This window comes from Saccharomonospora sp. NPDC046836, from assembly GCF_040645195.1.
Classification (GTDB): domain Bacteria; phylum Actinomycetota; class Actinomycetes; order Mycobacteriales; family Pseudonocardiaceae; genus Prauserella_A.
The window spans coordinates 1-56,124 of sequence record NZ_JBEYXW010000037.1 but is presented as its reverse complement, the minus strand read 5'-3'; the positions used below and the strand labels follow the sequence as shown (position 1 = coordinate 56,124).

Genomic DNA, 56,124 nt, shown 5'->3' with positions numbered 1-56,124 from the left:
GTGTGCGTGTAGGCCCTGGGATCTTCGGGGCGCTCCCCCGACATGACGCCCGTACCGGGCCCAACCATCCGACCGGCCCGGCAAGACATGTGACGAGAGAGGGCACCGCGCCGTCCCCGCGCTCAGGCTCCTCGGTCAAGAACAGGCGGTGCCCGTTCAAGCCGCGGGCGACTCTGTAATCAGCGCCTCCAGGAGCCTTGGGGGTTGTGCTCCGGCATTTGGCGGGGGTGAGCGAGTCGAGCGTTCGCCGCCTGGGCCAACCAGGTGGCCCATCGGTCGATGAACTCGTCCAGGTCTCCGATGGCGAGGGGCGTGAAGGGCCAGGCCACCTGGTGCATGCCGATCGTCGGGCTGATGGCGGTGCGTGACTCGACGTGAGGGTCCAGGGCAAAGGGTGCCGTGGTGCTCGCCACGGAGCGGAACGGGGTGTCCATGAAGGCCGTCTCGAACCACTGGTACTCGGCCTCCATCTGGGCGTCGGCGTACCAGAGGGAGTGGCTTCGCCCGTCGTACCCGTGCTGGTTGGCGGGGACCTTCAGCGAGAGCGTGGCAGAGGCGATGACGTCGAACGGTGCCGGTGTCGACTCGGCACGCCAGGACTCGGCGGCGGTCTTCCTCGGTCTGGACAGGGTCAGCTCGGCGTCGTTGATTCGGATGGTCCACCCGCCCTGCTGGCCCTTGTGGACCTTCGCGTTCGGAGCGGCGTTCGTCAGGGTCGTGAGGAAGGAGTCGGCGATGAAGGCGAAGGAGGTCGTGGCGGCCTCGAACAGAGCACTGCGCCGGTCGGTCTCGGTGGCGTGTGCCGAGGCCCGGCGGTCTTCTTGGGCCTGGCGTGAGACGGCGCCCTGGTTGGCCTCCGCGAGCGCGGCCAACCCACCGGAGAGCGCGGCGGCGGAGATCCGTCCCAGCCGGGCGAGCACGTTGCCGGCCGCGGGGCGTGCCTGGGGCGCCTTGTAGAGGCATTCGGTGATCAGCGCGGCCAGCAGAGGCGGAGCGGTAGCAAGGGGCGGTGGGGTTCCGTGCAGGTGCTGGTCCTGGTAGTCATGATCGTTCGGCCCGGTGAAGGGCAGGGTGCCCTCCAGGAGCTCGTAGGCCAGGATACCCAGGGCGTAGACGTCGCTGGCGCTGGTGGCCCGCTGGTTCTTCCAGCGTTCGGGAGCCATGTACGGAAGGGTGCCGTGGAGTTTGAAGGTGCGCTGCGCGGTGCTCGCTTCGGCGTAGCGGGCGATGCCGAAGTCGGCCAGGCACCAGTGGCCCCTGAGCAACAGGATGTTCTCCGGTTTGAGGTCGCGGTGGACGACCTTCCGGTCCTTGAGGTCGGCGAGCGCTTCGGCGACGTCGGATAGGACAGCGACCGCCTCACTGAGGGGCAGCCGGCGGTGGGCCTGGAGGTGGTCACGCAGCGACTTCGTGGCCCGGGGCATCACCAGGGCCCACTCATTCTCGCGCTCGCCGCTGTCGATGACCGGGACCACGTTACGGACGCCGTCCAGGTCGGTGAACAGCATTTCGCGCTCGGTTCCCGGAGCCTTGGGTACGAGCTTCACCGCCGCCTTCTCGCCGTCGGTGCTCACCGCCTCGTACACGGCCCCGAAGCCGCCACCCCCGATAAGGGCGCCGACGGCCCATTCCTTGTTCAGTGCCAGTGTCATGGTGCGCATTGTCTCCATCGTCAACTGCTGCCCTACGAGGTCTGGTTCGCCCCGCTTCTATAGTCTCAGGCCCCGATGACCGTCTGGTCCACGTCGAATACGCCCGGGGCTGGAACCGCCGGCGGCGTGGTGCCGGCGGTGAGCTCGCCAAGACGGCCGCCACTGCGTGTGAAGTAACGGCCGAGTTCGGTGAGCTGCCGACGGGCAGCGGTCGGCTTCGCAGAGGACCACTTCGGCAGAGCTTCGGGGGCGTGACAGCGTCTGGGGCCTGGGTAACCAGGTGTTGTCCGGGGGTAGAGCGTGGCGCCTGAGCGGACAGGACCAATCAATCGGATGGCGTGACGTTGCTGGTGGCAGAGTCGTTAGCCCGCCCGTGAAGATCACCTTGATGCGTACCGCCGCCGCCCTCGCCGTGGCCGCCCTTCTCCCCATCTCGTCCTCCGCCGCCGCCGAGACGAGCGAGGCTGGCCCGACGGTGTTGCCGATCGACGCTGCCGTGGCCGCTCTCCAGTCCGCCGACGAATCCAGGACCGGATACTCCCGGACCGCGTTCAAGCACTGGACCGCCGGCGACAACCCCACGGACGGCTGCAACACCCGCCAGGAAGTCCTGCTCGCCGAGGCCACCATCGCGCCCGAGGTCGGGCCCCGGTGCACCATCACCGGGGGCACCTGGTTCTCGTACTACGACGAGGCCACCGTCGAGGGGGCTCGCGGCCTGGACATCGACCACATGGTGCCCCTGGCCGAAGCCTGGGACTCCGGGGCGTCGGCCTGGACAGCCGCTCGCCGCGAGGCCTACGCCAACGACCAGGGCCAGGCGTCCTCGCTGGTCGCGGTCACCGCACGCACCAACAGGTCCAAGAGCGACCAGGACCCCGCCGAGTGGCTGCCGCCCGCCCCCGGAGCTCTGTGCCGGTACGGCGCGGAGTGGACCGCGACCAAGCTGCGCTGGAACCTCACCATCGACGAGCAGGAGAAGACCGCCCTCCTCGACATCGCCTCCTCCTGCGACGGCACCACCGTCACCTACACCCCCGCCCCCTGAGCAACAGGGCGCCCGACCCATGCCTGGTGGGTGGGAGCGACACGGAGCTGCTCTCGGAGGCGGCCGAGTAGCACTCCTACGCGGGTGCGGCCCTCCAGGACCTGCAGTCCGCTGTGCGTCGGGTCCAGGAGGCGCCGGTCGATGAGGAGCGGCGGGCGCATCCAGGTCCCGTGCTCCTCCCAGTGCCGGCCCACCTCTGGAGGGCGGACGGTGACCCAGTGCACGGGGTGCTTGGCGTAAGCCTCGATGCAGTCGGCGTCGGTTGCCCCGGTGGGCATGTCGTCGAAGTCGGCTGCGGAGAGGGTTTCCAGCCGCCAGGCGATGTGCCGTAGGTCGAGGTGGCCGTAGTCGTGGAGGAAGGGGGCGTTGTCGCCGTGGTCGAAGAGGAACTGCTCCAGGACGTCGTCCGGCCAGTCCAGCGTGGCGAGAGCGGGGTCGGCGCGGAAACGGCTGTAGCTAATGTTCTCCTCTCGGCGGCGCGTCATCACCGGCTGCAGGTCGCTGAGCTTCATTTCCCCAGGTGTACGGCCTCGGTACTGGTGGGCTCTCGTATTCAACCGTCGTTGATTCCCTGCGACCCCAGCCGGATGGTGACTGTGCGTGGTCGTCAGTAGACGAATCGACTGCAGGGCTGTGCCTAAGGGTTGTCCCGCAAATGATCTTCGGGTCGCCTCGGGTATGGGGGAGGCCGTTGTGCGGACCGCCGGTTTATCCGGTGAGGGCGAGGTTGTGCATGCGGGCGATGCCGAGCATGGCGTGATGGACGCCGTCGCCCTTCAGGCGGCAGTCGCGGAGGATCTTCCAGGTCTTCATGCGGGCGAAGACGTGCTCGACGCGGGCTCGAACCTGCTTGTGGGACTTGTTGTGTTCCTCTTTCCAGTCCGGGAGTCCGGCCTGTCCGCGCTCTCGGCGGTGCGGGATGACGAGTCCGGTGCCCGGGTAGCCGCCGTCGGCGATCGTGAGGGTCTTGCCGACGGCGGCCTTGGCGCCGGATTCCTCCCATGCCTTGCAGTCGTTGCGGTTGCCGGCGAGCGGCCGTCCGACCACCACGACCAGGCGGGTGTCGGCGTCGATGACGACCTGGTGGTTGGTGGAGTACCGGTAGTTCTTCGACCGCTCGGCGATGGTGTGATCCCGGGTGGGGACCAGTGTGCCGTCCACGATGAGCACGGTGTCCTTGGCGAATCGCTTGCGGGGCTGGAGCGCGAGCATCGGTCCGAGGTGGTCGATGATCCGGTCCGCCGCCGACTTCGACACCCCGAACAGCGGGGCGAGCTGCCGCATGGTCAGGTTTGTGCGCCAGTACGCCGCGACCAGCAGTGCCCGGTCCTCCAGGGGCAGGCTCCACGGCCGGCCCTTGCGGACCGCGTCCGCACCCTCGCGACGCAGCACCGTCACCAGCTTCCCGAACTGCCTCGTGCTCAGCCCGCTGAACGGGGCAATCCAGGACGGCTCCGACGCCGTGATCACACCAGCCACGCCAAGATCATCTCATCTGTGACCAGCAGTTACGGGACAGCCCTTACGAGCTCGTGCATGGTTGGCGGTAGCGCGTCGAGACCTTGATCGTTGATCATGATCCGTGTGGTGGGGAACCGGGCGCGTGCAGCAATCATCCGTAGCCAGCGGATCACCGGGCTGACGCCCGACGTGATCGCAGAACTCATCACCGAAATCGGCCCGTTGTGGCACGAGCGGCACCAGGCCGTGCTGACGTCACGCCCTCGCCGCCGGGCCGTCGGTGCCGGGGCCAAGCACAAGCTGGTCTTCGTCGACCGCCTGTTGGCCACGCTGGTGCACCTCCGTCATGGCGCCACGCATGACGTGCTGGCCTGCTGGTTCGGTGTCGACCGCTCCACCATTACGCGTGCGATCGGTGAAGTGCGGCCGCTGCTGGCGATCCGGGGCTGCACCGTCGCGCCCGACATCCGACTGCGCACGCTCGCCGAGGTCGTCGCCCATCTCGGCGCGAGCGGGCAGACCGGGATCATCGACGGGACCGAGGTCCGGGTGCGTCGTCCGGCCGCCGGACGCAGGGACCGGGAGAAGTTCATCTCCGGGAAGAACAAGCAGAACGCCGTGAAGTCGATGGTCGTCACGGACGCCATAGGGAGGCTGTTGTTCTGCAGCCCGGCCGAGCCAGCCAGCTGCGCGGACATCACGCACGCCCGGAAATTGGGCCTGGTCAAGCTCCTGGCCGACGGGCCCGCCGTGGAAATCCTCGCCGATGCCGGTTACCAGGGCCTGGGCGCCCAGACCGGCGGCCGCGTGGTGACACCACCGCACCGCAAGTTCAAGAAGAACCCGCCCCAGTGGTACGAGGAGATGTACGAACGGCAGCGCAAAGCGCACTCCTCACGCCGCATCCGGGTCGAACACGGCATCGGCCATCTGAAGAACTGGCGATCCCTCGCACGACACCACGGCCGCCGTGAGCACATGAGCGACATCGTCCAAGCTGTCGCCGGACTACTCTCCCACCAGCAGACCGCCACGATGGCCAGAGATACGCGAACGTGAACACACCGGCCAATCCGCAGCCCTCGACGCGCTACCGCCAACCATGCACGAGCTCGTTAGCGGAGCTCGGCGGTGATCCTCGGGGCTCCGTAGGTGCCGTCCGATTTCCGGTGCACCGCCCGTATCCGGGCGGCCAGACGGGCGTCGGCCCCCTGCCGGGCGGCCCGGTCCGTAGCCGTCCGGCGCCAGTACTAGAAGCTCGAGCGGCTCACGCCGAGGATGCTGCAGAGCCGCTTTACGCCGTAACGGCGCTGGAGGTCGGCGACACACTGGAGCGGGTTCACCAGCGCGTCTCCCCGGCGAAATACTTCGCCGCTTTGCGCAGTATCTCCCGTTCCTCCTCCAGCTCACGCACCTTCTTCCGCAAGGCGGCGTTCTCGGCCTCCAGCGGCACCGACGGCAGGGCTGGTTCCTGCGTCCACCGCCCCCGGGGACGGCTCACCCCGGCCGCCCGGACCCAGTCCCGCAGCGTCTCCGGGTTGATCCCCAGATCGGCGGCGACCGACCTGATCGTCGCTTCCGGCCGCGACTCGTACAGCGCGACCGCATCCGCCTTGAACTGCGGCGGGTAGTTCTTCATGACCACGAGATGTCCGTTCTCAGATCCTCAGGATCCAGTGTCTCGTGTGTTCAACATCAGGGGTCAAGGCCCGATCACCTCGGCAGGCTGAGAGCCCCTGCCGAGCCACAGGCCGTCCCGTGGACAGCCCGCACGTCATGCGGAGCGCTCCGGTAGCGGTGCGACGGGGACGCAGTGCGTGGTGTCCTCGGGCACACCGGTGTGTTCCACGCCGTCGTCATCGCGATAGGACCACGCGAACGGCACACCTCGCGCCGTCATCACGTCGGGGCCGTCCATGAGCTGGAAGTGCAGGTGCGGCTCGGACGAGTTGCCGGAGTTGCCGCATTCAGCCATCTCCTGGCCAGCCGTCACCCGGTCGCCCGGAGCCACCCGCAGCGAGCCGCGTCGCAGATGTGCGAAAGCCGCGTACGCGCCGTCGCCGAGGTCCAGGATGATGTGGTTGCCCATGAGGTGGCACGGCCAGCCGAGACTGCGAACGAAGCCTTCCAGATAGAGGAAGAGGAAGGCGGGGAACGACATGCGCGACAGGTGGTCGCGTTGTCGGCCCGCAGTCGCGACGACGACTCCGTCGGCGGGCGCGAGCAGCGGCATGCCGAAGGTGGGGTAGAGGCGAGGGCTCCGGGCGAGTGGCCAGAGCCAGCGGAAGGGTGGGGCCTGCGGCGCGCTCCGCTCACCTCTGCCCTCGGGTACGTACTTAAGATCGATGGCGTACGTCTGCGCGTGGCTGTGCGTGTGGCTGGGGACCTTCGTCGCCGGGCCGTTGAGCGCCAGCCAGCGTCCGGTGACGGGGAGTCGGAGAAGGACCGGCTCGCGGTCCAGGGGCGGGCGCTGGGCACGGATCAGTGTCACGCGCATGACCTGGCCGATGATCAGCAGCGCCACGCCGGTGTACCAAAGCGGGCCGGTCCCCTGTGCGTTCACCACGAGGCACAGGGCGCCGGCGGCGAACACCAAGCCATAGCGCTTCCACAGGATCACGGGCATGTGCACCTCTTCGCAGGTGTGTCAGTGCGGTCATTGTCCGCATCCTGCCATGCTGGAGCAGCAGGTTCCGACGGGTCGGTCGTCATGCGGATCCGAGGGGGGCCAACTGCTGGCTGGCCAGTCGTCGGTAGGTGGGGTCGCCGGCCATCAGCTCTGGGTGGCTGCCGCGGGCCCTCAGTCGGCCTTCCTCGATCACGAGGATGTGGTCGGCGCCCACGGTGGTGGAGACGCGATGGGCGATCGTGAGGACCTGGCAGGTGGCGCCGATGGTGGTAAGGGCGGAGCGCAGGGCGGTCTCGGAGTCCGAGTCGAGGTTTGACGTGGCCTCGTCGAGAAGCAGGACCGCAGGGCGGGTCAGCAGGGCCCGGGCGATGGCCAGGCGCTGCCGCTGGCCGCCGGAGAGCCCTGTGCCGCCCTCTCCGAGGGCAGTGTCGAGGCCGTCTGGCAGGGTGGCGATGACGTCGGTGAGATGGGCCGCCTCCACGGCCTGGGCGATCTCCTCCGCTGTGGCGTCGGGCCGCGTGTAGACGAGGTTCTCGCGGACCGTTCCCCGCATGAGCGGGGAGCCCTGCTCGACCAGGCCGATGCGGGAGCGGAGTTCCCGGAGCGGCAGGAGGGAGATGTCTTCGCCGAAGAGCCGGATCCCCCCCTTGTCTGGGTCGTAGAAGCGTTCGATCAGATGGAACAGTGTGGATTTACCGGCGCCTGACGGCCCGACGATCGCGGTGATGCCGGTGGCGGGGAGCGTGAACGAGACGTCGTCGAGGGTCGGCGAAGCGGTGTCGGAGTAGCTGAAGGTGACGTTCCGGAACTCAACGGCGGGGAAGTCGTCGGACTCGTCCAGGTTCGGCGTCGCCACGAGGCCCGCAGAGATCTCGGCGGTCTCCTGGTCGACGGTGGCGAGGTCGTTGACACGGTCGATGGCGGCCCGGCCCTGCTGCAGCTCCCCCAGCGACATGAAGAACATCACCAGCGGCGAGACGAGGTAGAAGAGGTACATGATGAAGGAGGTGAGGTCCGCAGCGGAGAGTGCTCCGGTGGCCGTGCGCGCCATCCCCCAGGCGATCACCACCGCGAGGGAGACCTGCGTGCCCACGTTCATCGCGGGCATCAGCATCGCCGACAGACGGGTCACGCGGATCCCGCTGCCGCGCGCGGCCTTGGCGAGCGTCTCGATCCGCTCGGCTTCGCGGCGCTCGGCGCCGGAGGCCTTGACGGTGGTGAGCGCGCCGAGGACCCGAAGGAGCCCAGAGCCGTAGTCGCTGGTGTCCTCCCGGTTCTGGACCGCGGCCTTTCGGACCGCTCTGGCCAAGATCAGCGCCAATGCGGAGGCGACACCGAGGCAGCCCGCGGTGACCAGGAGCAGTTGCCAGTCGATCCACGCCATGACGGCGATGCAGCCGACGGTGGTAAAACCGGCGGTGATCATTTGGGCGACCGACGAAGACAGGGCGACTCGGGCGAGCGAGGTGTCGGAGACGGTGCGGGTGAACACATCACCGTGCTCGAGCTTGTGAAAGGCCCGTATTCGCGAGTGGAGCAAACGCCCTGTGAGGGTGGAGCGCATGTCGAGGACTATGTCCTCGCCCGCCCGGCCGATCAGGTAGAAGTGGGTGGCGCCGAGGACCGCGTCGGCGACAAACAGGGCGGCGATGGACAGGATCGGCCAGGTCACCGACTGGTCCAGGGCGACAGCCTCGATCAGGTCGCCGATGAGGAGCGGCTGGACGAGGGTCGCGGCGGTGCCGCCCAGCCCGAGGAGGATGCCGACGATAAGGAGCACCCTGTGCCGTCGGACGATCGCGGAGAAGTTCACGACGGGGCCTGCCCGAAGGCGATGGCCACGATCGCCGCGACACTCGTGGCGAAGACGACGCCCAGAGCCACCGCCCGTCTGGTGAACCGCCCGTCCTCACGGAAAAACGCGGACATGCTCGGCGCGGCGAAGACGAACGCGACCGCGAACCACACCGCACGGTCTGCTGTCATCAGTGGATCCTCTCTTGTACTGCTGGCGTACACCGGCGTGGCTCAGGCGTTCTTGGTGTACGTGGTCAGGAACATCGGGTACTGCTCGGTGTACGAGGAGAGGCTCCAGTCGGCGTAGCGGCCTTCGGGGGCGAGCCCGGCCACCGCCGCGTACCGGTCGACCTCGTCGGGGGTCGTGAGGCGCGCCAGTTCACTGCCCACTCGGGTGCTGCCGTCGGACTCGTACCAGATGTGGGAGCACTGCCAGATCTCGGAGGAGAGCGTGGAGTGGGTCTGCAGCCCCGTCCCCGGCTCCGGGTAGGGCGTGAAGAGAGTGCAGCGGGCCTGGCCGTCGTGGAGCGCCTGAACCGCGGGGAGGTTTCCGGTCTCCACCACCAGCCGGCCACCGGGGGTCAACAGTTCGGCGGCGCGGCACACCGCCTCCTGCTGGTCCTCGGCACTGAGCAGCATCGACAGCGTTCCGCACACCACGTACACCAGGCCGTACTGGCGGGTGTCGGTATAGGTGCGGATGTCCGCATGCACCGGGACGACGTTCTCGCTCCCGGCCTCGGCCAGCTGGGCGAGCATTTCCGGGGACGAGTCGACTCCCATCACCTGGCCGGTCTTCTGGGAGAGCGGAAGGGCGATGCGCCCCGTGCCGACCCCGAACTCGAGGGTCCCGGCGCCCGGGTCGGGGTGGAGCCCGGCCAGGACGTCTGCCGTGGCCTGCGCGTCGCCTCCCTTGGGAAAGATCCGGTCGTACCACGTGGCGAACTGCGTGCCGTAGCCGATGTCTGCAACTGTGCTGGTCATGCGGAGTGTCACTTTCCCTTGGGCGATGTCCGGGGCCGGCGTGGTCCGGCGCGGGTCAGGTGGGCCAGTAGCCGCTCCGGGTCTGCATTGCTGAGCGGAGGAGGCGGACGCGCCCGTCGTCGGCCAGCTCGCCGAAGGTGAAGACCTCCATCTCGCTCGCCGGGCGTCCGTGCCGCGAGGGCACCATGGAGTAACGGACCGCGAATCGGTTCCCCTGGGAGAGCGCCGCGTGGATGTCCAGGGTGTAGTCGGGGCCTTTGTCGCGGGCGGCGGCGAGGGCCTGCAGGGCTGCCGGGCGCTGCAGCGAAGTGCCGTTGATGAACTGGACGGAGTCGGGGGTGTGGAACCGGTCGTATGCCTCTTCGAGGGACGCGTCCGGGTCCTTGGCCAGCTCCCCGAAGGTCGTGAGGTAGGCCGCCGGGTCCGTCGGAGCACCCTTCGGCACACCGACGGAGCCCGCACCGCTGTCCCAGGTCCCGTCGGAGCTGCCCCATCCGTAGGTCGACCGCGCGGTGGTGACGGTCGACGCTACGCGTCCGTCGTCAGCGAGGTCGGCGAACATCACTGTCTCGGTGTTGTGCCGCACCTGCATCACCAAAGGCTTGCTGATGGTGTAACGGGCGGCGGCGCGCGAGCCGTCCACCACGACATCGTGGATCCACAGCTCGTACGGCGTCTGGTCCGCCCGCCACTGCGAGAGGTTCTTCAGGACGCCGGCCCGGTCACGCTGCTTCCGGTTGACCACATGAGTGGCGTTCGGCACGTGGTAGCGGACCCAGACGTCCTCCACGCTCTGTTCGGAGGCGAACGCGTCGGCGGTGTAGGTGCGGAGATAGCCGACGAAGTCGTCGGCAGGGATGGGGGGGGTGGTCATGGCGCGTTCTCCAACACTGGTGCTCGGTGTGGCGGTGGTTCCCGGTGGTGTTCAGGCCGCCGCGAGGTGCGGGCCGAACCGGCGCATCGGGGTGTAGGGGGAGATGAACAGGGGCTCGGGTTCCTCATTGGTGTCGTGGCCCGCGGCCCGTACGACCGCGAACTGGAAACCCTTGACGTTCTCATCGCCCTGCTGGTCGCGGATCGTCTTGCGAATGAACTCGGCGAGGACCCGGTAGGAGGAGGTCTTCTGCACCTCCGTCGCGCCGGTCTTGGTGGCCTGCTGAAGGATGGCCGTGCACAGGTCGAACACGGATTTCTCCGGGCGGCGGGTGGCGAACCAGAACGCCTGGTGCATCTTCCTGGGCTCGATCATGTCGATCTCACTCCACTCGGACGTCCCGCCCGTGTGGTCGAGAGTGCGGTAGACATAGTGGAAGTCGTGGGTCGCCGGGTTCGGTGCGAAGAACTTCCAGTTCGGAACGACGGAGAACAGGTCTCGGGAGCGGACCCGGTCGAACGCCGGGTGCGGGTGCTGCGCGGCGACGGTCGCCACCAGCATCCCCGCGCCCACGACGCGCGCCAGGGAACCGGGACCGGTGAACGCGTCCTTGACCAGGGCTGCTGGGTTCACTTCGGTGCTCCTTGCTCGTCGATGACGGACTCGCTGTGTTCGCCGCCCGTGCTGTCCTTCATGAAGGCGGTCATGTGCTGCACCGTCTTGTGGGCGAAGAGCGCGTTGGTCAGCAGGGAGTCGTGGTCGGCCCCTTCGACGACCTTGACGTCGCCGCGCTGGTGCGCCCGGGCGAGCTCGTTGTACATCAGGAGCTGTTCGGGGTCTTGGTCGACGGTCTGTTGCGCCGCGATGATCAGCGCGGGTGCCGCCACCTGTGGCAGGTCACCATCGAAGGACCTGAAGTCCTTCTCGACCGCCGCCCATTCGCGCTTCCCCGCCGCCCACAGCCGGGCGTCGGTGTACTGGGCGAACACCTTGTCCCGGTAGTTCGCAGGGAGCCTGTCGAGCCACCCAGGGCGGCTCATGAGGATGCCGGTGCCCATGGAGAGGTAGCGGGCAGCGTGCGTGATGTTGTCATTGAGGTCCTTCGCCCCCTCGCTCTGGCGCTCGGAGCGCAGCAACTCGGCAGGGTGGGACGGGTCGAGGTAGATCAGGCCGGCGACACGGTCCGGAATGCGGGCCGAGACCCGGCGGATCAGCTCTCCGCCCAGGGAGTGCCCGACCAGTACCGCCTTGCGGTGCCCGGGCACCGTGGCGCGGATCAGGTCCTCCAGGTCGTCGACGGATTCCTCCAGGACGAAAGGCGCATTGGTACGCCGGAGGCTGCCCGCGTACCCGGCTCGCGCGTAGGAGACGACCGCGCTGTCAGAGTCGTTCACGAACCGCTCGGTGATCCAGGCGAAGTGCTCGGACGTCGAGGTGAGTCCGGCACAGAAGACGAGCATCGGCGCATCCGTCTCGTCGTCCCGGCCACCCGTTTCGTACATGAGTTCGTTGCCATGCCGGGTGACGCACTTGCGCGACGTGGGCCAGCCTTCGAGGACTACGGCACGGCGCTGGGCGGCGACCGCAGCGGCGGCGACGACACCGCCGGCAAGCAGCAGGGCCGCGGCCTTCACCGCGCGGTCGTCGCGTCCCGCTACCGACGGGTGGGACTTGGGAGCCGTGGTGTAGGCGACCATGGGATGCATGGCGGGGAAGGCCGTCATGAAGCGGCCGAGTCCCATGACGAAGCCGTTGGCCACGTGGAAGCTGCCCGCTGCGGCGATCATCGGACGGGCCAGCTTGCCTCCGGCGAGGTAAACAACCGGGAAGAGGCATTCCATCGCGAGCACGCCGTACTGCAGGTACTTCGCAGTCTTCGGATAGCGCTGGGTGAGGTGGTAGGCGCTCTCGAACCCGTAGGTACGGGTGCGCATCACACCGGGGAGGGCCGAGCCGTCGCGCCACTTATCGCCGAGGAGTTTGACCCACCCGGAGGCCGCGTAGGACAGGCTCGCCTGCAGTGCCACGTACCAGAGGAGCGCGTCCTTGGTCTGCGGACTCTTCGAGAGGCGGGCAAGGCCAGTGGCGGTCTGCACCAGGTTCGCCACCTGGTCCGAACCGTCCGTGCCGTAGCGGTGGCGGGTCTGCAAGAGAGAGGTGGAAGCCGTGAGGAAGAGACTTCCGGCCCCGCGCCATCTGCTGCTGCCCGAAAAGAGGAGCCCCAGACTCACAGCCGCCCGGGCGGTGTGTATCGCCACCGTCACCTTTTTGCCGCTGACGGCCTCGGTGAGTCGGCGGATGGCCAGGTTCTTGGTCTCCGGCGCCTCCTTCATGATTTCCCAGTCGTTGAGACCACCAGGATCCATCTGCTTGTGCTGGTGCAGGTATTCGAGGGAGGAGGAGAGAGTAGTGAGCGCGGAAAGCCGCTCAGACATACCCAGAGCCTGGTCCCGGGATATCGGCACCGGAGAGAAAAGCGACGAGGCAAGCTTCTTAATTCGTCTCACAGGAGATTCCTCACGACTGAACCATGGGGTGAGCTAATATGTGAAAGCTGTCGGGCCGCGATTCCGGCGCGGCCCGACAGCTCGCCTCTTGCGCGCAGAGTTCACTCTCCGAGCGGCTTCAGAAGTTCACCCTCATGACAAGGGGCTACTGACGGTGCTCTCTACTTGCCGCCCGCGGCACGGCCGAGCTCATAGGCGCCGACCACGGCAGCGCCGGCCGCGAGGCCGCCGCCCGCGTACGGGGTGGTAACGAGAACGGCGGGGGTGAAGGCGACCGGCATGGTGCGGGTGAGCCGGTCCTTCTGGCCCTCCGTCAGAGTGGGCTCCGTGATCGACCGCACGCTTTCGATGATGTGAGTCATTCTGATCTCCTCTTCGACGATGCTCGGAATGCCTGACGGCCTTTAGTTGACGACACGGCCGGCGACGTACGCGCCCACCGGGATGGTGAAGGCGACGATGCCAGCCGTGATCTTGACGGTGACCGGAACCGCCACGGCCGGGGTGGCCATGACGGGGGTGCCGTCGGTCTTCGTCAGACCGTCCTCGAGGGAGCCCAGCTCCTGCTGGTTCATAAAGGCGGCTATCTTGCCCATGTTCCATTCCTCCTGTTGATTTCGATCAAGGCGTTGGGGTATTGAAAGCGTCACCGACCGAACGCGATTAGATGCCGACAGAAATGCACTCATTTCGCGAATGAAAGGCAAGTGCGGCCCAACATGGAGCAGTACAGAACGCTCTAGCGGAACACCGCCCATGAAATGAACAGACCTTAAAGGCCACCCCATTGATGGCCGAAATTCCGAGCATCGACTGAGTTCCCTGATTCGACAGCCGCTCGCCAACGATCGTTCAACCTCCCCCTTGCAAGCACCACTATATGAATATTACAAAGGTTGAAATCAAGCCCTGTCGACGTGACGTACATCACGACAAGAAAGGGCGTGTCCATATTGACCGTCGGCGCTGATTCGACACTGGCGCAAAGTTGACGATGACATTAGTCATGCTTTTCTCGCTGACCAGCTAGAACAAAGCTGGGAGAGCGTCGACTTCTGGTTTGTCCAGATGTCCCGAACCGGTCGGCCCTCAGCGAGCTTCTTCAACTCGCCCACCGATCAGGGAACGCGTCGAAAGCGTCCGTGCAGGCCAGCCCCTGTTGGCTGTCCTCGACCGAGGCTCGAGTTGAAGAAGCTCATTCAGTCCTGCGAGCCGCGCCCGCGCCACGGCTCGTGACGGGCCGCAGGGCACAGCCCCGGCCTGGCGGGAGGTCTGAGCACATGGTCGCCCGCCGGTCCTGCCGACCGTGGCGCCCAAGCACCACCGGTTGGGGCCGAGCCTCCTGGAGGTAATTTCCGGCTGTCCTCGGTCGCTCATTTCTCAGAGGCCGGCGTGGTGGCATGCGCGGCTCTCATTGAGCCTTTTCAACTTGACCCCACAAGGGGGAGGGTCCAACTGCCGTTGACAGCCGATCGACCTGCGCGATCGCGCTCAGCGCAGCCCACCCTTCACGCGGACCCGTCACCCGTCCGGTGCCCACTCTGAAGAGGCTCAATGAGCGTTTTCAGCGTTGTCTCTCGAGGGTGAAGACGGCTTTGGCGATTGACGTCATGGGGTTCGGGCTGCACCGCGATCTTCGGAAGATTCGCCAGGACTTGAGCCGTGCCATACCGCGTTCGACAGGAGCTCGGGGCGTGGCCAGTGCCCGGTTGACTGTCCGTTCCGTCGGGGTCAGCTGGCCGTTGGGGGGAGGCACCCGTGTAGGCCCTGTTCTCGTATATCTACGGCGAACGGACATGTAGCGCTGTGTAACGCTCGGGGCTGCGTTCTTCGTGAGGGCCAGCGGTACAGCGGATAGCGGTAGTGGTGGTTCCTTTCGGGGTCTGTCTATCGGACTTCCGTCGCCTGATGGCTCGTCAGGGGTCTGCCGCAGTAAATACCGGATTTACTGCGGCGGAGCCCTACGGTGATCACCGCGACCTGCGGCGGACTCTCCGGCCGCCGCAGGCGAGGTGTACGCATTTACTGCGGCAGTGAGTCGTTTCCAACCTGACGGCGCTGGTCGCGTGTTGGACGGATCTGCGGAACGACGAAGCTCCTGGTAGACGGGTTCACGACCAAGATCCACCGTCCGCCAGGAGCTTCGTATGCTTGTCTACCCGTCGTCTATCGACCTGTCCAGTCGCACCCTGCGGTTCCTGACCGGACGGCTCGTTGCCCGGCGAGGAGAGATCGGGACCCGGTGGCGACGTCTGACCGCCGGCCGTCAGGCTCTCCTCGCCCTGGCCCATCTGCGGTGCGGTGACACCTACACCCAGCTCGCCGCCGGGTTCGGGATCGGCATCGCGACCGCATACCGCTACATACGTGAAGCCGTCGACGTACTGGCCGCCCTCGCGCCCACCCTGGCCGAGGCTATGCGCATCGCGCGGACCAAGGCGTTCGTGATCCTGGACGGCACCCTGCTTCCGATCGACCGAATCGCCGCCGACACCCCGTACTACTCGGGCAAGCACAAGCGCCACGGCATGAACGTCCACGTCCTCACCGACCCGTTCGGCCGCCTGCTGTGGGCCTCGCCCGCGCTGCCCGGTGCCACCCACGACCTGACCGCCACCCGCACCCATGGCATCGTCGAAGCACTCGCCGACGCCGACCTCAAGTGCTGGGCCGACAAGGCATATCAGGGCGCCGGCGGCTCCATCCGGGTTCCCTTCCGCGGCCGTCGCCTCAAGCGGTGGCAGCGCCGCCACAACAGCACACATGCCAAGATCCGCTGCCTCGGTGAGCAGGCCATGGCCACCCTGAAGACCTGGCGTCTCCTACGGAAACTCCGCTGCAGCACCAACCGCATCACAGCGATCGTCCAGGCCGTCCTCGTCCTTCATCACGCCTCAGCGTGAGGTTGGAAAAGGCTCAGAGACTGTGCCCATTTTGCCCACACCGAGGTGGGCTTCCCGCACTTCCGTGATGATGCAGCCGGCGGGCGCAGGTGCGGACCACTCGAATTACACCGGCTCTGGCTTCACCGGCATGTGCGTGGTCCGGTCTTTCGCGCGCTTCGTGGGTGGGCGGCGGTTCGCACGGGTGGGCCGGGCCTTCAGAACGTCTGGGAGGGCGTCCTGAGGGCCCGGTGGCTCAGCCGGCGGCGAGGGAGTCGTGCAGGCCGTGCGCGGTTGCGGCCTGTCGGGAGCGCGGACGGCGTAGTCCGGTCCACCGAGCGCTACGCGTGCGGGCCGAGCGGCGGCGGGACGCGGATGCCGTGTTCGCGGCGCAGCGCGGAGAGCGCCGCCAGATGGCCGGACATGCCGTGCACGCTAGGTCCCGGCGGGGTGGCAGCCGAGCAGAGGTACAGGCCGGGCAGCGAGACCTTGTAGGGGTCCCACTTCGCGGTGGGGCGCAGCAGTGACTGGCGGAGGGTCATGGCTCCGGAGCCGATGTCGCCGCCGACGTAGTTCGGATTGTACGTCTCATACTGGGCCGCGCTCAGGCCGCGGGCGGCGATGACGGTGTCGCCGAAGCCCGGCGCGTACTGCTCGATTCGGCGGCGGACGAGGTCGACAGGGTCCCGTGGATCGCCGTTCGGGACATGGGCGTAGGCCCACACGGGGCGTTTGCCGCCGACGGCCCGGCCGGGGTCGGTTGCCGCGGGGTCGACGAGGAGCACGAACGGCTCGGGGTCCTGGATGCCGCGCACGGCCGCCGATTCCGTACGGAACATGTCCGCGCGGGTACCGCCGAGGTGGACGGTGCCCGCCCGGGCGGTTTGGGGGTCGGTCCAGGGGATGGGCTCTGAGACCAGGAAGTCGACCTTGGACGCCCCAGGTCCGTACCGAAAGCGCTCGAGGGCCCTGCGGTAGGGGCTGGGCAGTCGGTCTCCGGCGAGCTGGAGAAGCCCCTTGGGGCTGGTGTCGAGCAACACCAGGGGGACGCCCTCAAGCTCGCCGAGGTCCTTGATCAGCTGCCCGGTGTGAACGCGGCCGCCGTGCGCGGCGATGTCGGCCGCGAGGGCCTGGGCGATGCGGGCGCTGCCGCCCCGGGGTAGCGGCCATCCCGAGGTGTGCGCCAGGTGTCCCAAAAGGAGCGAGACGGCGCTGGCAGCGAGCGAGGGGAGTCGGCCGACGGCGTGCGCGGCGACACCCGTGAGCAAGGCGCGGGCCCGCTCGGTGCGGAAGGGCATTCGGGTGGCGTGGGCCAGGACTCTGGGCGCCAAGAGGAGCGGCGCGGACAGGTCGTCGGGAACGCTGCGCTGGCCGGACAGGATCAGGTCGACGACACCCTGGCTGTGCGCGGCGAGCGGCGCCATGAGGCGCCGCCATCGTCCGCCGTCCGCGCCGAGGTGGGCACTGGTTTCGGCGAGGTCGCGGTGGGCGAGGACGGTGTCCTCGCCGAGCAGCGGGTGGGCGTAGGGGATCTCGGGCTGGAGCAGGTCGACACCGCGGGCGGGCAGGTCGAACTCCCGGAAAAAACGAGACGCCGCCGCCATGGGGTGCACCGCCGAACAGATGTCGTGCACCACGTCGGAGTCGAAGAGCGACTCGGTCCGCAGACCGCCGCCGATCGTGTCGTGCGCCTCATAGAGTTCGACGCTGAGGCCCGCCCGCAAGAGCGTGACAGCGGCGGCGAGCCCGTTGGGGCCCGTGCCGACAATCGCCGCATCGGTCATACGACGCACCCTCTCGCTGGTCTCACGGAGGGCCCGCACCGGACCCTCCGTCGTGCACATGCAGTGATACAACCAGCACCCGAGCATCCTTGTTATGGCGCAGGTCACACTCGCAGCTGGAGCGGACTACTCCGACCGCTTGACGCGCGCGTCCTGCCGTGTGACAGGTGCCACCCCGGGCCGTGACGCGGTTGCCACCTCGGCCCCTTGGCTCCGCCGCCAAGGCCGGAAGCGTGAACCTCCTTCGCCCCGGTAGTGTGAGCGATGCCATACGCATGCGCGTCTGTGCTGAGCGGAAGGGCAGCCCTCCCGTACCGGGTCGGCGGCGGCACCGGAAGTCGTCCGCCAGCAAACCGCCCCTCGTTATGGTTTCCGCGGTCCTACAAGAGGGCCGCTCTCCTCCGGGCCCGGCATGGCTGTGTCCCCCTGTCCTCGATGACCTGGGGGTGCAGGGGGTGTTCATCGGGCCCGAGAGGTGTTGTCGGAGACACTGATGAGAGGTTCGGCCACCGTCCGGTCCGGCGCAATGCCGGGCAGTACGCGGAGGGCAGAGTCTTCGACAAGCAGTTGCCTAACATTGCGCCGGCGCTGCGGGCCGTCTTCGGCAAGCTGACCGCGAAGTTCGGCACCCCCTGGTGATCGTGGACCAGCCCGCCTCGATCGGGGCCCTGCCGCTGACCGTCGCTCGCAACGCAGGCTGCAAGGTCGCCTGCCTGACCGGACTCGCGATGCGGCGGATCGCCGATCTCTACCCCGGTGAGGCGGCAACCGACGCGAAGGACGCCACGGTCATCGCGGACGCGGCCCGCACCATGTCCCACGTCCTCCGCTGACTGGCGCTGACCGGCGAGATCACCGCAGAGCCGACCGTGCTGGTCGGCTTCGGCCAGGATCTCGCCGCCGAGGCCACCCGCACCTCCAACCGGATACGCGGCCTGCTCACCCAGTTCCACCCCAGCTTCGAACAAGCACTGGGACCGCGCCTCGATCACCAGGCCATGGCCTGGCTACTGGAACGCTACGGCTCCCCTGCTACGCTGCGTAAGGTCGGCCGCCCCAGGCGCGTCGAGGCGCTCCGGCCCCAAGGCACCCAGGATGGCGAGAAGGCTGATCGACGACGTCTTCGACGCGGTGGACGAGCAGACCGTGGTGGTTCTCGGCACCGGCTCGCTCGAAATCGTCATCCTGTCCATGATCCGGCAGCTCGCCGCAGGTCACGAACAGCGCTGAGCCCTGGAAGCCCAGATCAACACTCTGCTGGAAGAGCACCCTCTTTCCCAGGTCCTGCCCTCGATGCCGGGGGTGGCGGTCAGGACCGCTGCTGTTTTGCTGGTCACCGTCGGCGACGGCACCAGCTTTCTACCGCCGGACACCTGGGCTCATGCGCCGGCCTCGCCCCCACGCCCATGTCGTCCGGAACCTCGTGCCAGGGCGAGCACGCACCACTGGGCGGCAACCGGGAACTCAAACGCGCGATGTTCTCTCCGCGTTCGCAGCCCTGCACGAGCCCACCTCCCGCAGCTACTACGACAAGTGCCGGGCAAGAGGCAAAGCCCACACTCAAGCTCTCCTCCGCCTCGCCCGGCACCGCATCAGCGTGCTCTTCGCCATGCTCCGCGACGGCACCTTCTACGAACCCCGAACACCCCGCCTCACTTGACGAAGAACATAGAGGCATCCCCGGGCACTGCCGTCGAAGGCCATGTCCCAGCGGTGCTGCCGTTTCTGGGCAATCTCTCGCGCGTGTCCGCAAGGGTGGTGACGCGGAGCTGACGAGCCGCGCCACGGCCTTCGCGGACCACCCGCCGACGGGCGCGCCCGGCAGGAGGGACATGCCGGCGCCGGACGTGGCGCCAACCGCCCGCCACGCAGATGCAAGTGTCAACCGGGCCGACCAGCCGGCCGACCATGGTCTGCCGGTGAGCCCCTGGCACGAGCGCGCCCTTCCGGCGGCGGCCAGCGGACGGTCCGAAGGCGCCGGGCCGCGCCGCGGGCTGCGGACGGCGGTGCCGGAATCCTGAGCCGAAGAGGCGCTGGAGCCAGTCGGAGGAGGGGGCCCGCCGCCCTCCGCTGGGTTGGTCAAATCCAGCCCTGTCGGCGGGCGACGTAGGCGGCCTCGTGCCGGTTCGCCGATTTCAGCTTGCCAGCGATCTTCGAAAGATAGTTGCGTACGGTCCCGGAGGACAGGGCCGCTCGCTGCGCCACCATGTCTATAGGGGCCCCATCGGCGGACAGCGCGAGGATGTCCGCCTCCCGCCGCGTGAGAGGGGAGTCTCCCGCCGCGATTGCGTCCGCGGCCACTACCGGATCGACGTAGCGGGCGCCGCGGTGGACCGTTCTGATGATGGCGGCCAGCTCTCTCGCCGGCGTCGTCTTGGGTACAAACCCCCTAGCTCCAGCCGCCATGACCGAGGCGAGATACCCGGGCGCCGTGTGGGAGGTGACGATGACGCACGGTATGGAGGGCTGAGCAACCTGCAGGTCGCGGACGACGCTGATTCCGCCCCTGTCGGGCATGCTCAGATCGAGTACGCAGACGTCCGGGAGGAGATTCTTCGCCATCTCGACCGCTTGCACGCCGCCGGCGGTCTCACCGACCACTTCGAGGTCGTCCTCTGTCGCCAGTAGCGCGGAGAGCGCCCCCAGGATTAGCTTCTCGTCATCGGCCAGCAGGACTCGAATGCTCACGCTCGTTACCTCTCGCGCAAGGGGACAGCGACCAAGAGGCGGTAGGTCCCGTTGGCGCGGAGGCCGTGCTCCAGGCGCCCTCCCAGCGGTGCGACGCGCTGCCTCAGCCCGGTCATGCCCACGCCGAGATTCAGGCGCCGGTCCGGCCTGTCACGCATGCCGTCGTTCACAACCCTCAGGACACACTCTCTCGCTTCGCCCGCGCCAGACAGGCTGAGCGTGATCGTGCATGCAGTGGCGTCGTACGCGTGCCGAATGATGTTGGTGGCCGCTTCCCGAACGGCCCAGCCGAGAGCCTCTCGCACCTCGCAAGGCAGGCGAAGGCCGCTGTGACCGCCGGTCACGTCGCACCGGACGCCGTAGGCTCGGAGCAGGGAGCAGGCACCTTCAAGTTCCTCGTCGAGCGACGCGGTGCGCGCGGCGTTCACCACCGCCCGCAGATCGCCCTGCGACGCCCTTGCCAGCACCTGCACCTCCTCCATCTCCTCCAGCCTTCTGGTGCGGACGATGAGTTCGGACTTAATCGCGATGATGGCCAGGTGCCGTCCCAGCGTGTCGTGCAAGTCGCGAGAGATCCGCAGCCTTTCTTCGGTCACCCCTAGCAGGGCGGCTGCGTCCGCGGCACCACTCAGCCGGGAGATGACGGAGAGGGGCCGCATCGCGCTGCGGACGGCGAGGAGGACCGTCAGAAGGACGCCTCCGGCGCTCAGTGCCGAAGGCAGGGGGGCGTGCGGGCTAGCGGCGGCGGCGACCACGACGCACGTTGCTCCGGCGGTCAGTCGGGCCCCCACCGGCAGCCCCGCCACCACGACGGCCGCGGGCACGGCGGCCATTCCCGAGAGCGGGACAACCTCACTCCGTGCAAAGGCGCCGGTGTAGGGGAGGAGCAATAGGCACACCGGCCATACCAGGGCCGGAACCAGCAAGGCGGACCGGCGGGCCGGGCAGGGGCGTCCGGTCCACACCGGGCGCAGCAACGCCCCAAGGTGAACGACGTAGAGGACGGACGCGAGGAAGAGGACAGGGTGTGCCTTGGGCATCTCCGCGATCAGGATGAATGCCAGGGGAGGCGCGACGAGAAAGACGGCCAGCGCCTGCCTGGTGCGTCTCGCGAACCCCTCGGCGTCATGGCGTGTGGCGTGCTGATGTGTGGGTATCGGCGAGGTGCGTGCCCCAAGCGGAGCCTCCGTGTTTCCGCCCGCCGGTCTGCCGCGTCGGGGACCGTCGGAATCCAATGCGAGTCGAAGCTGGCGGAGTTCGGGCAGGTGGGGCAAGGTCGGCCTCGCGGTATAGGTGCATGACGCAAACATTTTCGCCATCTCGCCCCGCGCCTGGTGGAGGACAGCTGTCTGCGCGCCAACTGGAAGCAGCCGGAGGTGCGGGGTCGTCCGGTCCGCAGACGGGGCAACCCGCGTTGCCGACCCCATGGTCGACTCAACTGTGAAACAGGACGCCGCGTTCTGTCGGGTGACGCGTTGGCTTGCGTGGATGCTGTCGGGTCGGGGGCGGGGCGCCTACGACTCGTGGGTCGTCCGGGCGTAGCGCGCGCGACTTCCGGTTGCAAGGAGCAGCGCCTGGTGGCGGCAGCTCCTAGCGTCGACACCGCCACCGGCGAAGGCCGCCCGCGAGTGCGCCGAGAGCAGGGCCGCGATGTGCACCTCTCGGCGCGTGGAGCGTGGAAATAGTCATGCCGTTCCCCCCTGAACATGCCGAGCCAAAGACGCATCCGCTTGATCAGCTATTTCGACTGAATCCTCACTGCTTATCGCAGGGGTGTCAACTATCGACGGCACCCCTTCGAGGGGCCTCCCACCTCGTGAGTGGGAGTGCTTCGAGGGAGTGACAGCGGCGAAAGACTGGGACATCCCCTAAGTGCTCTGACCGCTAGGTTCGCCGGGTTGGCGGTCGCAGCGGTTGGATGGGCGGTGATGTCCGATCCGACTGCTGGAGGTGCGGTGGCCGAGCCTGTCCGTGTGCGCAGACTGACCGACCAGGAGGGGCAGCGGCTGCAGCAGATCGTGCGGCGGGGCAGCACCAGCTCGGTGCGCTACCGGCGCGCGATGATGCTGTTGGCCTCGGCCGGCGGGAACCGCGTGCCGGTGATCGCCCAGCTGGAGGCGGCCGACGAGGACACCGTGCGCGACGTCATTCACCGCTTCAACGAGATCGGCCTGGCCTGTCTGGACCCTCAGTGGGCGGGAGGCCGTCCCCGCCAACTCAGTCTTGAGGACGAGGACTTCGTCGTTCAGACGGCCACCACCCGCCCGGCCAAGCTCGCCCAGCCCTTCACCCGCTGGTCGATCCGCAAGCTCGCCGCATACCTCCGCAGAGTCCACGGGCGGGTGATCCGCATCGGTCGCGAGGCCCTGCGCTGCCTGCTCGCCCGACGCGGCGTCACCTTCCAGCGGACCAAGACCTGGAAAGAGTCCACCGATCCTGACCGCGATGCCAAGCTGGACCGGATCGAGCACGTCATGGACCATTTCCCTGACCGCGTTTTCGCGTTCGACGAGTTCGGGCCGCTCGGCATACACCCGACCGTCGGATCCTGCTGGGCCGAGCAGGGCCGGCCCGACCGGGTCCCGGCGACCAACCACCGCACCCACGGCGTGACCTACTTCCACGGTTGCTACTCCATCGGCGACGACACCCTCTGGGGTGTCAACCGCCGCCGCAAGGGCACTACCAACAGCCTGGCCGCGCTCAGGTCCATCCGTGCTGCCCGCCCCGACGGCGCCCCGATCTACGTGATCATGGACAACCTCTCCGCCCACAAGGGCGCCAAGATCCGCCGGTGGGCGTGGAAGAACAACGTTGAGCTGTGCTTCACCCCGACGAACGCCTCCTGGGCCAATCCGATCGAGGCGCACTTCGGGCCGCTGCGGCAGTTCACCCTGGCCGACTCAAACCACCCCAACCACACCGTTCAGACCCGCGAGCTGCACCGCTATCTGCGCTGGCGCAATGCCAACGCCCGCCACCCCGACCTCCTGGCCGCCCAACGCCGCGAACGAGCCCGCATCCGCAGCGAGAAGGGCCTCCGTTGGGGCGGCCGACCGTTGGCGGCGGCCTGAGGCTTCCCGCCATGACGGCCTACTCGGCCATCTCCTCGGGAGGAAGACGAGTGATCTTCTTTCCCGCTTCGGTCTCGACCAGGGTCAACGCGCCAATCCAGTTCCCGTCTTCGGGATACTCCCAGTTGGCCGCGTCTTCGAGAATCGCCGGAAGCTGATCACGAGGCACCAGCTCGCCGGACTGGACGCCGTTCTCCCCGGAGGGGGAGGTCCACGGCGCGAGTCGGCGGACCTCGATCCACCCACGATCGATGAGAGCGAGCAAGACTCCCGCCAGCTCGTTGACCGGTCGGGACTGGTCGGCTTCGTCGAGATCTCCCCAGACACCAGCCAGGATGTCGATCTCATAAGAATTGACCATGAAGGCTTCTTCAGACTTGGTCAATGCGTCCCGCTCTTGCTTGCTCACTCAGCAATCGTCGCAGAGCCGGGGCACGACAGTCTGCTACACCACCGACCGGCCATCCCAACTCGGAGCTCACCCTGACCGCCCGGACCCGGTGAACCTTCGCGGTCACAGCACTAGCGAGGAAGCAGCCGAACTGCTGCTCCGCCTCCGTAACGACACCCACCGCATCACCCGCCGAATCGAGCAACGCCGTAGCACCGGCATCCGCCTCCCCGCCGCCGTGCTGCTCAAGGCCATGGCAGACAGCTACGGGCAGCTGACCGCCGAACCGGAAATGATGGGCCTGGTCAACAGCGGCATGAGCCTGCAGTTCCTGGCCCGGGACCTCCTCACCGACCTCCCACCAGAACAAAGGGCCCCGGTACTGGCCGCCATGGCCGCCACCCCCGACGGAGCGGTCCTGGCCACCCGGACCCTGCACCGCGTCACCAACCCGGACAACAACGACTCCGAGGAAGTACAGACCGCCGAAGACTGGTCTCTTCAGGCCCGCGACGCCGTAACCGAGCAGATCGCCCAGCATCTCGTGCCCACCACGGGACGACCTGCTGAGGAACTCACCGAGTCCGACACCGACCTGATCTGGATGTGGCGCCACACCCACCCCGAAACCCTGCGCCCCTGGCTACGCCAACGCCTCAACAACGGATGGGAACCCCTCCCCCTCCTGGGCAAACTCCTCCACACCACGTCACGCCCGCACCGCCTGATCGACGAGAGTGTCCTAGCCGGCCTCGACGCGATGTTCGGGCTCGACGACCTCTACACACGCCTGGACCCCCTCCTCCAGAACGAGACCAGCAACAACCCCGCCGACGCACACCACGCCAACATCCTGCAAGGACTCCGCGAGCACCGACCCGCCACCGGCCAGACTCCACCCCCAGACTCCGGCACCACGGCATGACCCCGCGCCCGAAGAAAACCTCGTGCGCGTTTCAAGTAGTGACCCAATCCATCTGCATGCCACCCAGACAAACTGCACAACCCCAGGCCAGGAACCTGAAAGACCCCGCCAAGCCACGCTCAGCAGCGCCATCAACACCAAAAACGACCCACGACACGAGCAACTATCGCAGATCGGGATGCGATGGACGTGATTGGCGGCAGCGTCACTGCGGCCGCCGCGCTCGCGGCCAGCCGTACTTTTCCTCACCGCGCCCGTTTCGCGGGCAAGCGTGCGGGGGCGGGTTAAAGGATGAACCGTTCCGGGTTCGGTGAGCCCGCCTGAAAACCCTCTTCACCGGGCGAAAGCTGGCAGGCCGGTGGGCGCTGGTGGGCTCGACGCCCACCGCCAGGAGGCGCTGGCCTGGATGGACCCGGCCTGGGGCGGTGTCGGTATAGAGGGCGTGGTCGTGAAACCGGCCGCCGGCCGCTACCGGCCCGGCAAAGGGGGCTGGTGAAAGGTCCGGTCCCGGCAGACGGCGAAGCCGTCGTCGGCGCCGCCACGGGGACGGTGGCGGCGCCCGACACTCTGCTGCTGGGGCGGTACGACGCGGAGGGACAGCTGCGGATGGCCGCCCGCACGAAGCCGCTCTCGGCGACCGCCCGGCGGGAACTCGCCGAACTCCTCACCCCGGCAGGGCCCGACCACCCCTGGACCGACGTCCAGTTCAGCTCAGCATGGGGAGCGAGGGCTCCGTTGGTACACGCCCCGGTCGAGCCGGCCTTCGTCGCGGAGTTCGCCGGCGACACCTCCGTGGACGACGCGGGCCGGTACCAGCATCCCGTCGACTGACGTACGGCTGCGCGGGGACCTCACCCCGGGTACGGTGCCGCCTCTGGCCTGACCGTCAACGGCCAAGCCGGTACCGGAGCACCCGAGAGCGGGCCTGCTGGGCCGGAAGCCCCAGCCCCACAGCCACAACCTCGTCCCCCAGGCCGTCGGCCTGCAGGTTGTGGGCGGCAGCACGAGCGGTGCGGGCGGTGAGCCGCTCCAGAGCAGCCACAGCCCGCAAGGCGGCAAGCGGTTCAGAATCGGCGAGGTCCGCGAGCCCCGCGCCGAACTGCTCGATCATCCCCAACAGCTCCGGGGGAACAACGGCAGCCGCAGCGTCGACCTCATCGATGTGCTGCTCCCAGTCCTCCAGCGGGCGGGACTCGTCCGTCAGCGCGACCCCGTCGACCGCAACCTGGCCCCAGTCGATCGGGTGCACCCCGACCGCACGCCAGCCACACGAGCAGTACGCCCGCGTCCCTTCCGCGAGCGGCCGCCGGCCCTTCCCGTCGTACGCCCACCACTCCTGTGTTGACGGCACGTGGCCGCCGGAGCCCATGTCGAAGTACTGGGGCTGCGGCTCCGCCCCGCCGGGCAGCGCGGCTCCGGCATACCCCTTGTGTGCGTCCCCGTACTGCTCGCTCTGCCATCCCATGCTGCTCCTCCGACCGCGATCGTGCCTACGAGAGGAGGATGGCCGCTCCAGAAGTACTACCCGGACGAATCAGTGAAGGATTGCCCGGATCAGGGACAGGTGACCGCTCCCGCTCACGGCCAACCTCCACGGCCAACCTCCACGACCAGCTGCGGCACGTGCGCCGGAGCCGACTCCAGCATGAGGAAGTCGTGACGCGGTGGGTGGCCTCCCAGAGCAGGAACTGCCCGGCTTGGTGCGCCGGGCTCGTCGGTGGCGCGGCTGGTGTCCGGCGGCCCAGGTAGAGGGTATCCGTGTAGCGGAGAGCTCGAACGTGGCGAACCCTGACCCGGAACTCATCCGTGTCGTCCCATATGGGCACAGCGGCATCGTCAGGAGGGCACTATCTCGCTTCGCAGTTTCCCCTGTGACCGCGGCGTCTTCTCCCCCACCCGGCGCGGTTCGATCGTCCGGGGGTCGACCGCTTCGCCTGGGGCGCCCTCTTTGTAGAGGCCTTCCGGGTCGTTCGGCCTGTCGTGGGGCAACAGGAAGAACGTGCGCCGCTGGAAAAGGCCGCTGTCAGGGTTGGCTTCCGCGTTCTTGTCGAGTTCTGCGTAGCCGACCATGCGTCCGTCGCGGGCGTAGCGGGGCTTTCCGCCGCGGCGGGCGCTCTTGTCGAGCGCCTGGCGGACGTAGTCGAGTGCGTCGAGGTCCTCGAGCCACACCACGTTCGCTTCGTGTGCGAGCTGGCTTTCGTGCAGCAACGAGCTCATGGCCGCAACTCCTTGTCGGTGGTGTGGCGGTACGGGTGGATGCGACTGCTCGGTGCGGGCCCGGCGGTACGACGATCTGCGGATGTTGCCATGGTAAGAGGGTTCCCGAACCCTGAGCAGCAGGCCTTGGGGCTCATGGGCGTCCGCCTGCTGGTTCGTCAGCGCGGGCGATGTCGTCCGGAAGCAGGGCCAGGGAGGGGTAGTACTTCTTGCCGCTGGATTTCAGCATTTCGGCCGGGGAGGCGAGTCCAATCTCCTGCCTGATCCGGCTGGCGAAGGCTCGCGCTGTGTCGGCCCGGATGCCCTCTGAGCTGCACCATCCGGTGTAGGTCCCGTAGAGGAGCCCCTGTTCTACGCGCAGGTCCCCGGTGTCAGGCCCTTGGCGCACGCAGCACTCGCTCAGGAAGCGGCCGATGTGGTCCTCTGTCGTTTCGTAGGCGGCTGTGGCCAGGCGCACTGAGGACGGGCCGGCAAGCGGGTCACGGCTGGTGAGGTACCGGATCGCGCCCTCGATGAGCCAGTGCAGGATGCCCGGGCCCTCCTCCTGGACGAGTTCGCCGGCCAGGTTGTCGATTTTCCGGTCTGCGACGACGACACGTTCGAAGGGGATGAGGCGGATACGTCGCCAGAATGCGTGCCCGCCTGTGCCGACCTCGGGCTGGTGGTTACCGAGGAGCCAGAGCTTGTGTGTCGGGGTGAAGCTGAAGTAGTCCTGTCGCATGCGGCGGGCCTTGATCTTGTCGCCGCCGGTGAGGAGCTTGACCCGTGCTTCGTCGAACTTGTCGTTGGGCTTGAGCTCGCTGCAGACGAAGATGCGGCGCCCGTGCAGCTCCGTCAGTTCCGTTGAGTGTTCGGCGAAGTTGCCCTTGTCCATGAGGAAGCCTGGTGGGGCTGCGTCGGCGTAGTCCCCCATGACCTGGATCATGACGTCCAGAAGAACCGACTTGCCGTTGGCGCCCTTTCCCCAGAGGAAGGGCAGGACCTGCGCGCCGACGTCGCCGGTGATGGAGTACCCGAGCAGCAGGTGGAGGAAGTCGGTCATCTCCCGGCCCTTGGCGTCGTCGCCAAAGGTGTCGTCCAGGAAGGCGTGCCAGCGAGGGGTGGGCATGGCCTGGGGGGCCACGTTGGTGGCGCGCGAGTGGAGGTCCCGTAGGGGATCAGGCTTGTGCAGTCGGCCGTTACGGAGGTCGACGACGCCTGCGGGGGTGCACAGGGAGTATGCGTCGCCGTCGAGCACATCGGGGTCGAGGCTCAGGGCGGGCGCGGCCTTGGCCTGGTGGAGGAGCGCCTTCATTCCGCTCGTCGACATGGTGCGCCGTCGGTGCTGCGCGATCTCACGTTCGCTGAAGACGCCACGGGGATCGGTGGCGGACATCTGCTCGGCCATGTCACCGGCGGCCCACAGGGCGGCCTTCTCGCCGCCCACTCGCTTCCACCGGTACTGGTCCCAGCAGTACCAGCCGAGGCCTTCGACATGGCGGAACTGGTCGCTGTAGAGCTGGGCGAAGAGCTTTGCGTTGCCCCGGTCAGTGAGCATCGGGGGCAGCAGAGCAGGTGCAGTTGCCTGTCCCTGGGGCTGCATCTGCTGGGGAAGGACCCGCGCAGGGGCAGCGGCCTCGAGGTCGAGCATCTGCTGAGCGGCGGCAGCCGCGTCGAAGCTGCTGCTCTCTGCGCTACTCATGCGAGTCCTTTGGGGTGGAACGGGCGGCTGGCGCCTGCGGAAAGGGCTGCGTCGATGATTGACTCACTGCGGCGGATCTGGTGGGGACGAGCATAGTGAGCGGCTTCTGTCAGGTATTGGCGGGCTTCGGCCTGGTTGAGGTGGCCTGCACCTACAAGGCCTCCTGCTGTGTAGGCCGCTCGGTTGAGTTTCTCTGTGAAGCCCGTGCCTTCGGCTTGGTCTGCACATTCCCGCACGGTTTCGATGAGCGATTGCAAGAGCGCCTGCGGGGCGCCTGTCCGCAGGGGCCGAGCTTGCCTGTGTGACTGCGGGGCGGGAACAGGCGGAGCCTGTATGACGTGGCCCGTGCGTCTCAGTTCGACGGCGAGCCATACAGGAAGGGGGGCAGGATCCCGTGTCGCCCCCAGGGGCGTGTAGATGCCCGCCGTGGTGCGCGTGCTGGGGGCTACGACGTACCCGCCGTGGGCTCGTACATCAACCTGCCAGGCGAGAGCGGTCCTGGGGCTGGATCCGGTCGAGGAGCGGTAGCGGACGGCGGGTCCGGAGTTGACATACCAGATGTGCAGCCCTCCGGACGGAGTACGGACGCGCAGCGTGGACTCGTCCTCGGCGGGGTTGGGTTCCTGTCTGTAGGCGGCGAGAAGGGCCAGCGTGTCGAAGCCTGATGCTAGGCCGGCCAGATCGACTTGTTCTGGGATCCCGATACCAGGCAGGAGCCGTTCACGGGCCGGGACCTGCGCGGCGTGGGCATCGACGTCCAAGACTACGAGGTTCGCCGGTCCGCAGGACACACCGACGCCTGCACTTGGAGTCCTCCTCCACCAGGCCTCGATGCGCGCCAATTCGGTGGTCGCGCTATGGAAGCTGTGACACCACAGGCCTCGTGCATGGCACGGGCAGTTCGAGGGTTCGTGGCTACGGGTACGGCACTGTTTGCAGTTGGCCACCGGCGTCTTGCGTCCCGGGGTAAGCGGGTGAACCGGCCACTGGCGGCCTGCGAGCCAGCGGGCCACTTCCGCTGGGCGGGGTTGCTGCGCCACTCCGGATGAGGCGGTGTCGGCGGGGCGCTGCACTGTTCGTCGGTCCGTTCCTCTTGTGTGGCCAGACAGGGGTTCAGCTGCGTCCCGAACGTTTCCCCTGTTCAAGGGGGTCTGCAGGAGGGACTGAGGGACTGGAGGGACTGAGTTTCCCTTATAGCAGAGAGAGCCTAACCGATGGGGCTGCCGCTCTACTGGAAGCGTGAGCATTTACCCAAAGCCAGTCCCTTGGGTCCCTCAGTCCCCCTGGAGAGACAGAGCGTGGGGGCTCGTCAGTTCCGTAGACGTGGAGAGGGACCAAAACGCCTGCAGGGGGAGGGGGACTGAACGGTCCCTTGTCAGTCCCGGATGCATTTATGCAGGTCAGAGGTTGCACACCAAGGGCTGGAGGGACTGAAGGGACTCATTTTCACAGTTACTAGCGCACCATGCATTAGGGCGTATGCCTTACGTGCGCGCGCATACCCCCGCGCCCACGCAGTTGGAACAGGGAAGTTCGGTCCCTTCAGTCCCTCCCGCCCCCAGGGAGACCACTCCGACCTGGACTTTTACCAAGGGACTGAACAGAGAGGGGGACTGAGCAAGGTCGGTCCCTTCAGTTCGTGGGCAGGGCCTGAGAGGTGCGCAGGCGCAGTGCTGCGCGCCAGCGTGCTTCGGGAGAGCTAGTCGGCGCTGGGTTGGTCCGTAAGCGCACCCGGGGCCGCTGCCCTGGGGCAGGGTCGCTTCGGTCGCCGGCGGCCAGGAGCGTGGTGACGGCCGCCGGGTCCTGGCCGGTGGTGGTGGAGATCTTTTTGACGGTCAGGTGGAGGTAGTCGTGAAGCAGGCAGGCGTCCTGGACGCGGGTTGGGATGTGTCCGCTGCGGCGGGCGACGGTGCGGGTGTGCTGAGCCCAGGCCCAGCGGGCGGGGTGCTGCTCGGTGACGATGCTGATCCAGTTCTCGGCGACGAGTGCGAAGACGTTGGCGACGGCGATCTGTGCCTCCTCGGGCGAGAGGTGGGCGGTGGCGTAGGCGTGGTAGGTGGGGCGGTGCAGGTCGTAGAAGGCGTAGTAGCCGTTGGCGAGCACTTTCACGGACTTGGTCCTGTCTGCGGGGGTCATCCGAATGCCTCGGCGGAGAGTCCGGAGGGTCGGCCCGTGTGCCGGGTAAGGCGGCACAGCTGATGGGCGGTGTCGGTCAGGCCGAAGAGCGCCATGGTCACGTGGCGGACCACGGTCCAGGCGGGTGTGCCAGGACCGTGGAATGCCTGGGCGAGCTCTGCTGAGGTGATGCTGTGATGGGTCGAGGCGAGGATGGACTCCTGGGAAGGGGCGCCGTCCGCGTACCGCAAAGCCCGCAGGTAGGCGCGTAGGGCCTCCGCGGCGTGCTCGGCCGGAGGGAGCACGCCGGTCGCGGTGTCCCACAGCGGCTTGATCAGGTGCGCGTCACGGCCACAGATGTCGGCGACCGTCTTGGCCTGCCCCCAGGACGCTTGCCGTTCCCCGGAGAGGTACCGCGAGACGAGCGAGGGGTCGACGTGCATCTTCGCGGCCAGGGTCCGCTGCTGGACCCCGGCCTCGGCCTGCATGCGGCTGAGGGCGCATGCCTGGCGCTGGATCGGTGTGCGCAATCTGTTCAGCGTCTTCTTCGCGACGGTCGCCTCCTCGGGGGGCTGGGCGGCCATCAGCGCCCGCTCCGGCCGACGCCGGTGCGACAGGGCGGTGTCCACCTTGCCGGGCGGGTACTTCTTGCGCACCCTGTCCTCGGTGCGGCCAAGGACAGGGGCGAGAACGGCGAGCGGCTTGCCCTCCGAGCGTTGGGCGACGACGAGCGCGGAGATGCCTTCCTCGGCCAGGCGGGCGAGATCCGTGAAACGCGCGAGCTGATCGGCCACGGACACGGAGGAGACCATGCACATCTTGTGGCTGAGCTCGTCGGCGACGATGGCGCAGTCTTCGGCGATGTCTCGGGCGGCGTCCAGGCAGCGAGCGGCACGGTCGTAGTCGACGGCCGGCCCGGGACGGGGCGACTTGTCGGAGTGGTGAGCGGGCACGGGTACCTCTTTCGGGTCCCTGGGGCGGGCATCTACGCCCGCCCCGATCGGCGGCGGCAGGGAGTTCATCTCCGGAGAGGTGTGGCCCGCCCTGCAGGGCGGGCCACACTGGTTCGCGGGTCAGCGGCTGCGGACCCTGCGATAGACCAGGGACGATCCGTGCGCGGCCGTCAGGAGCAGCGCGAGCACGGGCAGCTCTCGGGGGCCGAAAGAGGTCGCGAAGGCGACGGTGGGCACGAAAACGGCGATTACATGCATGCTCCCGCGCAGCGTGACAGCCGTGGCATGCCACCCGGAGGTTTCAACGGGGCGCGGAGCAGGGATGATACGTTCGCCGCTGAGTTTCCCCGCAACTGCCTTGGCAGGCACGGGGAGGCTGGCACGACGGCAGCACGACATGAGGATCCCCCTCAGGGTTGAGTTGGCGTAGCAGAGCGACAAGAGACCCCGGCGAGCGAGGCAGCCAAACCAGCAGCCGGGGTCTTTGCCGTCCCGGCGGGAAGCCGGGGATCGGACAGTACTACCTACTGCGCTCGCTCGACGCCGCTGCGTAGTATCGCGGGCGCCGACACCCACGAATCTCCGTCGGCATCCGGCCCGGCCGCTTTCGATCGATTCTGTTCGCAATCGACCGCCCAAAAGCCGCAAAGCCGGAGCTACTGTCCTCGATCTTGGGGTCTGAGCGTCGGTGTGCGCCCCCATGGCGCGCCGGGGCGTGCGCCCCGCGCAGCCAATGGTGGGCTGGGAGAATTGTCAACGGGCCGCCAGGAAACCGTTGCGGTGCCGCACCAGACCGCAGGTTCTCCAGGTGCTGCGCCACGACCACCGGATGGCCGGCCTTCTCGGCAAGGGCCCGGCGCAACGCGGCCGCGCCAAACACCTCAGCCTGACGGCGCCGCTGGCGCCGCTCGGACCGGGTGACGTCGAAGGGGGGCGGCGTACCGTCCGGCACCACGACGTTGGTCTCGGGAAACGGTCGGCGGGACATGTCCCGCATCGCGGCGGATTTCCGCTCCACCGCTGCCGCGATGCCAGGGTTCGCTCAGTGCGACGACGCCGCCTCCTGGTGCGCGGAGCCCGGCGAGCGAGGCTGCTGGCTCCGGGTCGGCGTCGGCTGGCTCGGGCACCGACACCGTGCTGGGCGCCGCCCCGAGGGGCGTTTCTGGGCCACGTTCTTGAGCCGAGGTTTGGCGGCATCCCCTGCCTTTCCCTTGATGCACCTTGGTTTCCGGTTGGGGAGCGGGGCTGAGCGTGCTGGCTGATTCTGGCGGGAATGGCGCAGGACTTCGGGGGAAGCTGGTCGCTTCTTGTGAAGGCCACGTGACAGCTTGTGTGGCTCCGGTGACCGTCGTGGTCATCGTGTCGACGCCTTCTCGTGGGGGGAAGCCCGTGTTCTCGCGTGCCCTCGGCACGTCTCTTCGACGTGCCCGCAGATCGATACGCCCCGTAGCCCCAGCCGTCACTTCATCGCGCCGTACCGCCCGTTACGGGCTGGTCGCCGCTGTCGCGGCCCTGTCGCTGGCGGCACCGCTGGCTCCGGCGCTGGCCGCGCACGCCGACCCGGGCCCCGGCTCGGCGTGGGGCAAGGAGGCCGAGCCGCTCGCCGTGCCGCCGGTGGAGGTCGGCGCGACCAAGCCCGTGGCCGGTACACCCGAGGCCGAGCCGGACGCGGAACTCGCCGCCTGGCGCGCCGAGCAGAAGGAGCGCGCCCGTACCGGCGAGAGCCCGGCCCAGTCCGCGCGGGCTCGTGCGGACGCCTCCGCGTTCGTCCCGCAGGGCCAGGGTGCCGTGCCCTGGCACCAGATCACCGACTTCCGCGTGAGCGACTCCCTGGTGGCCCGGATCAACCTCTCCACCGGCAACCTCATGCTGGCGGCGACCGACTTCGAGATCGCCGGCGTCGGCAAGCAGCTGCGGCTGGCACGTACCTACAACTCCTTCGACGCCCCCTGGGGCAAGGTCTCCCAGCGCTGGTGGCAGGAGTACGAGCGCTACGCGCAGATCCTCGACGGCGAGGTCGTCCTGCACGACGCGACCGGTGACTCGCCCCGCTTCACCGAGGGCTCGGGCGGCGCGTTCACCACGCCGAAGGGCTACTCCAAGGACCTGAAGCGCAACGCCGACGGCACGTACACCCTCACCGACCGCAAGTCCGGCACCAAGGACACCTACGACGAGCACGGCACCCTCACCAAGGTCACCGACCGCAACAAGGGTGCCGTCACCGTCGCCCAGCACGACCAGGGCACCGAGCACAAGGGCTTCAAGATCACAGAGGCCCGCTCGGGTCGCTGGATCGACCTCGTGAAGACCGACGCTTCCCAGTGGCAGGCGAAGGACCACACCGGCCGCACCGCCGTCTTCGACCTCAACAGCACCGGCGATCTCACGAAGACCACCGACACCGAGGGCAAGACGACCACCTTCGGCTACGACTCCTCCCGCCGCCTCACCAAGATCACCACCCCCGAGGGCCGGGTCACGGCCTTCACCTACGACGCCGCCAACCGCGTCCGCTCCATGCTCCGGGCCACCGACTTCAACGGCTCGGAACACACCGGCCCCACCTACACCTACGCCTACTCCCAGCCCGACCCGGCCGCCGCCGGCACGACGACCGTCACCGACCCCGAGAAGCACCCCACGAAGTACACCCACAACGCCTCCGGCGGCGTCACCGAGGTCGAGGACGCGCTCAAGCACACCCGTTCGCGCACCTTCGACGCCCAGCACAACGTCGACACGGCCACCGACGCCATGGGCGCCGGTTCCAACCCGGGCAACGTCACCACCTACGGCTGGGACCCGCGCAACAACCCGACCGCGTCCACCCTGCCGACCGGCGCCACCGCATCCCTCACCGGCTATCAGACGATCTCCGGCGCCGACCTCCCCGGCACCCTGACCACCGCCGACGGCGAGAAGACGAACTACGGCTACGACGCCGCTGGCAACACCACCTCCGTCGCCGTCACCGGGACCGGTGGTGGCAAGCAGACCTTCACCCACAACCCGGCCAGCGTCACCTGCGGCGGCTTCGAGGGCCAACGGTGCAAGGCCACCACGGAGATGACCACCACCAAGTCGGTCTCCACCGCCTTCACCTACGACGCCCAGGGCAACCTGACCAAGGTCACCCCACCCGCACCCCTCGGCACCACCACCTACACCTACGACGCGCTGGGCCGCCCCGAGACGGTCACCGACGGCCGCGGCATCAAAACCGTCTACGCCTACGACCACCGCGACCGCGTCACCAAGGTCTCCACTCCTCGCACCATCGTCACCTACTCCTACGACGGCGACGGCAACCTCACCCAGCGCTCGGACGCCACCGGCGTCGTCACATACGCCTTCGACCCCCTCTCCCGCGAGACCGTCCGCACCCTGCAGAACGGCTCCCAGACCCGCCTGACCTACACCCCCGCCGGAAACGTCGCCACCTACCAGGACCCCCAGGGCACCACCCACTACAGCTGGAACGACGTCAACAAACTCACCACCCTCAAGGACCCCCAGGGCAGGACCACCACCTACCGGTACGACGCCAACGACGCCCGCATCACCACGACCTACCCCGGCGACACCGTCCAGAAGGTCACCCTCGATAACTCCGGTCGCCCCACCACCATCAAGGCCACCAGCCCCAAGGGCACCCTGACCGACCTCACCTACTCCTACGCCGCCGCCGGCAAGGACAGCACCAAGATCCGCACCCGCACCGACAATGCCGCCGGCCTGAAGACCACCTACACCTACGACTCCGCGGGCCGCTTCTCCTACGCCGCCGAGACCAAGGGCACCACCCAGACCGAAGCCTGGCAGTACTGCTACGACCGCGCCGGCAACCTCACCTCCCAGGGCATCACCGAAGGCTGCCCCCGCGGCACCACCTACACCTACAACGACGCCCAGCAACTCACCTCGAAGAACGGCACCACCAACGGCTGGTCCTACGACAAGGCCGGCAACGAACTCGCCGCAGCCTCCACCGACACAGCCGCCCGCACCGGCGAGACCTGGTCCGACCTCTCCCAGCTCACCTCCCTCACCGTCGGGGGCAAGACCTACCCGGGCCAGTACGCCTCCACCGACCAGTCGGAACGCATCGCCCTCGGCGACACCTTCTTCCACAACGGCCCCCTCGGGCTGGCCGCCACCTCAACAGCCGGTGCCGATACCGGGTTCACCCGCGAACCCGGGGGAACCCTCAACTCCATGACCGTTGACGGCAGGGCGTACTACTACCTCACCGACGCCCTCGGCTCCGTCATCGCCACCGCCGATGAAACCGGCGCCAAGACCAACGCTTACGCCTACAGCCCTCGAGGCGTCACCCGCACCACCCACACCACCGAAAAGATCCCCCAGCCCTACCGCTTCACCGCCGGCTACCAGGACCCCACCGGCCTTTACCACTTCGCCGCCCGGTACTACGACCCCCACATCGGCCGCTTCACCCAGCCCGACCCCTCCGGCCTGGAGAAGAACCCCTACCTCTACGCCGAAGGCGACCCCGTCAACCGCATCGACCCCACCGGTCTTTATGACGTGGATGATTGGTTCGGTGACGTTGGCAAATTCGCTGGCGGAGGCACCGGGGTCGGCGCAGCAATCGGATGCATCGCCACAATCGCAGCGGGCTGCGCTGGCGGGGCTGGAACAGGCGCAGCTGTCGGCGCTGCGTTTGGCGGAATGATGGGGATCGGGTATGCCACCACCAAGTGGATACTTTCGTGAAAGAGAAGGAGGATGCCGAAGGATGTCTAAGCAGTTCATTCTCATCAGTGCAATCGTCTGTGTAGCGGCAGGATCTTTGCTGGCTATTTCAGGGATTCCTGCGTGGATTGCGGTAGCCATAGGAATGGTGCTGGTCGGGGCCATCGTGGTTGTGCATCTGCGCTCTGAAGGGAAAGCTGATCGCTCACAATAGGCTCTCAGAAACCTCTCCATTTCAGCAGTTGGGCAGGGAGGCCTAGCAACTGCCTTACTCAATTTCTGGGGTGTTCGCGTTCCGAGTTCGACGAGTTCATGTCCACGGGATCGCGAGCCAGGGAATGGAGGCGGCGTGTACGGCGCCGCCTCAAATCCTGGCGGTCAGTAAGGAGAGTTTTTGCCTCTGACCTAGCTGAAAGGAGGTCGGCGGATGTCCCGGCACTGGGACATCCGCCGACCTCCTTTTCAGCGCCTGATCATCGCCGCGATCGTCGGCAAGAACAGGCGCGTCGTATTCGCCGCAACCAGAAGCCGTCAGTTCCCGTCACCTCCGACAACCCGAATCACAAAGTCACATGATCTGCCGGACACTGCCAGTCCTGCGTCCACGACGTCACTGTGCCGGTCGTCTCCCCGCCGGGCGAGAAGGTGATCAGCCATCCGCCACTCGCACGCGGCGAGCTAACCGTAGAGAGCGGCCCTCTCCGGCGTAGCCTCACCCTCGTCCGAGTCGGTACCGGAGCAACCGGGACCGGGCAGTCTGCGTAGGCAGCCCGAGCCCCCTGGCCACAACGTCGTCCTCCAAGCCATCCGCCTCGATGTTGCGCGCCGCCGTGAGGCCGGTGCGTGCGGCGGAGCGCTCCAGTTCGGCGACCACCCGCAAGGCGGTCAGAGGCTCCCGCTCGGCCAGGTCCGCCAGCCCGGCAGCGAGCTGGTCGAGCATCCCCATCACCTCCGGGGGGATGGCGGCTGCGGCGGCATCGACCGAGGCGATGTGCTGCTCCCAGTCCGTCGCCGGTCCGGACTCGTCCGTCAGCTCGACGCCGTCGACAGCGGCCTGATCCCAGTTGATCGGATGTGCTCCCGCCGCGCGCCAGCCGCACGAGCAGTACGCTCGCATCCCCTCCGCGAGCGGCCGCGACATTCGCCCGTCGTACGCCCACCACTCTTGCGACGAGGGCATATGGCCGCTGGACCCCATGTCGAAGTACTGGGGCCTCGGCTCTGCCCCGTCAGGGAGCGCGGCGCCTGCGAACCCTTCGTGCGCGTCCCCGTACCGCTCGGTCTGCCACCCCATGGTCTGGCCTTTCCAGCTACTTCTACGTACGTAACGATCATTGCGGAAGCTTGTCGCGAGCGAGGCGTTTCCGGACTATCCGCCAGAGACTGCTGAGCTCACGCCCAGTTGCAGGCCCACGGCTACGCCCCATCGGGCGAAGGATCCGGCCTCGGCTTCCAGCACGTGGTGAGCGTGGACGCGAGGGCGTCCGATGCGGTGGGGTTTCATCGTGTGGAGGTCGATCACCCGGAGGTGCCGGTCGAGGTAAGCGATGTCGATGGGGATGCGCATGCCGAGGGTGTGCACGCTCTTCGCCGGGGTGAGCAGTAGAGCCCCCGTGAAGGAACTACGTCCGAGGAGTCCACGCGTACGTGCACGGAGGGACGCGGCGATCTGCAGCGGGACGGTGACGTCGCCGACCTCAAGGTGGCCGGTTCCGTCGTGGAATGGCGTGGTCACGCCGGACCTCCTGCGGGTCAGCGGGTCCGGGCGGTGGGGCGTGGCAGCAGATTGCGGAGTAGTTCCGCGGTCTCGGCCTCCATGTCGGCGCCGTCGAGGAGCTGTTCGTTGATACGGGCGAGCCGTGTTGCCGCCTCGCGGAGTCCTTCAAGGTCATCGGCTGCGTGGTGGGCGAGGAAGAGCTGGCGGTGGAGGAGTTCGCTTTCCTCTGCTGCGAGGAGTCCGCGGCGGGCGGCCCAGAGGGCGCCGGGGATGTCGGATGCTTCGCGGCAGCGGGTGGAGAGTTCGTAGGCGACGTCGACGATCGCGGAGACCATCTCCTGGATGGCCGGTTCGGCCCATGCGTAGCGGGTGGGGTCGATGCCGCTGAAGGGCCGGCCGCGGACCAGGGACAGGGCGTGGCGCAGGGCGAGGGTGCTGTCCTCGTCGTGGTGGGCCAGGCCGGTGCGTGCGAGGTGCTGGAAGCGGGTCCAGTCGCAGCTGACCTGGGGGCCGAGGCGGTACCGGCTGTCTCCGGCGTCCTGGACGCGGGGGAAGTGGAGGTGGCCGTCCGTGTCCTTGCCGAGCCAGGAGCGGGTGCGGGAGACGACGGCGTTGCGCATCTCCTTGCCGACGAGGCGGCCGGGCCAGAGGGCGTCGTCGATGGCGTGGTGGTCGACACCTGGGTTGAGGGCGAGGAAGGCGACGAGCTCGGTTCCGGCGTTGCGGCGGCTGGAGTCGATCCGGCCGGCGGCGCCGTCGACGCTGACCGGCCCCAGGAGAAGGACCGTCGGCCCGGTGGGCGCGGTGCCGAGGCTCTTCTGGGGCTGCGGAGCGGGGGCGTTTGCCGGGGGGCCTGGGAGGGTGGGCGGTGCGGGGAGAGGAGCGGTTACGGAGGGTTCGCTGGGTTCGGCGAGGACATCCGCGAGCGTGAGGCCTGTCGGGCTGTCCGGTTCGCCGGGGGCCGGCTGCGGCTGCTCCTTGGCCGGGGCCTTGGCCCTTTCGCTGTCTGGGGTGCCGGGCTCGTCGGCTTCTTCGAGCTCGGCGTATTCGTCAGGGAGGTCGTCTTCGCGTTCGTCGGCGGGCGGCGGGCTGGGGGCCGGCACCGGGGAACTGGCGGAGGTCTCGGCGTCGTCCTCGTCGGTCGGCCAGGTGGGCGCGGGGACGTCGCTGTCGCTGGCGGCGAGGGTGAGCAGGTCGATGGCGTCGGCGAAGTGCTCGTCGGCGAGGCCCTGGAGCCGGACGGGGAGGTGGGAGCCGGGCAGGACGATGGGCTGCTCGGCGTCGGGGCAGTCCAGGGTCCAGGTGAGGTCGGGCAGGGCCGCGGCCGCGTGGGTGGTGATGACGGCGCCGGCCGTACGGGGTTCTGCCGTGAGGGCGTCGAGGAGTGAGTTGGTGGCGTCGCCGGGGAGGTCCTGGGCCAGGAGGATGTGGGGGGTCCAGGCGCCGGCGGCGTCGTCCAGGAGGCGGGCGGCGCGCAGGGTTTCGGCACCGATGGCGGTGAGGGCGTTGCGCTGGTCTGCGGTGTGGGCGGCCACCTCGGTGAGCGCGGCAGACGGGTCGGCGATGCGGGCGACGCGTTCGGGCGCGGCGGTGTCCAGGCCGGGGGCGGTGTCGGCGAGGGCGGTGAGTTCGAGGTGGCCGGCAAGGGGGGTGCTGGCGAGTTCGACGGCGATGGCCTGCAGGACCTGGCGTGCGGTGTCGCGGTTGCCGTCCAGGTTGAGGATGCCGATGTGCTCGAGGTCGATGAGGACCAGGTGGCCGCCGGTCTCGGTCCAGCCGAGGGAGACGAGCGCGGGGTAGGGCATCTCGGTCTCGGAGAGCTGCTCGGGCTCGGCGATGTCGGCGCTGGAGGCCGAGCAGGTCCACACGGATTGATCGGCGGAGGTGGCGGTGAAGGGCTTCACCGGCGCCACCGGCGCCTGTGGCTCGGCCAGGTGCAGATCGACTTTGGTCTCGTGGAGGACGACGGCGTCCAGGGCCGGCAGGGGGCGGCCCGCTGCGGCCGCGTTGAGTGCGAGGGTACGGAGCGTGGCGTTGAGGAGGCTGAAACCGCTGGGGTGCTGGGCGGCGCGCAGGCCCTGCTCGGTGGCGGCCGGGCGGCCGGTGGGCATGGGGATGCGCCGGCCGGGGCGTCGTCGGCGCTGCTGCAGCACGCGGCGGGTCGCGAGAGTTCCGACGAGGGCGGCCGCGAGGGCACCGGCTCCTGTCCAAACAGCTGCCGGCGCAAGAGCGCTGCTGCCAGCCGGGGCGGTCTGCGTCGGTGCGTTGGCCCCGGAGGGGACGGGGGCGGGAGTGCCGGGCGCAGAGGCATCCGGGGCCGTTTCGGGTGCTTCGTCGGCCGTGCCGGGGTCGGCTTCCGGGGCCTTGGTGGTGTCCTTGTCGTCCGGTGCCGGTGGCTGCCCCTTCTCCTCCTCCTTCTCCTGGGAGGAGGCGGGGGGCTCGGAGGTGAGCTGCGGGGGGAGAGCGAGCTTCTGCCCGGGGTGGATGAGGTCGGGATCGGTGAACTTCCCGCCGCCGGGGAGGGGCGCGCCGCGGTTCTCTTCGTAGAGGGCGGGCCAGTCCTTGGGGTCGCCGTGGTCGTCGGCGATGGTCCAGAGGCTGTCGCCCTCCTGGACGGTGACACTGACCGGCTCTTCGGCCCTCCCCTTGCTGGCGGGGGTGCTGGTGTGGAGCTCGGCGGACGTGGGCGGCGTGCCGGTCTGGGAGGTGTGCTGCTGGCCCCGGTCGCCGGTGCCCGCCGCGTCGGCGGGAAGCTTGATGGTGGCGCCGACGGGCAGGTACTGATCGCCTGCGGCCAGTTGCGGAAGGCCGGGGTTGAGGGCGGCGATGTCCTTCCACCGCTTGCCGTCGCCGAGGTACTGCTCGGCCAGGTCCCAGGGCAGTTCGGTGGCGGAGGTGACGGTGTGCTCGGGCCACCTGTCCTGGTCGGCTTCGGACGCCTGAGGGCTGGCGGTGCTGGCGGGCGACGGGGCTGCAGCGCTGTCGCCCGCGGCGTGGGAGACGGTCGCGGCGACGGCGGGGCCGCCGGTCGCTGCGGCGGCAGCGGTCGGGGCGAGCAGTACGATCCCGCCGATCAGGAACGAGGCCAGGGACTGCAGGCTGCGCAGGCCTGAGATGGCGGGTGCCGTGCGGCGGCGCAGCAGGGCGATGATCTCCAGGGCGGCGGAGAGCGTGAAGGCGGCCCAGCCGGCCCAGCCGATGCAGGTGAGGACGACGAAGAAGAGGGTGCCGTCGTCCTGCTGGAGGAGGTTGAGGGTGCCGTCGGCGAGTTCGGTCGGCTGGTGGCCGACGGCGAGCAGGAGGTAGGGGACGCCGGCGAGGAGCGCGAGGAGGGTGCATGCGCCCAGCAGGGCCCGCAGGATGGCTCCGAGGGCACGGACGGGCGCGGGGGTGCGGTGAGCCAAGGTGCTCAGCCTCCTGCTTGGGTGTGCAGTTGTGCGGTGGCGGTGCCGGTCACGTGGATGGTGCCCTTGCCGACGAACTGGGCGAAGAGCGTGTTGTAGGTGTCGTGGACGGTGACGGTGATGCTCTGGCCGCCGTCGGTGATCTCGACGTTGCCGGTGACGTCGGCGGTGGCGAGGTAGTCCTGGGCGGCGCCGGTGGCGGCGTCGGGGTCGATGGTGATGGCGGTGCCCTCGATGGCCTGTGCCGGGTCGAGTTGCTGGCCGGCGGTGCGGGCGGCTTCCTGGGCGATGGAGGTGGCCCGGTTGGCGGCGTTCAGGGCGCCGCCGCCGTCGACGAGCAGCCCCATGACCATGAGGATGGCGACGGTGGTCACGGCGAAGAACAAGGACATCGAACCCCGGTCGCGCTGAACGGTGCGGGCGCGGGCCCGGAGAGTGCTGAGGCGGTTCACTCGCGGCCCCGGTAGGTGTCGATGGCGCTGGTCCAGGAGGCGGTGAGCGTCTTGGCTCCGGGCAGGCCCGGCAGGCCGATGTCGGAGAGGTTCGCGGTGCAGGCGATGGTGGCGGTGATGTGTGCGTCGGTGCCGAGGTCGAGGGCGTAGCCGGAGGTGTCGACGGCGACGCTGGAGGTGCGGCAGGTGACGCCGTCACCCTGGAGGCTGCGCTCGGCGGCGCCCTGGGCCGCGCTCTGCGCGCCGGCCGCGTCGCGTTCGAGGGACGCTGCGCGTGCGGCGGCGCGGGCTGCGGCGTCCACGGCGCCGTCGGCGTCGGTGACCCGGCCGAAGGCGATCATGAGGAGCAGCAGGGCGATGACGGCGGGGGCCAGGACGGCGGTCTCCAGGGAGTAGGAGCCGCGGTCGCCGCAGAGTGCCGCCGTGCGGCGGCCGCGTGCGGTCATGGGGTGGTCCAGCGTTCGGTGGGGGCGTCGGCGTGCTGGACCACGTCCAGGGTCAGCCCCGGCACGAGGGTGGCGACGCGGCCGCGGACGGTGATCCGGATCTCCTCGGTGGTGCTGCCGGCCGAGGAGACGCTGGGGCCCTGGACGCTGCCGCCGAAGCGGGCGAGGAAGGTCTGCGCCTGGGCGACGCCGTCGCCGGGGGTGGAGCCGAGCTGGCGTCCGGTCTCGACGCCCTGGCGGGCGGCGGACTGGGCGACTTTGCGGGCGTGGTAGTAGAGGCCGACCTGGATGGAGGTGAAGATCAGGCCGAGGACGACGACCGCGAGGACGGCGAATTCGACGCTGCCGAAGCCGCGGTCGCCGCGCAGTGTGCGGTGCCGTCGCTGGTCTCGGTGACGGAGCGGTCTGGCCACGCTCCTCCCTCCTCTGTCGTGCCGGTCGGTTCTGGTGCGGGTGTGTCAGGCACCGTCGATGATGCCGATCTTCTCCAGGAGCTTGGTGCGGATGGCGAGGACGAGGAGTCCGGCGCCGACCAGCAGGGCGCCGGCGATCAGGGCGAGCTCGGTGGAGGTCTGACCGGCGTCCTTGGCGGTCTTGAGCTCGGCGTAGCGGGTGCGGATCCAGGTGGTGAGGAGCTGGATGTCCATGGTGGTCGTGTTCCTTCAGCTTCCGAGGATGGTGATCGTGATGGGGATCATCACGAAGACGAGCATGAGGATGACGCCCGCGGTGACGGGCAGGATCATCGCGGCCGAGGCGGCGTTGGCCTCGGCCTTGGCGTCGGAGAGCAGGGCGATGCGCAGCTGCCGGGCCTGGGCCTGGAGGGTGGTGTAGACGGCGGCGCCGTCTCCGGCCAGGGCGAGGGTGTCGGCGGGCCGGGTGAGCTCGGGGATGTCGAGTTCGTCGCCGAGCTGCTTGAGGGCGTCCCAGACGGTGACGCCGGCGAGGTCGGCCTCATGGAAGATCTGCCGCATCCGCACGAAGATGAAGCCGTCGCCGACCTCGGCGGTCTGGGTGAGGGCCTGCGCGGCCCCGGAGTTCGCGATGCGCGCCAGGGCGACGCGGTCCAGGTAGGAGGCGGCGGCGTGCCGCACGATCAGCCGGACCCCGGCGGCGTCGCGCGCCACTTCCTTGACGGGCCAGAACCAAAACAGCACCGCCAGGCCCAGGGAGACGAGGGCGGGCAGGGCGAAGGGCAGGGGGCTTCCTGCGAGCGCGAGGAGGGCTTGGAGCAGCTGCGGCAGCAGCAGGCCGTAGAGCGCGAACAGGAAGCGCTTGCCGAGGTGTTCGGCCGCGCTGATCCGCAGCAGGTTCAGGTCCTTGGCCGGGATGGTGATCCGGCTGCCGGCCTCGCCCAGGATCCGCTCCCCGACGCGCTCGGCCAGCGACCCGGTGCTGCCGGGGGCGGCGGAGGGCAGCAGCGGAGTGCCGGCGCCCGCCTTGCTGACGTCGAGGCGGTCGAGAGCGGCAGCGAGGTCGCGGCGTACGGGCATGGCGGCGCGGATGGCCAGCCCGATCAGGGCGCCGGCGGCCGCTGCCGGGAGCACGGCTTCCATCGGGATCATCGGGCGGCTCCCGTCGCGGTGAGGTGGGCGGGCAGCGGGTCGATGAGGCGCGGGTCGGGCTTGGTGCGGGCGATCCGGCGCAGCCAGGTGAGCGTCCAGGCGAAGGCGCCGCCCAAGAGGGCGAGGACGAGCTGGCCGAGCGGCGTCTTGTACCAGCCGGACCAGGCGTCGTTGAGCATGCAGCCGACGACGACGAGGCAGATGACCATGCTGACCATGCGGGAGCTCTTGCGGACCTTGGCGCGGTCGGCCTCGATGTCGCGGGCGTCGGCGGCCTGCTGGTGGATGGTCACCGCGAGGGCTTCGAGGGCGTCCGACAGGCCCGGGCCCTTGTAGACGGCGTGGGACTGGAAGAGCAGCACGACGTGGTCGGCGACGCCGTCGGCGAGTTCGTCGGCGAAGTGGGCGAAGGCGTCCTCGGCCTCCATGCCGGAGCGGAGCCGGTCGGCGAGGGCGCGGACGTTGGGGGCGATGGGGCCGGGTGCGGCCTTGGCCGATGCGCGGATGGTCTGGGGCAGGGAGATGCCGGCCTGGTGGACCCCGGCGAGGTGGTTGAGCCACTGCCCGAGCGCTTCGAGGCGCTCGATGCGCTGGCTGGCGGCGGTGCCGGGGTTGAGGACGAAGGGCAGGCCGAGGACGGCCGCGCCGGCGAGGATGCCGTGGACGGGCCAGCCGGTCCAGGCCCACACCAGCAGGGTGGTGACGGCGGCGGTGATGACCAGGGGCCGCCAGCGGCGCTGCCAGGCCTCGGGCAGTTCACCGCGGGCACGCCGGATGCGCCGGACCAGGGGGGAGGCGGGCTTGGTGGGGTCCACGGTGCGGCCCCGGGCTTCGCGGACCGCGGCGGCGATGGCCAGGACGGCGAGGACGGCGGAGCAGGCGGCGACGAGGGCGAGCTGGGAGGTGTTCATCGGCGTCCCACGGTTTCCAGGGGGGTGTGCCAGGCGCCGAGGGGCTTGTCGGTGAGCCAGGCTCGGTGGAACAGGCCGGTGCGCTCCAGGTCGTCGATGAACGTCGGCATGTTCGTGTAGACGGCGCGCGGCTCACCGGCGTGGAGGGCGGGGGCGAAGAGGTCGGTGGTGACGGGGCGGCCGCCTTCGCCGACGACGTCGTGGACCTCGTAGATGTGGGAGACGAAGCGGTGCTTGCGGCCGCCGATGCCGGTCTCGTCGAGGTAGGTGAGGTAGACGACGACGTCGATGGAGGAGGCGATGAGGTGGTGGGCCGCCTCGGTCTGCATCCCGGCCTCGGTGCACAGCTGGACCAGGCGGCTGATGATGGCGTGGGGCCGACGGACGTGGAGGGTGCACATGGAGCCGGAGCCGCCGGCCGACATCGCCTGCAGCATGGGCAGGACTTCGGTGGAGCGGACCTCGCCGACGATGACGCGGGTGGCGTTGTAGCGCAGCGCGGTGGCGAACATGTCGGTGATGGTGACCTCGCCGGCGCCGTGTCCGGCGCGGACTTCGCCGTTGGACTGCCGGGCCTCGAAGGCATAGGTGACGGGGCCGGGCTTGGGCCCGGGTTCGTCGAGGTAGAGCTCGCGGTCGGATTCGAGGGTGACCAGCCGCTCGGCGGGCGGGATCTCGCGGCCCAGGGCGCGGAGCAGGGACGTCTTGCCGGCGCCCATGTCGCCGACGACCAGGACGTTCATCTTGGCGTGGACACAGGCCGTCAGGAACCGCTCCAGCACCGGGTTGATCGAGCCCCAGCGGACGAGTTCGGCGATGCCGTGCTGGCGGATGCGGTGGCGCCGGATGACGACGGAGGGCCGCGTGGTCAGCAGGGACGCGGTCACCCGGGAGCCGTCGGGCATGCGGAAGCCGACCATCGGGGTGGCCTGCGTCAGCGCGCGTTCACCGTGGCCGGACAAACGCGCCATGCGGTTGACCCAGGTGATGAGCTCCTCGTGGCTGTCGGCGACGCGCTCGATGGTCTCGCGGGGCCGGTCGTGGAACTCGATGTGCGCGCGCAGGCCGTCGACCATGATGTCCTCGACGCCGTCCCGGTCCAGGAGCGACTGCAGGCGCCCTCCCCGGTACATGGAGTCGAAGACCGCGGTACCGATGGCGGCTTCCTGCTCCTGGGTCAGGCCCGCATTGCCCTGGGCGTACTTGGCGGACCATTCGGCGACCGCGTTGCGCACCAGGCGCCGGGCGAGGGCGCGGCGGTCCTCCTCCGCGAGGAGCTTGTCGGGGTCCTCGGCGCTCAAGGTCTTGGAGACCACGGCCTGGAGGTCCTCGATGACCTCCCAGCCGACCGGGATCTGCCCGGGCAGACCGGCCAGGCGCGGCACGGCGCCGGGGTCCGCGGCCGCGCTCGCGGGCACCTTGTCGGGGGCCGGGGCCGCTGCGGGAGCGGCGGGTGCCGCCGGAGCGGTGCGGCGCTGGCCGAGTCGGCTGGCGAGGATCCCGGTGATGTCGGCGGGCCCGGCCGGCGGGGTGTCGGCGGGCGGCCGGTGCTGGGTGTCAGCCACGGGCTCCTCCCTTCGTCAGGCGCTGCAGGACGCCCGCGATCTGACGATGCGCGGGGTACTGCTGCTGGATGTGGCGCCGGGAAGCGACCGCGTCGAGGTGCTCGGTGGCAGTTCGGGCACCGCGCGGCAGCGGCCTGCGCTCGAAGCCGCGCGGCGGACGGCCGCCGTGGGTGAGGTAGGCGGCGGTGTCGGCGTCGAAGGGCAGGGCGGCCAGCAGTGGCACGCCGAGGACTTCGGCGACCTGATGGGCACGGTAAGGACCCTCCTCGATCAGGAGGAGGCCGAGTGCGTCGGCGCCGCTGCCGCGCTCGGTGAGCTCGGCGCGCAGAGGGTCGATGACGTGGCGGGCCAGGGCGAGGGACTGTTCGGTGCCGCGGACGACGAGCAAGACCAGGTCGGCCTGGTGGATGAGGGGCGCGGGGGTCAGGGTCGGGTGCAGGTGGCCGGCCTCGATGGCCAGGCGTCCGGCGTCGATGAAGACGTTGTAGCCGGCGTCCTCGGCCAGGACGTGCAGGACGTCGGAGAGCGCGGGCCAGGTACGGGCGAGCGCACCGGCCTGGGCAGGGTCGGTCAGCCCGGGCAGGAGCCGGCGGTTGCCCTCCCGGTCCAGGGGCCACAGGTGACGCGCGAAGACCTGCGCGAGGTGGTCGGGCCCGGTGCGTTCGGCGGCGGCCAGGTGGTAGAGGCCGGCGTCGGCGGCCGCCGCGCCCTGGAGGAGTCCTGCGCGGACCGTGCCGCCGGCCGGGTCGGCCTCCGCGAGGAGGCTGGGGCGCCGGGAGGCCAGGGTCAAGGCAAGGGCGGAGGTGGTGGTCCCGGCGGACTTCGCGGAGACGAGAGCGGTGACGGGCATGGGTCAGCTCCGCGGTTCGCGGACGACGGCGATCCGGCCCTGCGCGGCACGGGTGGCGAGCAGCGGCCCGTCGCCGGAGTCGACGGCGAGATTGACGACGACAGTGCCGGAGGCGTCGGGGCGCGAGACGGTGACGACGACGGCGTCGATGGTCGACGGCGGCGCCTCCGCCTCCTTGCTCGAGGTCTGCTCGCCCTGGGCGGGCGTGGTGACGGCGAGGACCTTGTCGCCCGGAGCGAGGGTCCCGGACGGGGCCTGGCCCTTTTTCACCTGCACGCCCACCTGCTGCTTGTCGTCGCCCAGGCCGGTGCCGGAGGCGAGCTGCGAGGAGATGAGGAGGCTGCCCTTGCGCAGGTCGACGGCAGGCCGCTTGCCAACCACGGACCCCTTCTCGGCAGCTGGTACGGGGGCGAGGGCGGCGTCGGCGGAGACCTCGGCGATGGTCAGGTCCGCGTCGGTGAGGGCCTGGCCGGCGGGCACGTCCTGAGCGACCGCGATGACCTTGGTGCGGTCGCTGGCGGAGGTGACGGCAGCGGCCGCGCCGAGCCCGGCGAGTACGGCAAGGACCACGCACAGCGCCACCATCGACCAGCGGCGTTCCCGCTTGACGGGCGCGCTGGCGGTGATGGGCAGGTCGGGGCGGGCCGGGGCTGCCTGACGCGGGGCCGGCGGCGCGGCGGGGGAATCCATGGTGCGGGCCTTCCAGGGTGCTAGTTGAGGACCTGGACCTCGGCGACGGTGATGTCGACGGCGCTGTCGCGGATCTCGGTCATTTCGCCGGACGCGCCGCCCCCGTTGACCTGCCAGTCGATGTCCCAGGTGGAGGTGGCGGTGACGTGGTAGTCGCCCGAGGCGGTGGTGGAGGACGGCTTGGTGTAGCGGTGGCCGCAGTCCGGCGACGGCTTCTTCCCGTACTCCGCCTTGTAGGGGGTGCCGGGCGTGGTGCAGGTGACGGTGGTCCCGTCGCCCATCTGCCACTCGATCTTCGCCACCTTCGCCGTGGCCGTGACGGTGATGCCGCCGGCGGAAGCGCTGGCGGTGTTCGGCCCGTAGGTCTCGGCTCCGCGGGCGGTCCATAGGTAGACGGGCATGCCCACGACTCCCTTGCCGCCGGGCTTGGGCGTGATCCCGATCTCGGGGCCGCGCAGCAGCATTTTGTCGACCGCCTCCCGGGCGAGAACGGCCGGGTTCACGGTGGCTTCCGGAGGGTCGGCCGACCAGATGGTCATGGCGAACTCCTCCTCGTCACGCTCCCCTTGGCAGACCGCCTCGTATATCGCGCCGTCACCGGGCTTGTGGCCGGCCCACATCCAGCTGTCTGCCGGGGGCTGAGGCTCCATGCGCTGGTACACGCAGCCGGGCGGCTCCTTGTCGGCAGCCTTCTCGCCGGTACCGCTGCCCTTGTCCGGGGCCGGACCTGAGCCGCCTCCCCCGCTGCCCGGCCTTCCCGGGATGCCCACGTCCACGCAGATGAAGACCGTCTCGCACGATTCGGCGTTGCCCTTCCCGCCGTCTGCCGCGGCGGTGTGGGTCATGGCCGTGGACAGGGCGAGGGTGGTTGCAGCGATCGTGAGTCCGCGCCTCAGCACTGAGTGTCCTGGTGCGGCTCATCCTTGGTGACGACCCATCCGTCCGGCCACTTCTCCAGGAGGGAGGTGACCGTGTACTTGGTCAGCCGGTCACTGGGCTGAGGGACGGGCTCGCCGGTGGATTTGTTGTAGATGACCCACTCGGACACGTCCAGGCAGCTGGAGAGGTGCACTTTCGGTACGTCGCGATTTAGGTCTGCCTTTGTGACGGTCAGATTCGACAGCCCTGGGCTTCCCTTCACGGCTTGGCCATTCTCGCGAGCGCTCTTTACCGACTTCTCGATTGCCAGACGGGCTGGACCGACCGAGGTCTTCTTAATGTCTGTGCCCTCGATAGAGTTCTTGGCGTAGGCCTTCTCGACCTCCTGCCAGTGCGCGCGGTACGCGGCCATGGCGTCGGCTTCTCCGCCCTTTTCCGGCTCGGCGAGGGAAGGGGCGCTCGACGCCGGATCCTTTGACGCGGAGGGCGTTGTGGCGCCAGGGCTGGCGTCGGTCTCATCGCCCCCGCAGGCAGCGGCGGAAACCAGCAGAGCTGGGATGAGGAAGGCACCTACGGCCAGACGACGAGGCTTTGTCATTTCGCAGTTCTCCCCTGTTGTGATTCGCGTCTCGCTTCTTGCTGAGCAAGGAAGGGATACCGGCCTCCCTGCGGCAAGGCGGGCGTATCGACGCCCACACATTACGCAAAGTTTCGCCATGATCCCAGTCCGTACCGAACATGAACTGACAGGGGTCTACGGCAAATTGGAACGTATGGGAACATTATGGCGGCTCCAGGCTGACCGAGCGTCAACCGATGCTGATGCCGAGGCGGTCTGCGTATCCCGCCGGTACAACGCCCGCTCTCCCCTCTCGGACACCACCGAAGACGGAATGGGCGGCTCCCTCAGGCCGCTACGGCGGCGGGAGGCCGGAGCCAGGCGTCGCACCGCTCTGCCGGTCCCAGGGCGGGGAGGAAGATCGGCGCCGCCGGGCCGAGATCCTGGAGTTTGCTGAGGGTGGTGATGCCGGCCCGCAGGTCGGTGTGCTGGAGGGCGGGGTCGCTCGCGGCGAGGCTGCGCAGGTCCGCCGCCCGGCGGTCGAGGCGGGATTCGGCGGCGCCGGTGAGGACGATCAGGAGCCGGGGGAACGCCGGGTACCGGGAGCGCCACGCCTCCGTGTGCGGACGGCGTGGGGTGCGGGCGCCGCGCGGGCCGGGCTGGGTGGGGGTGTAGGTGCGGTAGGCGGCGTAGGCGTGAAGCTTCTGGGCGAGGCGGGCGATGGTCATCTGGGTCCGGTCTACCTCGACGAAGTAGGTCAGCAGGGTGCGGGTGCGCTGTTCGGCGTCGGTGTGGACGTAGTTGAGGACGGCGTCGGGGATGAGGGCGAGGTCCTCGCCGGGGCGGGCTTCGTCGCGGTAGTGGTGGGCGGTTTCCGGGGACCAGTCGAGGGGCCCGCATTCGTGGCCCAGGTGCCGGGCCCACTCGACCATCGCGAGGCCGGTTTCGACCGTCGCGAGGGTGTGGTCCTGGAGGGGGCCGAGGGCTGCTTCGGGGCTCATCCGGTAGGGGCGCTGCGGAAGGAGACCGGCTGACTCGACCGCGGTGGCCCCCTTTTCGGTGAGCCACCACAGCAGATCGGTCTGGCCGGAGCGGCGTCGGCCGACGGTCTCGGCGAGCCCGGCCTCGCGCAACGTGTGGAGCTGGCGGCGGAGGTACTCGCTGCGGGTGTGGTGCGGGGTGATCAGCCGGTGGAGCTGGCGGGTGGAGACCAGGCGGTGCTGGTAGAGGACCTGCGCGGCCTGCTGGGCGACCTGGCCGAGACCGGTGGGGCCGGAGTGCGGGTAGGGCATCGGGCTGCTCCTCAGTCGACGAAGGTGGTGGGGTCGCCGTCGGTGCCCGAGCCAGGGGTGCGCTGGGCGTGATGGGCGAGGAGGGTGGCGTCGAGATCCTCGAGGCTGGTGAGGATGTCGGCGACGGGGCGGCGCAGGAGGTTGGTGTCGATGGCCCGGTCGAGGTCGGCGATGCCGTCGGGGTTGTCGTAGTGGGCGAAGAGGTCCTCGACGGGCAGGCCCCGGACGCGGAACGGCTTGGTGGGGCGTCCGTTGAGGTTGATCGACATGACGTAGTGGTACTTGGGCAGCTCGGTGACGGTCTCGGGGGTGACATGGCCGTTCCAGCGGCGGGCGACGAAGGCCGCCTCGTCGTAGTCGGCCGCGCAGGTCGACAGCAGGCTCTGGTTCTGCAGGAGGGCCTGTCGGGTGATGGCGGACAGGCGCAGCGCCATCTGCGTCATGCCGATGAACCGCACCTCGTACTTACGTAGCTGCTCGGCGATGGCGGCGAGGAAGCCCTTGGAGGAGGAGTCGAGCGCGGTCAGCTCGTCGCCCCAGGCCCAGAAAGTCCGGCGGCCTGGGCGGGGGGTGTCCTGGCGGGAGAGGCCGGCGCGGTGCAGATCGTGGATGAGGAGGCAGGAGACCAGCGCGTCGGCTTCGGAGCCCGAGGGACAGACGAACACCACGTGGCCGCTGTCCATGGCGGTGCGGACGTCGTAGGCGGAGCGGGGGCTGCCGAAGAACGCCTGGAGTGCGGGCGAGGTGTCGAGGCGGTCGATGGCGTAGGTGACGGTCGGCACGGCGTCGGAGGCGAGCCGGGGGAAGGTGTTCGTCCAGTAGGCGCGAACGCGCCCCGGCAGCCGGGGCAGCAGCTGCTCGCGCCAGTTCTCGTCGGTGAGCCAGCTGCGGATCTGGAAGAGCGTCGCCTGGGCGTCCGGAGCCCCACCCTGCACCGCCTGCTGGTTGAGGAGGGCGAGGGCCTGGGTGGTGCGGGCCAAGATGGTGCGTGCGCGCGGCGCGTGGTCGCCCCAGTCCTGGGCGGCCGCGATGCCCTCGGTGACGGAGCGGACGATGTCCTTGACGGCGCTGGTGGGGCGCTCCATCGAGAGCGGGTTCCATGAGGCCACGAACTGGTCGGGGGCGGACTTCCCCAGGTCGATCTCCCACAGACGGGGGGCGATGTGGGGGTGGGCCAGGTACGGCTTGGCACGGGCCCATGCCTCGCCGTGCGGGTCGAGGAACCACGTGCCAGCGCCGGAGTGGGCCATGGCGATGCACTGGACGAGGGCGGCCTCGGTCTTGCCGTGGCCGGACTTGCCGAGCTGGAGGCCGAACAGCAGGTCTTGGACGCGGGCGGCACCGATGCGTTCGCGGCCGTCCGCGTAGGTGACAGCGCCGAGCGGGACGAGGTCGGGCTGCCCGGTGTAGATGGGCAGGTCCGCCGGTGCGGGCGGGACCAGGCCACCGGAGCGCACCACGCCGGAGGCGTGGCACTTCGCGGTGGGCGGCTTGAGGAAGCCGGCCAGCTCCGGGACGGTCAGCCACTGGCGGCGCCGGGGAGCGAACTCGCCGCTCTCGAAACGCCGGTCGAAGCGCGCGATGCTCCACGTCGTACGGGGGCGCCGTGGTTTGAGGTAGTTCTCTCCGCTGGTGGTGGCGAAGACGGCCAGGAGCTGATGCATCCGCGCGAGGGCGGCCTGAGGGTGCGCGGCTTCGGCGCGCAGGAGGATCTGGACGGCGAAGACCGCGCCGGCGGCCGGGGCGAGCTTTCCCAGGCCGTCGCGGAGATCTGTCATACGGGGAAGGCGCTCGCCGCCGCGGTGCGAAGTGCCACCGTTCCAGGCGGCGGCGACCGTCCCCCAGACACCGCCGGTGCCGAGGCCGCCGGTGAGCCGCTCGCCGTAGGCGGAGGGGCCGCGGCGCCGGGACCGGGCGAGGAGCCGGCGGCGGCGCCGGGCGAGGTGGCGCTCACGGACGGGGACCAGGTCCAGGACGACGTCGGCGCGCTCCCCGGACTCGGTGCGTACGGTCGCGAACGCCGCGGCGAGCTGCTGGAGCGGGTCGGGTGCCAGACCCAGGGCCGCGAGGGGCTTGCGGTCCGGCAGGCCGAGCGTGAGCTCGGCGCGTTCCACGTACCGGGCCCGGCTGGGGGCGGGGGTCTGCTTGTCCAGAGGGACGGTGAGCGTCATGCGGGTCCCTCCGGGGCGGGGAAGCGGACTGGCCGGATGCTGGTCCGGTCCTCCTGTGCGCGGACCTCGACTTCGGCGAACCCGGGCATGGTCAGCACGGCCTGCGCGGTGCGGGGCCCCTCCAGGTAGCAGCGCATCTTGCCGGTCTCGGCGGTGTACCGCAGGCGGACTGCCGAGCCGCGGGCCGGAACGCCGCCGGCGGCGTGGTGGACTCGGCCCAGCTGGCGGGCCCAGCGGGCGACTTCAGCTTCGCTCGGGTCGAAGGTGCTGGTAGGAACGAGCTCCACCGTGACGCGGTCGGCGAGGGCGGCGCGGGCACGGCGGGCGCAGTGCACTGTCCACCCCACCCAGCCAGCCAGGACCACGGGTGAGGCTCCGGCCGCGTAGGGGATTACCGTGACCAGCTCGGGTCCAGGGTCGCCGAGCAGGAGGTGGATTACATCGAACATGCCGGTGCCGCCTCCGGGGTGATGTTCCTTCTTCTCGCTCGCTCCAAGTACGGGCAGAACCGTCGATCAGACACCCATACCCGCACCGTTATGCGTTCGTGACATTCGAGTGCCGCCGATGACCCTGCATGACGCGTGGGTCTCCGGAGCGGCTCCCCGTTGACTGACGGCGGCCGGGCGAACCACCCGGAGGGCCAGGCGCTGCCCGCCGGGCGCCTTGTCTGCGACCCGCGCCGAAGCCCCTGCGGGCCGATCACCCTTCGGCGCCTCACACCTCCGCCGAGCCTCAGCAGTTTCACCGCCGAGAAGCGGAGCTGAAACAGCGATACCCGGCGTTGCAACCGCCCCTGATGCGAAAGTGAGACGTGGATCACACATCGTGTGGATCCACAGGGCGAGCTGCTCCCGCTGTCCGACCAGGGAAACGAAAGTTGCACGCCCGGGACGCGTGTTTCTTCAGATCAGGCCCGCTCCCCCGGACACAGGGATACGAGTTTCCATTGTTTCCGGAAACACCCTCAGCAATGAAACACACCATGACCTGCGCAGATACGCCGTGGTTACAAGGCAGTTGGGCCATGTGAGCGCTCAGGAATGTGTAAGTCTGAGGTCCGCCTCGCCCTCCGCGAGCAGCGAAGCCCCCTGCCGCACCCACAGGTTCCTACGCCCAGGTGCAGCGGGAGGCTCGCTGGTCGGCGGCGGCACGGCACTCGAAGATCGAATCGCAACCAGGAGAATCCATGCCCGCCAACACCAGCGACGGTACCCCCCGTCGCCCCGCCACGCCCGTCAAGGGAAGCACCGAGGACCGAACGCAGGTCACGCCCGTCAAGGGAAGCACCGAGGACCGAACGCAGGTCACGCCCGTCAAGGGAAGCACCGAGGACCGAACGCAGGTCACGCCCCTCAGGGGGCCTGCCCGCTGGCTGCCCTACCTCGCGTCGGCCATCGCAGCGCTAGCTGTCGGCGCCGTAGTGATCCTGGGCCTGAACGGTCGCACGGAGGCGGCCGTCGCGGCCGGGACCATCGGGGCCGCCATCGCAGCCGGCGGCGTCAACGTGACGGTCACCATCCGCAGCTAGCAGGCTGGTCGGCCGCTCGGTCGATGGCCTTCCTCATCCTCGCGGTCAGGCGATGCGCCTGACCGCGAGGATGTCGCCGTTGGACGTGATGCTGGTGACCTCGATGACCTTTCCGGGGGCGGGCGCGTGGACGACCATGCCGTCGCCGAGGGCGAGGGCGACGTGCTGGGGGCTGGCGGGGTTGCCTCCGCCGCTGAAGACCAGGTCCCCCGCTCGTACGGCTCCGGTGGGCACGGCTTTGCCCTCGTTGACCTGGGTGTAGGTGGTGCGGGAGAGGGAGATGCCGGCGACTCCGTAGGCGCGCTGCATCAGCGAGGAGCAGTCGCAGCGGTCGCGTGGCTCTGCGCCGCGAGGGTTCGTGCAGCTGCCGCCCCATTGGTAGGCGCCGCCGAGCTGCTGGAGGGCCCACTCGATGGCCGCCCGGGCCTGGGGGGTGGTGCCGCGCGGGATCGTGTAGCCGTCGGGCAGTTTGCCCTGCGGGTCGGCTGCCGGGCCGACGGCGGTCTGGCCGGCGCAGGCGCGGCCGCCGAAGGCTGCGGTTGGGCTGGTTCCCAGGGTGGGGCCGATGGCCTGCTGCAGGGCAGTGGCGAGGGGTTCGTGCTTGGCGTACGCGTCGGGGTAGGCGCTGCGCTGCACGGCCTGGGCGGCTTCGGTGACGGGCATCTCCTCCCAGCCGTCGATCTTCTGGAGGCCTTCGTAGAACTTCTGGGAGGCGTAGACGGGGTCGAGGATCTGCGCGGGGGTGCCCCAGCCCATCGAGGGGCGCTGCTGGAAGACGCCGAGGCTGTCGCGGTCCCCGTAGGGCAGGTTGCGCAGGTTGCTCTCCTGGAGGGCGGTGGCCAGGGCGACGACCTGTCCGTGGGCGGAGATGCCCATCTGGGCGCCGGTGGCGATCACGGCCTGGGCGATGGGCACCTGCTCCTCGGGCAGGGGCAGCCCGGGTACGTCGATGTCGGCGTCGGTGTTGTCCAGGAGCGCGCGGACCTGCTCGGCGGTGACGGCCGCACCGTCTCCCCCGGCGGGGACGCAGCGGCGTTTTTGCTGCTGCTCCCACGCGGCGGCCTGGGCGACGCTGGCGTTGTGGCCCGCGATGGCGCCGGCGACCATGACCGTCGTCCCGAGGAGGAGCAGGGCGGCGAGGGCCGGCATCCAGGGCCTGACGAGGTGTCTGGTCATCAGGGCTTCTTCTTCTTTTTCCGGAAGGGCCCGAACCTGCGGGGCTTGGTGGCCTTGCTCGTGCTGGTCTTGTTGCCGGGCTTCCTGTTCTTGGGGTGGGTGCTCGGCTTCCGGGGCGGCACCGCGCGGTTCTTCGCTCGGTGGAGGCGGGTGCGCAGGCGCTGCTGCTTGGCGGAGCTGGGCGAGGTCCGGGAGTGGGGCGGGCGGTTTCGCCGGCGTGCCGGCGCTGTGGAGGTGGTGCTGGTGGACGAGGGGGTGCTCGTGGTGCTGGCCGGGGGTGTGGCGGTGGAGGGTCGTTGGGCTTTGCGCCATGCGCGGCGCTGGGAGCGGGAGAGCGCGGGGGTCTTCGCGCCGCCGTTCTTGCGGCTGAGGCGGGACATGAGGGCGGTGGAGCCGATGGTCCTGGGCATCGCGTAGCTCAGGGCGACGCCGGGCCGGCCCCCGTGCCAGTGCGGAGTACAGTTCGGACTGATGGGTGACGAAATCCAGTGCCCGCGTACCGGATTCGCCGATGACGCGCTGGATGTTGAATCTG

At 69.2% G+C, this 56,124-nt stretch carries 54 protein-coding genes and 2 pseudogenes; 12 read left to right on the top strand and 44 right to left on the bottom strand.

Annotated features, from left to right (window positions below; all coding sequences use genetic code 11):
- Positions 1–179: 179 nt before the first annotated feature.
- Positions 180–1,652 carry a serine/threonine-protein kinase gene (locus ABZ863_RS29445; RefSeq protein ID WP_358542194.1) on the bottom strand — a complete coding sequence of 491 codons (1,473 nt, stop codon included), beginning with the start codon at positions 1,650–1,652 and terminating at the stop codon, positions 180–182.
- Between the two features lie 388 nt (positions 1,653–2,040).
- Between ABZ863_RS29445 and ABZ863_RS29440 the strand changes: the two genes are divergently transcribed.
- Positions 2,041–2,700, top strand: a complete 660-nt coding sequence (locus tag ABZ863_RS29440; protein ID WP_358542191.1) for an HNH endonuclease family protein — start codon at positions 2,041–2,043, stop codon at positions 2,698–2,700.
- On the opposite strand, the gene ABZ863_RS29435 is transcribed toward ABZ863_RS29440, so the two are convergent.
- Positions 2,682–3,212: a hypothetical protein gene (locus tag ABZ863_RS29435; RefSeq protein WP_358542188.1), complete on the bottom strand. Its 531-nt coding sequence runs from the start codon at positions 3,210–3,212 to the stop codon at positions 2,682–2,684. The two genes, ABZ863_RS29440 and ABZ863_RS29435, sit on opposite strands and share 19 nt — an antisense overlap.
- A gap of 196 nt (positions 3,213–3,408) precedes the next feature.
- Positions 3,409–4,179 carry an IS5-like element IS112 family transposase gene (locus tag ABZ863_RS29430; protein WP_037788157.1) on the bottom strand — a complete coding sequence of 257 codons (771 nt, stop codon included), beginning with the start codon at positions 4,177–4,179 and terminating at the stop codon, positions 3,409–3,411.
- A 108-nt stretch (positions 4,180–4,287) separates the two neighbouring features.
- Here ABZ863_RS29430 and ABZ863_RS29425 point away from each other — a divergent pair, with 108 nt between their 5' ends.
- The gene (locus tag ABZ863_RS29425) at positions 4,288–5,220 is read left to right on the top strand and encodes a transposase family protein (RefSeq protein ID WP_358542185.1); all 933 of its coding nucleotides are present in this window, start codon (positions 4,288–4,290) and stop codon (positions 5,218–5,220) included.
- 56 nt (positions 5,221–5,276) lie between these two features.
- Here the strand turns inward: ABZ863_RS29425 and ABZ863_RS29420 are convergent, their stop codons facing one another.
- From ABZ863_RS29420 to ABZ863_RS29365, 12 genes and pseudogenes are all read right to left on the bottom strand, one after another.
- A complete protein-coding gene (locus tag ABZ863_RS29420; protein WP_078539201.1) occupies positions 5,277–5,357 on the bottom strand; it encodes an IS3 family transposase in 81 nt (26 codons plus the stop codon).
- Positions 5,358–5,500: 143 nt separating this feature from the next.
- The gene (locus tag ABZ863_RS29415) at positions 5,501–5,800 is read right to left on the bottom strand and encodes a transposase (RefSeq protein WP_078539200.1); all 300 of its coding nucleotides are present in this window, start codon (positions 5,798–5,800) and stop codon (positions 5,501–5,503) included.
- A 135-nt stretch (positions 5,801–5,935) separates the two neighbouring features.
- The gene (locus tag ABZ863_RS29410; RefSeq protein WP_358542181.1) at positions 5,936–6,787 is read right to left on the bottom strand and encodes a M23 family metallopeptidase; all 852 of its coding nucleotides are present in this window, start codon (positions 6,785–6,787) and stop codon (positions 5,936–5,938) included.
- Positions 6,788–6,869: 82 nt separating this feature from the next.
- On the bottom strand, positions 6,870–8,603 hold the full coding sequence (locus tag ABZ863_RS29405) for an ABC transporter ATP-binding protein (protein ID WP_023423361.1): 1,734 nt from the start codon (positions 8,601–8,603) through the stop codon (positions 6,870–6,872).
- Positions 8,600–8,776, bottom strand: coding sequence for a hypothetical protein (locus tag ABZ863_RS29400; protein ID WP_157875472.1), 177 nt, complete (start codon positions 8,774–8,776; stop codon positions 8,600–8,602). The genes ABZ863_RS29405 and ABZ863_RS29400 overlap by 4 nt, the downstream gene beginning before the upstream one ends.
- A 42-nt stretch (positions 8,777–8,818) precedes the next feature.
- On the bottom strand, positions 8,819–9,571 hold the full coding sequence (locus tag ABZ863_RS29395) for a class I SAM-dependent methyltransferase (RefSeq protein ID WP_023423360.1): 753 nt from the start codon (positions 9,569–9,571) through the stop codon (positions 8,819–8,821).
- Between the two features lie 55 nt (positions 9,572–9,626).
- Positions 9,627–10,445 (bottom strand): hypothetical protein, encoded by an 819-nt coding sequence (locus ABZ863_RS29390; RefSeq protein WP_023423359.1) that lies wholly within the window; start codon positions 10,443–10,445, stop codon positions 9,627–9,629.
- Between the two features lie 51 nt (positions 10,446–10,496).
- Positions 10,497–11,078: a hypothetical protein gene (locus tag ABZ863_RS29385; protein ID WP_023423358.1), complete on the bottom strand. Its 582-nt coding sequence runs from the start codon at positions 11,076–11,078 to the stop codon at positions 10,497–10,499.
- Positions 11,075–12,880 (bottom strand): alpha/beta fold hydrolase, encoded by a 1,806-nt coding sequence (locus ABZ863_RS29380; protein WP_234025470.1) that lies wholly within the window; start codon positions 12,878–12,880, stop codon positions 11,075–11,077. Before ABZ863_RS29380 ends, ABZ863_RS29385 begins: the two co-directional genes overlap by 4 nt.
- A 233-nt stretch (positions 12,881–13,113) precedes the next feature.
- Entirely contained in the window at positions 13,114–13,314 is a 201-nt protein-coding gene (locus ABZ863_RS29375; RefSeq protein ID WP_023423356.1) for a hypothetical protein, read from the bottom strand.
- A 42-nt stretch (positions 13,315–13,356) separates the two neighbouring features.
- Positions 13,357–13,548: a hypothetical protein gene (locus tag ABZ863_RS29370; protein WP_037788156.1), complete on the bottom strand. Its 192-nt coding sequence runs from the start codon at positions 13,546–13,548 to the stop codon at positions 13,357–13,359.
- Positions 13,549–14,516: 968 nt separating this feature from the next.
- Positions 14,517–14,702: pseudogene (locus tag ABZ863_RS29365) on the bottom strand (transposase family protein); the annotation flags it as partial.
- 397 nt (positions 14,703–15,099) lie between these two features.
- Here ABZ863_RS29365 and ABZ863_RS29360 point away from each other — a divergent pair.
- Positions 15,100–15,855: a transposase family protein gene (locus tag ABZ863_RS29360; protein WP_358542174.1), complete on the top strand. Its 756-nt coding sequence runs from the start codon at positions 15,100–15,102 to the stop codon at positions 15,853–15,855.
- A gap of 320 nt (positions 15,856–16,175) precedes the next feature.
- Here the strand turns inward: ABZ863_RS29360 and ABZ863_RS29355 are convergent, their stop codons facing one another.
- Positions 16,176–17,618: an NAD(P)/FAD-dependent oxidoreductase gene (locus ABZ863_RS29355; RefSeq protein ID WP_358542171.1), complete on the bottom strand. Its 1,443-nt coding sequence runs from the start codon at positions 17,616–17,618 to the stop codon at positions 16,176–16,178.
- A 549-nt stretch (positions 17,619–18,167) separates the two neighbouring features.
- Between ABZ863_RS29355 and ABZ863_RS29350 the strand changes: the two are divergent.
- Positions 18,168–19,278, top strand: a pseudogene (locus tag ABZ863_RS29350) (IS110 family transposase); the annotation flags it as partial.
- Between the two features lie 419 nt (positions 19,279–19,697).
- On the opposite strand, the gene ABZ863_RS29345 reads toward ABZ863_RS29350, so the two are convergent.
- Both ABZ863_RS29345 and ABZ863_RS29340 read right to left on the bottom strand, forming a co-directional pair.
- The gene (locus ABZ863_RS29345) at positions 19,698–20,306 is read right to left on the bottom strand and encodes a response regulator transcription factor (RefSeq protein WP_358542169.1); all 609 of its coding nucleotides are present in this window, start codon (positions 20,304–20,306) and stop codon (positions 19,698–19,700) included.
- Positions 20,307–20,311: 5 nt separating this feature from the next.
- Positions 20,312–21,196, bottom strand: coding sequence for a histidine kinase (locus ABZ863_RS29340; RefSeq protein ID WP_358542167.1), 885 nt, complete (start codon positions 21,194–21,196; stop codon positions 20,312–20,314).
- 1,065 nt (positions 21,197–22,261) lie between these two features.
- Here ABZ863_RS29340 and ABZ863_RS29335 point away from each other — a divergent pair.
- Positions 22,262–23,380: an IS630 family transposase gene (locus ABZ863_RS29335; protein WP_358542165.1), complete on the top strand. Its 1,119-nt coding sequence runs from the start codon at positions 22,262–22,264 to the stop codon at positions 23,378–23,380.
- Positions 23,381–23,399: 19 nt separating this feature from the next.
- On the opposite strand, the gene ABZ863_RS29330 is transcribed toward ABZ863_RS29335, so the two are convergent.
- Positions 23,400–23,789 (bottom strand): hypothetical protein, encoded by a 390-nt coding sequence (locus ABZ863_RS29330; protein ID WP_203213877.1) that lies wholly within the window; start codon positions 23,787–23,789, stop codon positions 23,400–23,402.
- Positions 23,790–23,880: 91 nt separating this feature from the next.
- Between ABZ863_RS29330 and ABZ863_RS29325 the strand changes: the two genes are divergently transcribed.
- The 3 genes from ABZ863_RS29325 (at position 23,881) to ABZ863_RS29315 (ending at position 25,527) form a co-directional block, all read left to right on the top strand.
- Positions 23,881–24,696, top strand: a complete 816-nt coding sequence (locus tag ABZ863_RS29325) for a hypothetical protein (protein WP_358542161.1) — start codon at positions 23,881–23,883, stop codon at positions 24,694–24,696.
- Positions 24,697–25,054: 358 nt separating this feature from the next.
- Positions 25,055–25,192 carry a hypothetical protein gene (locus tag ABZ863_RS29320; protein WP_358542159.1) on the top strand — a complete coding sequence of 46 codons (138 nt, stop codon included), beginning with the start codon at positions 25,055–25,057 and terminating at the stop codon, positions 25,190–25,192.
- On the top strand, positions 25,189–25,527 hold the full coding sequence (locus tag ABZ863_RS29315) for a hypothetical protein (RefSeq protein WP_358542156.1): 339 nt from the start codon (positions 25,189–25,191) through the stop codon (positions 25,525–25,527). The genes ABZ863_RS29320 and ABZ863_RS29315 overlap by 4 nt, the downstream gene beginning before the upstream one ends.
- A 55-nt stretch (positions 25,528–25,582) precedes the next feature.
- Here ABZ863_RS29315 and ABZ863_RS29310 read toward each other — a convergent pair whose 3' ends face one another.
- The 7 genes from ABZ863_RS29310 to ABZ863_RS29280 form a co-directional block, all read right to left on the bottom strand.
- The gene (locus ABZ863_RS29310) at positions 25,583–26,161 is read right to left on the bottom strand and encodes a hypothetical protein (protein WP_358542153.1); all 579 of its coding nucleotides are present in this window, start codon (positions 26,159–26,161) and stop codon (positions 25,583–25,585) included.
- A gap of 371 nt (positions 26,162–26,532) precedes the next feature.
- Entirely contained in the window at positions 26,533–26,913 is a 381-nt protein-coding gene (locus ABZ863_RS29305; protein WP_010636356.1) for a DUF6009 family protein, read from the bottom strand.
- Between the two features lie 133 nt (positions 26,914–27,046).
- The gene (locus ABZ863_RS29300; protein ID WP_164179158.1) at positions 27,047–28,594 is read right to left on the bottom strand and encodes a phage/plasmid primase, P4 family; all 1,548 of its coding nucleotides are present in this window, start codon (positions 28,592–28,594) and stop codon (positions 27,047–27,049) included.
- The gene (locus tag ABZ863_RS29295) at positions 28,591–29,841 is read right to left on the bottom strand and encodes a bifunctional DNA primase/polymerase (RefSeq protein ID WP_358542149.1); all 1,251 of its coding nucleotides are present in this window, start codon (positions 29,839–29,841) and stop codon (positions 28,591–28,593) included. The genes ABZ863_RS29300 and ABZ863_RS29295 overlap by 4 nt, the downstream gene beginning before the upstream one ends.
- 385 nt (positions 29,842–30,226) lie before the next feature.
- The gene (locus tag ABZ863_RS29290; RefSeq protein ID WP_239105356.1) at positions 30,227–30,730 is read right to left on the bottom strand and encodes a hypothetical protein; all 504 of its coding nucleotides are present in this window, start codon (positions 30,728–30,730) and stop codon (positions 30,227–30,229) included.
- A complete protein-coding gene (locus ABZ863_RS29285; RefSeq protein WP_358542147.1) occupies positions 30,727–31,662 on the bottom strand; it encodes a helix-turn-helix transcriptional regulator in 936 nt (311 codons plus the stop codon). The genes ABZ863_RS29290 and ABZ863_RS29285 overlap by 4 nt, the downstream gene beginning before the upstream one ends.
- 120 nt (positions 31,663–31,782) lie before the next feature.
- On the bottom strand, positions 31,783–31,920 hold the full coding sequence (locus ABZ863_RS29280; protein WP_189401500.1) for a hypothetical protein: 138 nt from the start codon (positions 31,918–31,920) through the stop codon (positions 31,783–31,785).
- A gap of 1,131 nt (positions 31,921–33,051) precedes the next feature.
- Here ABZ863_RS29280 and ABZ863_RS29275 point away from each other — a divergent pair.
- Entirely contained in the window at positions 33,052–36,402 is a 3,351-nt protein-coding gene (locus ABZ863_RS29275) for an RHS repeat-associated core domain-containing protein (RefSeq protein ID WP_358542144.1), read from the top strand.
- 22 nt (positions 36,403–36,424) lie between these two features.
- Positions 36,425–36,595: a hypothetical protein gene (locus ABZ863_RS29270; protein ID WP_358542141.1), complete on the top strand. Its 171-nt coding sequence runs from the start codon at positions 36,425–36,427 to the stop codon at positions 36,593–36,595.
- Between the two features lie 498 nt (positions 36,596–37,093).
- On the opposite strand, the gene ABZ863_RS29265 is transcribed toward ABZ863_RS29270, so the two are convergent.
- The 17 genes from ABZ863_RS29265 to ABZ863_RS29185 all read right to left on the bottom strand — a co-directional run bounded on the left by ABZ863_RS29265 (position 37,094) and on the right by ABZ863_RS29185 (position 53,331).
- Complete coding sequence (locus tag ABZ863_RS29265; protein ID WP_358542139.1) at positions 37,094–37,675, bottom strand: hypothetical protein; 582 nt, start codon at positions 37,673–37,675, stop codon at positions 37,094–37,096.
- Positions 37,676–37,750: 75 nt separating this feature from the next.
- Entirely contained in the window at positions 37,751–38,116 is a 366-nt protein-coding gene (locus ABZ863_RS29260) for a DUF192 domain-containing protein (RefSeq protein ID WP_358542137.1), read from the bottom strand.
- Positions 38,117–38,133: 17 nt separating this feature from the next.
- Complete coding sequence (locus tag ABZ863_RS29255) at positions 38,134–41,502, bottom strand: LysM peptidoglycan-binding domain-containing protein (RefSeq protein ID WP_358542135.1); 3,369 nt, start codon at positions 41,500–41,502, stop codon at positions 38,134–38,136.
- A gap of 5 nt (positions 41,503–41,507) precedes the next feature.
- Positions 41,508–41,894 carry a pilus assembly protein TadG-related protein gene (locus ABZ863_RS29250; protein ID WP_044474481.1) on the bottom strand — a complete coding sequence of 129 codons (387 nt, stop codon included), beginning with the start codon at positions 41,892–41,894 and terminating at the stop codon, positions 41,508–41,510.
- Between the two features lie 56 nt (positions 41,895–41,950).
- Positions 41,951–42,400: a TadE/TadG family type IV pilus assembly protein gene (locus ABZ863_RS29245; RefSeq protein WP_358542132.1), complete on the bottom strand. Its 450-nt coding sequence runs from the start codon at positions 42,398–42,400 to the stop codon at positions 41,951–41,953.
- Positions 42,397–42,813 carry a TadE/TadG family type IV pilus assembly protein gene (locus ABZ863_RS29240; protein WP_358542130.1) on the bottom strand — a complete coding sequence of 139 codons (417 nt, stop codon included), beginning with the start codon at positions 42,811–42,813 and terminating at the stop codon, positions 42,397–42,399. The genes ABZ863_RS29245 and ABZ863_RS29240 overlap by 4 nt, the downstream gene beginning before the upstream one ends.
- Before the next feature lie 45 nt (positions 42,814–42,858).
- A complete protein-coding gene (locus tag ABZ863_RS29235) occupies positions 42,859–43,047 on the bottom strand; it encodes a hypothetical protein (RefSeq protein WP_012268445.1) in 189 nt (62 codons plus the stop codon).
- A 15-nt stretch (positions 43,048–43,062) separates the two neighbouring features.
- Positions 43,063–43,965 (bottom strand): type II secretion system F family protein, encoded by a 903-nt coding sequence (locus ABZ863_RS29230; protein WP_358542128.1) that lies wholly within the window; start codon positions 43,963–43,965, stop codon positions 43,063–43,065.
- Positions 43,962–44,876 carry a type II secretion system F family protein gene (locus ABZ863_RS29225; RefSeq protein WP_358542125.1) on the bottom strand — a complete coding sequence of 305 codons (915 nt, stop codon included), beginning with the start codon at positions 44,874–44,876 and terminating at the stop codon, positions 43,962–43,964. The genes ABZ863_RS29230 and ABZ863_RS29225 overlap by 4 nt, the downstream gene beginning before the upstream one ends.
- Positions 44,873–46,441, bottom strand: coding sequence for a CpaF/VirB11 family protein (locus ABZ863_RS29220; RefSeq protein ID WP_012268448.1), 1,569 nt, complete (start codon positions 46,439–46,441; stop codon positions 44,873–44,875). Before ABZ863_RS29220 ends, ABZ863_RS29225 begins: the two co-directional genes overlap by 4 nt.
- Positions 46,434–47,291 (bottom strand): hypothetical protein, encoded by an 858-nt coding sequence (locus tag ABZ863_RS29215; protein ID WP_358542123.1) that lies wholly within the window; start codon positions 47,289–47,291, stop codon positions 46,434–46,436. Before ABZ863_RS29215 ends, ABZ863_RS29220 begins: the two co-directional genes overlap by 8 nt.
- A gap of 3 nt (positions 47,292–47,294) precedes the next feature.
- On the bottom strand, positions 47,295–47,981 hold the full coding sequence (locus ABZ863_RS29210) for an SAF domain-containing protein (protein ID WP_330636783.1): 687 nt from the start codon (positions 47,979–47,981) through the stop codon (positions 47,295–47,297).
- Positions 47,982–48,001: 20 nt separating this feature from the next.
- Positions 48,002–48,880 (bottom strand): hypothetical protein, encoded by an 879-nt coding sequence (locus tag ABZ863_RS29205; protein ID WP_358542120.1) that lies wholly within the window; start codon positions 48,878–48,880, stop codon positions 48,002–48,004.
- Entirely contained in the window at positions 48,874–49,458 is a 585-nt protein-coding gene (locus ABZ863_RS29200; protein ID WP_147483960.1) for a hypothetical protein, read from the bottom strand. The genes ABZ863_RS29205 and ABZ863_RS29200 overlap by 7 nt, the downstream gene beginning before the upstream one ends.
- Before the next feature lie 308 nt (positions 49,459–49,766).
- Positions 49,767–50,711: a replication-relaxation family protein gene (locus tag ABZ863_RS29195; RefSeq protein ID WP_358542118.1), complete on the bottom strand. Its 945-nt coding sequence runs from the start codon at positions 50,709–50,711 to the stop codon at positions 49,767–49,769.
- A gap of 11 nt (positions 50,712–50,722) precedes the next feature.
- On the bottom strand, positions 50,723–52,882 hold the full coding sequence (locus ABZ863_RS29190) for an ATP-binding protein (protein WP_358542115.1): 2,160 nt from the start codon (positions 52,880–52,882) through the stop codon (positions 50,723–50,725).
- Positions 52,879–53,331: a hypothetical protein gene (locus ABZ863_RS29185; protein ID WP_226965701.1), complete on the bottom strand. Its 453-nt coding sequence runs from the start codon at positions 53,329–53,331 to the stop codon at positions 52,879–52,881. Before ABZ863_RS29185 ends, ABZ863_RS29190 begins: the two co-directional genes overlap by 4 nt.
- A 740-nt stretch (positions 53,332–54,071) precedes the next feature.
- On the opposite strand from ABZ863_RS29185, the gene ABZ863_RS29180 reads away from it, so the two are divergent.
- Complete coding sequence (locus ABZ863_RS29180) at positions 54,072–54,413, top strand: hypothetical protein (RefSeq protein ID WP_358542113.1); 342 nt, start codon at positions 54,072–54,074, stop codon at positions 54,411–54,413.
- 45 nt (positions 54,414–54,458) lie between these two features.
- Here ABZ863_RS29180 and ABZ863_RS29175 read toward each other — a convergent pair whose 3' ends face one another.
- Complete coding sequence (locus ABZ863_RS29175; protein ID WP_358542111.1) at positions 54,459–55,589, bottom strand: C40 family peptidase; 1,131 nt, start codon at positions 55,587–55,589, stop codon at positions 54,459–54,461.
- Here ABZ863_RS29175 and ABZ863_RS29170 point away from each other — a divergent pair.
- Complete coding sequence (locus tag ABZ863_RS29170) at positions 55,578–56,006, top strand: hypothetical protein (RefSeq protein WP_358542109.1); 429 nt, start codon at positions 55,578–55,580, stop codon at positions 56,004–56,006. The two genes, ABZ863_RS29175 and ABZ863_RS29170, sit on opposite strands and share 12 nt — an antisense overlap.
- Positions 56,007–56,124 lie beyond the last annotated feature (118 nt).

Excerpts from the sequence above, each read along its gene's own strand:
- ABZ863_RS29390 (WP_023423359.1), bottom strand. The coding sequence starts at position 10,445 with ATGACCACCCCCCCCATCCCTGCCGACGACTTCGTCGGCTATCTCCGC.
- ABZ863_RS29280 (WP_189401500.1), bottom strand. The coding sequence starts at position 31,920 with ATGCATGTAATCGCCGTTTTCGTGCCCACCGTCGCCTTCGCGACCTCT.
- ABZ863_RS29440 (WP_358542191.1), top strand. The coding sequence starts at position 2,041 with ATGCGTACCGCCGCCGCCCTCGCCGTGGCCGCCCTTCTCCCCATCTCG.
- ABZ863_RS29300 (WP_164179158.1), bottom strand. The coding sequence starts at position 28,594 with ATGAGTAGCGCAGAGAGCAGCAGCTTCGACGCGGCTGCCGCCGCTCAG.
- ABZ863_RS29445 (WP_358542194.1), bottom strand. The coding sequence starts at position 1,652 with ATGACACTGGCACTGAACAAGGAATGGGCCGTCGGCGCCCTTATCGGG.
- ABZ863_RS29410 (WP_358542181.1), bottom strand. The coding sequence starts at position 6,787 with ATGCCCGTGATCCTGTGGAAGCGCTATGGCTTGGTGTTCGCCGCCGGC.
- ABZ863_RS29215 (WP_358542123.1), bottom strand. The coding sequence starts at position 47,291 with ATGCCCGTCACCGCTCTCGTCTCCGCGAAGTCCGCCGGGACCACCACC.
- ABZ863_RS29360 (WP_358542174.1), top strand. The coding sequence starts at position 15,100 with ATGCTTGTCTACCCGTCGTCTATCGACCTGTCCAGTCGCACCCTGCGG.
- ABZ863_RS29250 (WP_044474481.1), bottom strand. The coding sequence starts at position 41,894 with ATGTCCTTGTTCTTCGCCGTGACCACCGTCGCCATCCTCATGGTCATG.
- ABZ863_RS29295 (WP_358542149.1), bottom strand. The coding sequence starts at position 29,841 with ATGCTCACGCTTCCAGTAGAGCGGCAGCCCCATCGGTTAGGCTCTCTC.
- ABZ863_RS29415 (WP_078539200.1), bottom strand. The coding sequence starts at position 5,800 with ATGAAGAACTACCCGCCGCAGTTCAAGGCGGATGCGGTCGCGCTGTAC.
- ABZ863_RS29380 (WP_234025470.1), bottom strand. The coding sequence starts at position 12,880 with ATGTCTGAGCGGCTTTCCGCGCTCACTACTCTCTCCTCCTCCCTCGAA.
- ABZ863_RS29210 (WP_330636783.1), bottom strand. The coding sequence starts at position 47,981 with ATGGATTCCCCCGCCGCGCCGCCGGCCCCGCGTCAGGCAGCCCCGGCC.
- ABZ863_RS29190 (WP_358542115.1), bottom strand. The coding sequence starts at position 52,882 with ATGACGCTCACCGTCCCTCTGGACAAGCAGACCCCCGCCCCCAGCCGG.
- ABZ863_RS29200 (WP_147483960.1), bottom strand. The coding sequence starts at position 49,458 with ATGACAAAGCCTCGTCGTCTGGCCGTAGGTGCCTTCCTCATCCCAGCT.
- ABZ863_RS29175 (WP_358542111.1), bottom strand. The coding sequence starts at position 55,589 with ATGACCAGACACCTCGTCAGGCCCTGGATGCCGGCCCTCGCCGCCCTG.
- ABZ863_RS29395 (WP_023423360.1), bottom strand. The coding sequence starts at position 9,571 with ATGACCAGCACAGTTGCAGACATCGGCTACGGCACGCAGTTCGCCACG.
- ABZ863_RS29290 (WP_239105356.1), bottom strand. The coding sequence starts at position 30,730 with ATGACCCCCGCAGACAGGACCAAGTCCGTGAAAGTGCTCGCCAACGGC.
- ABZ863_RS29195 (WP_358542118.1), bottom strand. The coding sequence starts at position 50,711 with ATGCCCTACCCGCACTCCGGCCCCACCGGTCTCGGCCAGGTCGCCCAG.
- ABZ863_RS29310 (WP_358542153.1), bottom strand. The coding sequence starts at position 26,161 with ATGGGATGGCAGAGCGAGCAGTACGGGGACGCACACAAGGGGTATGCC.
- ABZ863_RS29225 (WP_358542125.1), bottom strand. The coding sequence starts at position 44,876 with ATGAACACCTCCCAGCTCGCCCTCGTCGCCGCCTGCTCCGCCGTCCTC.
- ABZ863_RS29305 (WP_010636356.1), bottom strand. The coding sequence starts at position 26,913 with ATGAGCTCGTTGCTGCACGAAAGCCAGCTCGCACACGAAGCGAACGTG.
- ABZ863_RS29435 (WP_358542188.1), bottom strand. The coding sequence starts at position 3,212 with ATGAAGCTCAGCGACCTGCAGCCGGTGATGACGCGCCGCCGAGAGGAG.
- ABZ863_RS29235 (WP_012268445.1), bottom strand. The coding sequence starts at position 43,047 with ATGGACATCCAGCTCCTCACCACCTGGATCCGCACCCGCTACGCCGAG.
- ABZ863_RS29180 (WP_358542113.1), top strand. The coding sequence starts at position 54,072 with ATGCCCGCCAACACCAGCGACGGTACCCCCCGTCGCCCCGCCACGCCC.
- ABZ863_RS29400 (WP_157875472.1), bottom strand. The coding sequence starts at position 8,776 with ATGACAGCAGACCGTGCGGTGTGGTTCGCGGTCGCGTTCGTCTTCGCC.
- ABZ863_RS29230 (WP_358542128.1), bottom strand. The coding sequence starts at position 43,965 with ATGATCCCGATGGAAGCCGTGCTCCCGGCAGCGGCCGCCGGCGCCCTG.
- ABZ863_RS29265 (WP_358542139.1), bottom strand. The coding sequence starts at position 37,675 with ATGGGGTGGCAGACCGAGCGGTACGGGGACGCGCACGAAGGGTTCGCA.
- ABZ863_RS29185 (WP_226965701.1), bottom strand. The coding sequence starts at position 53,331 with ATGTTCGATGTAATCCACCTCCTGCTCGGCGACCCTGGACCCGAGCTG.
- ABZ863_RS29355 (WP_358542171.1), bottom strand. The coding sequence starts at position 17,618 with ATGACCGATGCGGCGATTGTCGGCACGGGCCCCAACGGGCTCGCCGCC.
- ABZ863_RS29270 (WP_358542141.1), top strand. The coding sequence starts at position 36,425 with ATGTCTAAGCAGTTCATTCTCATCAGTGCAATCGTCTGTGTAGCGGCA.
- ABZ863_RS29245 (WP_358542132.1), bottom strand. The coding sequence starts at position 42,400 with ATGACCGCACGCGGCCGCCGCACGGCGGCACTCTGCGGCGACCGCGGC.
- ABZ863_RS29375 (WP_023423356.1), bottom strand. The coding sequence starts at position 13,314 with ATGACTCACATCATCGAAAGCGTGCGGTCGATCACGGAGCCCACTCTG.
- ABZ863_RS29370 (WP_037788156.1), bottom strand. The coding sequence starts at position 13,548 with ATGGGCAAGATAGCCGCCTTTATGAACCAGCAGGAGCTGGGCTCCCTC.